Raw genomic sequence first — 55,577 nt, forward strand, 5'->3', positions numbered from 1 at the left:
GTGCTTGAGCGAACCGGCTTTGCCCGGCAGGCGCTGCACGCCGCAGAACTCGGCTTCCAGCACCCGGTCACGCAGGAAATGGTGCAATTTCGGAGCGATCTGCCCGCCGACATGACGGAACTGATCGACCAACTGCGGCATTGTAATCGATGAAACACGCATACATCTGACGAATCTTCGCGTATAACCGTAACCCGTGGCCCAGTTCACGGGATGCCCATCAGGGGTCTCGTGCAAAGCGGTCGACGACAGAAAGGTTAGGTAAACCAGTGACCAAGTCCAAAACCTCGCCGGTCCCGGCGCTGAGCGGTGAGCAGAGCCTCAACCGCTATCTTGCCGAGATCCGCAAGTTCCCGGTGCTCACCGCCGAGCAGGAATACATGCTCGCCAAGCGTTATGCCGAGCACGAGGACCCGGAAGCCGCCGCCCAGCTCGTCTCCAGCCACCTGCGGCTCGTCGCGAAGATCGCGATGGGATACCGCGGCTATGGCCTGCCGGTTGCCGATCTGATTTCGGAAGGCAACGTGGGCCTGATGCAGGGCGTCAAGAAGTTCGAACCCGATCGCGGCTTCCGCCTCGCGACCTATGCGATGTGGTGGATCAAGGCCTCGATCCAGGAATATATCCTGCGTTCGTGGAGCCTCGTGAAGATGGGCACCACTGCGGCGCAGAAGAAGCTGTTCTTCAACCTTCGCCGGATGAAGAAGAACCTCGACGCCTACGAGGACAGCGACCTGCGTCCTGACGATCTCGCCAAGATCGCGACCGACCTCGGCGTGCCCGAGCAGGAAGTGATCAACATGAACCGCCGGATGATGATGGGCGGCGACGGGTCCTTGAACACGCCGATGCGCGGGGGCGAGGAAGGCTCGGGCGAATGGCAGGACTGGCTGGCGGATGATCGCCCGCTGCAGGACGAAACCGTGGCCGAGGCCGAAGAATCGCAGATGCGCATGGAAATGCTCTCAGAAGCGATGAACAGCCTCAACGAACGCGAACGCCACATCCTGACCGAACGGCGCCTGACCGAAAAGCCGCAGACGCTGGAGGAATTGTCGCAGGAATACGACGTCAGCCGCGAACGCATCCGCCAGATCGAAGTACGGGCGTTTGAAAAGCTGCAAAAGGCCATGCAGCGGATCGCTGGCGAAAGGCTGCTGCCCGGCATGGCCTGACGCGTGGCGTAAGGCCAGACGCTCAAGGACTTTCCAAGGCCCTCCTGCCGCCCTAACAAGGCTGCCGGAGGGCTCTTTCATGCAGATCATCATCCGCCACCTTGCCGCCGCCGCACTTCTGGTCGGGGCTGCGGCTGCCGCGCCTGCCCCTGCCCATGCCCAGCGCGAGGTCACCGAGACCGCCGGCGATCCCTTTGTCCACCGTGAGGCCGGGGTCCGTTTCCCCGCCACAATCGGCGGATTCCGGCGCGGGCGGGTGTTCGAGTTCGACGGCGAGGGGCGCGATGCGAGCGTGGGTTACAAACCCCCCGCCATGCCGGGCGAGATGACGGTCTATGTCTATCCCCGCAATGGCAGCGAATGCTGGAGCCTGTTCAACAGCGCCGATCAGGCGGTGATGAACCGGGAAGGAACCACCCGCAGGGATGAAGACCGTTCCCTGAAACTGCTGGCTGGCGGCGGGTCGGAACAGATCTCGGCACGCTATACCGTGCCTGCCGGCGCGATGGGCGCGCCGCACCCCGAACTGGTATCCTATCTGTGGGTCGGCTGCCCCACCGGAAGCGATTGGGTGGTGAAATATCGCGGATCGTTCGAGGTGAAGAACGAAAGCGAGGCGACCCGGCTTTCAGAAGCACTGTTCGCTGCGATCGACTGGACGCCGGTGCTGGCGAAGTAACGCGCACGCTGTTTGCGCCGCCCCGCCCCCTGGCTCATTGGGCCGGAGCAAGATCCAGTACCGCCGCCACCATCGCCCGCGTGCCGAGCGTGACGCTCTCCCTCGGGGCGATCTGGAACAGCGGGGAATGGTGTCCGGCCACCGCAGGCCCGCCTGCCTTGGCCGCGGCGATCCGTTCCGGCGTGGTGCCGCCAACCGCGAAGTAATAGCCCGGAACGCCGGTGTCGGGCGCGACGAAATAGGTGAAGTCCTCGGCCCCCATGTTCTGCTGTTCAAACGGCACGAAGGCCGCCGCGCCCAGCTCGCGTTGCATCACCCCGTTCAGGCGGCGGGCAAGCGCGGGATCATTGTTGGTGGTGGGCGTTCCCCACAGGCGCGTCACCGTCACCGGCAGGGTGTCAGGCAGGCCATGCGCCTTGCCGATATTCACCGCGATCCGCTCGATCGCGGCGATCGTCTGCGCGCGAGTTTCCTCGTCATTGGCGCGCACGGTTACCTGCAACTTCGCCTCATCGGAGATGATGTTGTGCTTTGATCCGGCATGGAAGGAACCGACTGTCACCACCACCGGAGTCAGCGGGCCGATCTCGCGCGAATCGATCGATTGCAGCGCGGTGACGATCTGCGAGGCGATGTAGACCGGGTCGCGCCCCAGATGCGGCGAGGCCCCGTGGGTGCCGATCCCCGGCACCATGATGTCGAGCGAATCCGAGCTGGAATACTGGATCCCCTCGGCCGCCGACACCTTGCCCGTTTCGAGATTGGCGGCGACGTGGAAGGCGAGCGCGTAATCGGGCTTGCCGAACCGCTGGTAAAGCCCGTCCTCCATCATCGCCTTGGCGCCGCGCACACCTTCTTCGGCGGGCTGGACGATGAACATCACCGTGCCGCTCCACTGGTCCTTCATCGCCGCCAGCCGCCGCGCGGTGCCGATCAGCGAGGTGATATGCACATCATGCCCGCAGGCGTGCATCACCGGATATTCCTTGCCATCCTCTCCGACCTGCCGCGCCTTCGAGGCATAGGGCAGGCCCGATTTCTCCTCCACGGGCAAGCCGTCCATATCGGCGCGCAGCATGATCAGCGGGCCGTCGCCGTTGCGTATGATGCCGACCACGCCGGTCTTGCCGACGCCTTCGGTCACCTCCGCCCCGGCAGCGCGCAGTTCGGCGGCCATCTTCGCAGCGGTGCGGGTTTCCAGAAAGCCCATCTCCGGGTTCTGGTGGAAATCGACGAACAGGGAGCTGAGGTAGTTGTCATACTCCGCCTCGATCGCCGCGCGGGTTTCCGGCGCTTCGGCCAAGGCTGGCTGGGCGGCGGCAAGCGCAAAGACGCTGGCGGCGAAGTGGGACAGGCGCATGAATATCTCCCCTAGGTTTGCGCCTTGATAGACCACGGCGCCGCACCTGCTGCAAGCGGCGATGCTTCCCACACCCAGCGCCCTGCGCTAGAGCGGCGCGCGTGAGTTCCATCATTCGCATCCTTGCCAAGGTCTTCGGTGCCTTTGTCGGTCTGACGCTGGTGCTGGTGGTGCTGTTCAGGTTCGTCCCCATCCCCGTCACCGCAACCATGCTGATGGACGAAAATGGCATCACCAAGGACTGGGAATCGCTCGACAATATCGACCGCAATCTTGTCTCCGCCGTGATCGCAGCGGAGGATTCGCGCTTCTGCGAGCATTTCGGCTTCGATGCCGAAGCGATCGAGCAGGCGATGCGGGAAAACCTCGAAGGCGGCCGCGTGCGCGGTGGATCGACCATCAGCCAGCAGACCGCCAAGAACGTGTTCCTGTGGCAAGGCGGCGGCTATTTCCGCAAGGGGCTGGAGGCGTGGTTCACCTTCTGGATCGAGGCGGTGTGGGGCAAGCGGCGGATCATGGAGGTCTATCTCAACGTCGCGGAAACCGGGATCGGCACCTATGGCGCCGAGGCCGGAGCGCAGCGTTACTTCGGTCATTCCGCCGCGCGGCTTTCCGCGGATGAGGCAAGCCGGATGGCTGCTGCCCTGCCCAGCCCCAAGAAACGCTCGGTCAAGAACCCCGGCGGCTGGCTGCTGCGCCATGGCAACCGGATCGAACAGCGGATCGGCATCGTCAGGCGTGACGCGCTCGACGCTTGCGTCTACAACTGACCGCAAGATGCACGCGCACGCCCATCATCACCATCACGGCCATGACCATCATGGCCACGCGCACGGGCATCACCACCACGCGCCTGCCGACTTCGGCAATGCCTTCCTGATCGGGATCGGGCTCAACGCTGGCTTCGTCATCGTCGAGGCGGCGGCGGGGTTCCATTTTGGTTCGATGGCGCTGGTGGCCGATGCCGGGCACAACCTGTCCGATGTGCTGGCGCTGGTGCTGGCATGGGGGGCAAGCATCGCCGCCAAGCGTCCGCCGCAGGGGCGCTTCACCTATGGCTACAAGAGCTCCACGATCCTCGCCGCGCTCGCCAATGCCTTGCTGCTGGCGGTGGCGATCGGGGCGATCCTGTTCGAGACCCTGCACCGGATGATGGCCCTTGCCGAACCGCAGCCGACGGCAATGATGATTGTCGCCGGGATCGGCATCGGGATCAATGCGTTGACAGCCATGCTGTTTCTGAAAGGCCAGAGCGACATCAACATCCGCGGTGCCTATCTGCACATGGTCGCCGATGCGCTGGTATCGCTCGGCGTGGTCGTGGCGGGAGCCGCGATCCTGCTGTCGGGCCTGTGGTGGATCGATCCGCTGGTCAGCCTCGTGATCGTCGCGGTGATCGCATGGGGAACATGGGGCCTTGCGCGCGACAGTCTGATGATGGGCCTGCTTGCCACCCCGCCGGGGATCGACCTGGCCGAGGTCAGAGCGCATCTCGCCAGCTTTGACGGGGTGAGCGCCGTCCATGATCTGCACATCTGGCCGATGTCCACCACGGAAACCGCGCTGACCGCGCATCTCGTCATGCCCGACCGCCTTGCACCCGACAGCTTTCTGCGCGATGTCGCCGCCTCGCTGGAGGAACGCTTCGGGGTGGGCCATGCGACGCTCCAGATTGAAAGCGGCGAGAACCCCTGCGGAAAGGGGTGCAGCTGATGGCCGCGCGCCCCCGCCCGACCCCGGATGAAGCCCGCGAGGCGCTGCGCGATGCGATGGCGCGGCTGGCGGCGGGCGACCAATCCGCGCTTGAGGAAATATACCGTGCCACGCGGGTGAAGCTGTTCGGCATTACCTTGCGTATCTTGGGCGACAGGAAGGAAGCCGAGGACGCCTTGCAGGACGTCTATGTCAATCTCTGGCAGCGGGCAGACCGCTATGACCCGACCCGCGCGAGCCCGATCGCGTGGCTGGCGGCGTTTGCCCGCAACCGCGCGATTGATCGGCTTCGCACCGGCAAGGTGCGCGCCGGAGCGGTCGGGATCGAGGAAGCCGCGCCGCTTCCCGATGAAAGCCCGCTGGCCGATGCGCTGCTGGTCGATGCCGAACAGGCCGCCCAGATCCACAAGTGTATCGCCGGTCTCGATGAACGCACCCAGACCCATATCCGCGCGGCGTTCTTCGATGGCTATACCTATGCCCAGCTGGCCGAACAGGCCGATGTGCCGCTTGGCACCATGAAAAGCTGGATCCGCCGCGGGCTGCAGCGCCTGCGCGCCTGTCTCGAAGCGAGCGAGCAGTCATGAGCGGCCCCGACCAGACCCCTGAGAACGACGTGACGCGCGACGATCCGATGATCGCCGCCGAATGGGCGCTGGGCCTGCTGGAAGGCGAGGAATTGCTCGCCGCGCGCGGGAAATATGCGACCGATCCGGCCTTTGCTTGGCGCAAGGCATGGTGGGACAACTGGTTCGCCCCCTGGACCGACGAAATGGCCGGAGCGGCTGAACCGGGCGAACACGTGTGGGACAGCATTGCAGCACGCTTGGCCGAACAGCAGGCGGCGACGAGCGGCGAGGTTGATGGGAACGCGCCGGCGGCGAATGTCGTGGCTCTTCAGGCCAGGGTGCGGCGCTGGCAATGGGTTGCCGGGCTGTCTTCGCTGGCCGCAGCCGTGGCTTTTGCGCTGTTCCTTTCGTCCCCGCTCGGTTCTCCCGTTGCCCCGCCCGCGCAGATCGCCGCCGCCACTCAGCCGATGGTCGCCACGGTTCCGATCGGCGAGACCGGCCTCAGGCTCGACGTCACCTATATCCCCGAAAGCGAACAGATGCTGGTCGCGGCCATAGGTCTGACCGCTGACGGCGTGCATGATCACGAGCTCTGGCTCGTTCCCGCAGACGGCACGCCGCTGCAATCGCTCGGCGTGGTCGAACCGGGGGCGGTGCGCAGCATGATCTTGCCCGATACCGTCACCGCCAAGCTGGGCGACGGGGCGGCGCTGGTGCTCACCCGCGAACCGATCGGCGGCAAGCCAGACGGGCAGGACGCTGGCCCGGTGGTCGCCAAGGGCGCTTTCACCCGCGTCTGATCCCGGACCCGGCGGGCGCTTCGTCGCAGCCCCGCGGCAACTCATCCATAACCCGCGCAGCCCGCGCATCCGCCGCAACAAGCGCGGCGTAGCTCCTGTTGCAAGCGGGAGGGGCTTGCACTCGTGATGAATGATCAACGGAGATCCCCCTGATGACCCCCAAGACCACCCTCACCGCCGTTATTGCCGCCGCTCTGGCTGGCACCACCGGCCTTGTGGCCGTGCCTGCGCTGGCCGACAACCACATGGAAGCCAAGGCCGCCCCGAACATCGTCGAAACCGCGGTCAGCACCGGCACGCACAACACGCTGGTTGCCGCAGTCCAGGCTGCCGGTCTGGTTGACACGCTCGCCAGCCCCGGCCCCTTCACCATCTTTGCGCCGACTGATGCGGCCTTTGCCAAGCTCCCCGCCGGCACGGTCGAAACGCTGGTGAAGCCGGAGAACAAGGGCACGCTGACTGCGATCCTCACCTACCACGCCGTCGCGGGCAAGGTGACCGCGGGTGACCTGATCAAGCTGATCAACGCGAACGGCGGCAAGGCGACCATCACCACCGTGCAGGGCGGCACGCTGACCGCGATGCTCGATGGCGGCAAGGTCGTGATCACCGATGCCAAGGGTGGCAAGACCACCGTGACGCAGGCCGACGTGATGACCTCGAACGGCGTGATCCACGTCACCGACGGCGTGTTCCTGCCCGCCTGATAACCCTGACAAGCTAGCGCCGCGCCTTACTTCCCCCATCCCCTCCCACTAAGGGCGGCGCTTTCTCCGACCCCGTCCGGCCTTCCTCCAGGGCCGGGCGGGGTTTTGGTTTTGGGGCGCAGAGTGTTACATCCCTCCCCGTCCTGCAAGGATGGGGAGGTGGCAGACGCCGCCGGCGGCTGACGGAGGGGTCAATGCGCAAAGGCGATCACAACTACGCCCTCGCCCGGACCCAGCGAAAGGCGCCGTCACTGCCCGAGGGCCTGTTATGGCGAGAGCTGCGCGGGAAGGCAGGTGGGGTGAAGTTCCGCCGCCAACACCCCGTTGGGCGTTACGTGCTCGATTTCTACTGCGCGGCTGCCAAATGCGGCTTCGAGATCGACGGGATTGTGCACGAGATGCGCGATCGGCCCATGCGCGATGCGGCGCGGGACGAGTTTCTGACGCAGCAGGGAATCCAGGTTGATCGCATCCCGGCACGGGCAGTGCTGGATGATCCGGTGGGCGTTGCCGAGGGAATGGTGCGAATGTGCAGGGCGATCATCGAGGGGGAAAGATAGCCAACCCCTCCGTCACCGCTTTGCGGTGCCACCTCCCCATTCCGTTGGAACGGGGAGGGATTTTGTGAGCGAAATTTCTCCAAGGCTTCCCCGTCCTGCAAGGATGGGGAGGTGGCAGACGCCGCAGGCGGCCGACGGAGGGGTAGCTTCGTCAGAACGACAGCCTAAGCCGCCTCCTCCTTCTTCGCCTCGCCAATCACGCGGATCGGCTCCTTCTTGCCGGCAACCACGTCGGCGTCGATCACGATCTCGGTGACGCCTTCCATGTCGGGCAGGTCGAACATCGTGTCGAGCAGCAGGCCTTCGACGATGGAACGAAGCCCGCGCGCGCCGGTCTTGCGCTTGATCGCGCGCTCGGCAATCGCCTGCAATGCGTCGTCGGTGAAGGTCAGCTCCACGTCCTCAAGCTCGAACAGCTTGCGATACTGCTTCACCAGCGCGTTCTTGGGCTCCTTGAGGATCGTCACCAGCGCCGGCACGTCGAGATCGTGCAGCGTGGCGATCACCGGCAGGCGGCCGACGAATTCGGGAATGAGGCCGAACTTGAGGAGATCCTCAGGCTCGCTCTTTTCCAGCAGCTCGCCCACGCGGCGCTTGTCGGGATCGGCGACATGGGCGCCGAAGCCGATCGAGCGCTTCTGCAAGCGATCCGCGATGATCTTGTCGAGGCCGGCAAAAGCCCCGCCGCAGATGAACAGGATGTTGGTGGTATCCACCTGCAAAAATTCCTGCTGCGGATGCTTGCGCCCGCCCTGCGGGGGGACGCTCGCGGTGGTGCCCTCCATCAGCTTCAAGAGCGCCTGCTGCACGCCCTCACCCGAGACGTCGCGGGTGATCGAGGGGTTTTCCGCCTTGCGGGTGATCTTGTCGATCTCGTCGATATAGACGATCCCGTGCTGCGCCTTTTCGACGTTATAGTCCGAGGCCTGAAGCAGCTTCAGAATGATGTTCTCGACGTCTTCACCCACGTAGCCCGCTTCGGTCAGCGTGGTCGCATCGGCCATGGTGAAGGGCACATCGAAAGTGCGCGCCAGCGTCTGCGCGAGCAGGGTCTTGCCCGAACCCGTGGGGCCGACCAGCAGGATGTTCGACTTCGCCAGCTCGACGTCGCCCGCCTTGCCGGAGTGCTTCAAACGCTTGTAGTGGTTGTGCACCGCGACCGAGAGCACGCGCTTGGCCCGATCTTGGCCGATCACGTAATCATTGAGGGTGGTGAAGATGTCCATCGGCGTGGGGATCTCGCCGTCCTTCTTGCCGGCGATCCCTGCCTTGGTTTCCTCGCGGATGATGTCGTTGCACAGCTCGACGCATTCATCGCAGATGAACACGGTAGGGCCGGCGATGAGCTTGCGCACCTCGTGCTGCGACTTCCCGCAGAAGCTGCAATAGAGGGTGCTCTTGCTGTCGGATCCGCTCAATTTGGTCATTCCTGTGTCCTCGAATCCGCAAGTGAGAGCGCCGGAACACCCCGGGCGGATTCGTCAAGTGTATCGCTCACCGCCAATGAATCAACACATGGCGCGCGATTTGGTGGTGTTACCATGATGCCCTGGCCTGCGAAGTGGCGGAAAAGACAGCCGGTGCGCCCGGCTGTCCCGCTGCGGAGCAGGTGGAGAGGCAGGGCTTATTCAGGTGCGCCGCCCGAACCGTCTTCGCCGCCGGTTTCTTCGGTATCAGGCCGGGTCTCGAACACCTTGTCAACCAGACCGAAGGCCTTGGCTTCTTCGGCTTCGAGGAAGGTGTCGCGGTCCATCGCCTTTTCAATTTCATCAAGGCTGCGGCCGGTGAACTTCACGTAAAGGTCGTTCATGCGGCTGCGGATACGCAGAATCTCGCGCGCCTGAATCTCGATGTCAGAGGCCATCCCGCGCGCCCCGCCCGAAGGCTGGTGGATCATGATGCGGGCATTGGGGAGCGCGATGCGCATGCCCGGCTCACCCGCAGCGAGCAGGAAGCTGCCCATCGAAGCGGCCTGCCCGATGCACACCGTCGACACGCGCGGCTTGATGTATTGCATGGTGTCATAGATCGCGAGGCCCGCGGTCACCACGCCGCCCGGCGAGTTGATGTACATGGAGATCGGCTTGGAGGGGTTTTCGCTTTCAAGGAACAGCAGCTGGGCGACGATCAGGCTGGCCATGCCGTCTTCCACCTGTCCGGTCACGAACACGATGCGTTCACGCAGCAGGCGCGAGAAAATGTCGAAGCTGCGTTCGCCCCGGCTGGTCTGCTCGACCACCACCGGCACCAGCGCGCCAGTCAGTGGATCGCGGGTGAATTGCCCCTGAGTGCCGTAAGTTTCGCCCGCGTTCCCGAACAGATCGATCATGGTATTGCCCTTGCCCTTGCTGGTTTCGAATTGGCTATGTCGGAGGCAAGGGGGCAATTTCAAGGGCGTTTACCTTGTGCCTGTGAATTGCCTCTGGACGATAGCGCGGGGAGAGGGACGTTTTGCCCCTTGCAGCAGCGCGCAGGCGCGCGCAAACCTCCGGGTCATGACCTATCGCACCCTCTCCCGCCCCGCCCTCGCCCTGATGCTTGCAACGTCGTCTGTCGCCGCTTTCGCGCAAACGTCAGAGACAATTGCCATCGCCGAGAAACCGCCGGCCGCGATGGCGGATGCCGCGAGGCAGATCGAGCGAATCCGTAACCTCGACGATGCCGGGCCGATGCTGAATGCAGTGATCGCCTATGATCCCAATGCCGCCGCCATCGCCGTCACCATGACCGAGCGATTGCTGGCAGGTCGCACCGTGCTGGTGAAGGACAATATCGAAACCCGCGAGTTCCCGACCACCGCCGGAAGCCTCGCTCTGAAGGACAACATGACCGGCCGCGATGCGCCGATGATCGCCAATCTGCGGCGCAATGGCGGTGTGGTGCTGGGCAAGGCCAACCTGTCTGAATGGGCCAATATCCGCTCCGACAATTCCACCAGTGGGTGGAGCGCGGTGGGCGGGCTGACGCGCAACCCTTACGCGATTGATCGCAACACTTGCGGTTCCTCCTCCGGCAGCGGCGCGGCGATTGCGGCGGGTTTTGCCTGGGCCGCGATCGGGACGGAGACCAATGGCTCGATCACCTGCCCGGCCAGCATCAACGGCATCGTCGGCTTCAAGCCCAGCGTCGGGATCGTCAGCCGCACCCATGTGGTGCCGATCTCCTCCACGCAGGACACCGCCGGGCCGATGACGAAGACGGTCTATGACGCCGCCTTGCTGCTGACCGCCATCGCGGGCGAGGATCCGGCCGATCCGGTGACGCTGACGGCAAAGCGGGTGGCCGATTACACACAGGACCTTGAGACTGCCTCGCTCAAGGGCGTGCGAATCGGGGTGATGCGCGATCAGGTGGGCAACCGCGATGATCTGACAGCGGTGTTCAATGCCGCGCTCGCCGACATGGAGCGCGCAGGCGCAGTGCTGGTCGACATCAGCTTCAAGCCGAATTCGCAGATGTATGGCGACAGCTTCACTGTGCTGATGTTCGAACTGCGCGAGGAGATGGGCAAGTATCTCGCCTCGATCCCGGCTTTCAAGGACGGCAAGACGCCGCGCAGCCTCGCCGATCTGATCGAATTCAACACAGCCCATGCGGACGCGGAAATGCGCTGGTTCGGGCAGGAACTGTTCGAACAGGCCGAAGCCACCACCGACCGCGAGGCTTACGAAACGGCGCGCGAGAACGCGGTACGGATCGCGGGCGAGGAAACGCTCGACAAGCTGCTGGCCGACAACAATGTGCAGTTCCTCGTCGCCCCGACGCGCGGGCCTGCATGGGTCAGCGACCTTGTGAACGGCGACAATTTCAACGGCTCGGTCGGCTTCGGCAGCCCGTCAGCCATTGCAGGCTATCCGCATCTCACCGTGCCGATGGGCGCAATCGAGGGTCTGCCGGTGGGCATCAGCATCATGGGTGCCAAGTGGGACGATCACGCCGTGCTGAAGGCGGGCGCGGCCTACGAAAAAGCGCGGACAGCCGTGCTGCCCGCGCCGACATTCGAACGTTGGCAACCGGCGGAGCGATAAGCTGCTCCGCCAGTGCTGCGTCTTCAGCCGCCCTCGTACAGGCGGAACTTTTCGTCTTGGTTGGTGAGCGCGCTCAACGTCGTGTAAAGCCGCGCGTCGGTGAGCCCATCGCTGGCGATGCGGCACACGGGCGTGCCGAACGCAATCTCCAAGCGAACCCAGGGAAAATCCTCCTCGATCGCGGTCTGTTTCGCATAGGCGCATTCGGGGTGCATGATGAGCCAGCCGCCATCGCTCTGCCGCGAGGCAAGCGCCAGCCCGTAGGCGTCGGAGGCCAAGCCATCTTCATCGCCGAACGACATCATGACGTAGGTGTCCGGAGGAATGCCTGCGCCCTTCAACGCACGCATGAAAAGCGGCGACTCGACCCCTTCTTGCGGGAGCGAAAGCATGTATCCGCTTGTCTTGGAATCATCCCTGACAATGCGGATGTCCATGCAATCGTTTCGCGACAGAGCGCAAATGCGCCCCGGGCCGGTCTTGAGCGGATGCGCCGTATTGAACAGGATTTCATTGGCGATGCCATCGTCCTCGCCGGTGAAGCAGCCCGTCAGCAGCAGGCTGGCAATGGCGATGACGCTGATACCAAATTGCCGCCGATCAGTATGCATTCGCGCCATGACTTCCCTCTCTGAGATGCGCCAACCGCCACCGACTGGTCTGTCACGGCCGGAAAGACAATCGGAAAACGGAAAGGGCGGCGCATCGCTGCACCGCCCTTCTGCTGGTTGTCTTGTCTGATCGGCAACTTACTTCTTGGCAGCGGCTTTCTTGGCCGGAGCCTTCTTGGCCGCCGGTTTTTCTTCAGCCGGAGCTTCAGCCTTTTTCGCCGGAGCCTTCTTGGCAGGTGCCTTCTTGGCGGGCTTTTCTTCCGCCGCCGGGGCTTCATCAGCCTTGGGCTCGGCCTTCTTCTTGGCCGGTGCCTTCTTGGCCGCCGCCTTCTTCGGAGCCGGTGCGGCCTCGGCGGTTTCCTCGGCCTCGATTGCGGCCTGAAGTTCCTCGACGGTGACTTCGCGTTCCGTCACTTCAGCCTTGTCGAACAGGAAGTCGACGACCTTGTCCTCATACAGCGGCGCGCGCAGCTGTGCGGCAGCCATTGGATCGGACTGGATGTACTGGACGAAGCGCTCGCGATCCTCGGTGCGATACTGCATCGCGGCCTGCTGGATCAGCATCGACATTTCCTGCTGGCTGATCTCGACACCGTTCGTCTGACCGATTTCGGAAAGCAGCAGGCCCAGACGCACGCGGCGTTCGGCGATCGAGCGATATTCTTCCTTCTCTTCCTCGATCTGCTTCAGTGCAGCGGCCGGATCCTCGTCACGCGCGGCTTCCTGCTGGAGCTGCGCCCAGATCTGCTGGAATTCGGCCTCGACCATCATGCCCGGCACTTCGAAGCTGTGGCCCGCCGCCAACTGATCGAGCAGCTGACGCTTCATCTGGGTGCGGGTGAGACCGGCGGTCTGCTGTTCCAGCTGCGCCTTCATGATCTCGCGCAGCTTTTCGAGGCTGTCGAGGCCGAGGCTCTTGGCGAAATCTTCATCCAGCGTGGTTTCGGTTTCGACCTTCACCGCCTTCACGGTGACATCGAAGGTCGCTTCCTTGCCCGCCAGATGTTCAGCCTGATAGTTTTCGGGGAAGGTGACGGTGATGGTCTTTTCCTGACCGGTCTTCACGCCCACCAGGCTGTCTTCGAAGCCGGGAATAAAGGTGCCAGAACCCAGCACCAGCGCCGCGTCTTCGGCCTTGCCGCCGTCAAATTCGACGCCGTCGAGCTTGCCGACGAAATCGATGATGAGCTGATCGCCCTCGGCCGCCTTCTTGGTCTTGGCGGCGTCCTTGTAGCTCTTGTTCTGCGACGCGATGCCCGACAGCGCCTCGTCGATCTGTTCGTCCGTCACCGGCACGACCAGCCGCTCAAGCTTCAGGCCATCAGTGCTGGGCGCTTCGATCGCGGGCAGCACTTCGAGGCTGACGGTGATTTCGGCGTCCTTGCCCTGCTCGTAACCTTCACCCAGCGCGACTTCCGGCTGCATCGCCGGGCGCAGTGCTTCGTTGCGGATCAGTGTGTCGACCGATTCGCGGATCGTGTCGTTGACCACCTGGCCATGCAGGGCTTCACCGTGCATTTTCTTAACGAGGTTGGCCGGAACCTTGCCGGGGCGGAAGCCGGGCATCCGTACCTGCGGCGCGATCTTCTTGATCTCGGAATCGATCTTGGCAGCCAGTTCGGCGGCGGTGATCGTGATCAGATAGGCGCGCTTGAGCCCTTCGTTGACAGTCTGCTTGGTCTGCATGGGAACTGGTCTGAAGCCTTCTTGATGGAATTTCCGCGGGTGCGGGCGCACTGTGCGGCGAATTGGTGCGGGCGAAGGGACTCGAACCCCCACATCTTGCGATGCCAGAACCTAAATCTGGTGCGTCTACCAATTTCGCCACGCCCGCTTGCCCGAACGAAGCCGCGCGGGAAGCATGGCCTCCCGCGCGTATCAGCCGCCGCCCTTATCCCTCCCGAACCAAAAGGGCAAGCGCAACACGCTTGAAGGCACGGACTTTGCCGATTAAGGGCGCGGCCATGAGCGAAGAAACCCCTGATATCGTGCCCGCCACTGCTGGCGCAGACGTCCCGCCCGATCACCTGTCGGTCAATCCGCGCAGCCCGTTCTTCGATGCGGAGAAGCTGCAGCGCGGGGTCGGCATCCGGTTCAAGGACCGCGTGCGCACCGATATCGAGGAATATTCGATCTCCGAAGGCTGGGTGCGGGTGCAGGCGGGCAAGGCTGTGGACCGCAAGGGGCAGCCGCTGACGATCAAGCTCACCGGCCCGGTCGAGGCCTGGTACGAAGACCTGGGCGAAAACCCGCCGGTCGCCAAAAAGGGCTGAAGCCAAAGGGCTTTGGCCTCGCAACTTGCCAAAAACCGCATTTAGGCCCACTTGGCGCGGGATATGTCCCTCCCCAAGAAGCCTGAAGTCGTCATCATCGGCCGCCCCAATGTCGGCAAGTCCACGCTGTTCAACCGGCTAGTGGGCAAGAAACTCGCCCTTGTGGACGATCAGCCGGGGGTGACGCGTGACCGCCGGATGGGCGATGCGGTGATCGCGGGGCTCAAGTTCACCATCGTCGACACCGCCGGGTGGGAGGACGAGGATGAGCTCAGCCTCCCCGGCCGCATGAGGAAGCAGACCGAAGCCAGCCTTGCGGGCGCGGACGCGGCGCTGTTCGTGATCGACGCGCGTGCGGGCCTCACCCCGCTCGACGAGGAAATCGCCCGCTACCTGCGCGAACAGGAAGTCCCCGTCGTGGTCGTGGCCAACAAGGCCGAAGGCGCTGCCGGCGAAAGCGGGGCAATGGAGGCCTATGCCCTTGGCCTTGGCGAACCGCTCGCCATGTCGGCCGAGCACGGCGAGGGCATCGCCGATCTGTTCGGCGGATTGTGGCCGATCATCGGTGCCAAGTCCGAAGAATGGGAAGAAGCGCAGGACATTGCCCGCGCGGAGGCAGAGGCAATGGACGAGGATGACCGCCCCCTCGGCCCGCTGAAGCTTGCCATCGTCGGCCGGCCCAATGCGGGCAAATCGACCCTCATCAACCGCCTGCTCGGCGAAGACCGGCTGCTGACCGGCCCCGAAGCCGGGATCACCCGCGATTCGATTGCGATCGACTGGGAATGGACCGATCCCAAGACCGGCGAGACCCGCGAGATCCGCCTGATCGACACGGCGGGCATGCGCAAGAAGAAGAACGTCACTGAGAAGCTCGAAAAGCTCTCGGTCGCGGACGCGCGCCGGGCGGTGGATTTTGCCGAGGTCGTGGTGCTGCTGCTCGATGCCACCCAGGGCCTCGAACATCAGGACCTCAAGATCGCCAGCCTCGTCCTCGAAGAAGGCCGCGCGCTGATGATCGCGATCAACAAGTGGGATGTCGCCGAGGACGCGAGCAAGCTGTTCAACGGCATCCGCGCGGCCTTAGACGATGGCCTTGCGCAGGTGCGCGGCCTGCCGCTGTTCGCCGTCAGCGCCAAGACCGGCAAGGGGCTCGACCAGATGCTCGGCGCCGCCTTCGAACTGCGCGAGGCGTGGTCGAAGCGCGTGCCGACCTCGGCGCTCAACCGCTGGTTCGACGATGCGCTGGAGGCCAATCCCCCGCCCGCCCCCGGCGGCAAGCGGATCAAGCTGCGCTACATCACGCAGGCCGGCACCCGCCCGCCGCGCTTCGTGATCTTCGGTTCGCGCCTCGACCTGCTGCCCAAGAGCTACGAACGGTATCTGGTGAACGGCATCCGCGCCAAGCTGGGCTTTGACGCCGTGCCGGTGCGCGTGACGCTCAAGACCAACAAGAACCCCTACGCCAAGGAGTAGCGGGCCATGCTGCTCGACCTCATCGCTTCAGGGACGCACACCCCCTTCGTGTTCGAGATCTTCGAGCGCACCGCCTCCACCCCGCGCGTGCAGCAGGTGGTGCAATTGAGCCTCGCGCCCGCCTTCCTGCTGTCAGGGATCGGGGCGATCATGAATGTCATCATGAGCCGCATGATCTGGATCGCCCAGCGGGTCGAAAAGATCGAGGACAAGCTTGAAGAAGAACGCTCGCCGAAACAGGTGCGCGAACTCGGCTGGCTGATGCGGCGGCGCAAGCTCATGCAAGGCGCGATCCTGTTCTCGACCGCGGCGGCGGTGATGATCAGCGCGGTGATCATGCTGCTGTTCATCTCGGCCTATATCACCGCGCAGATCGGCACCGTCATCGCCGCCCTGTGGGTGCTTACGATGGCGCTGCTGGTGACGGGGCTGGTGTTTTTCCTGCTGGAAACGCGGCTGGCCGCGATCGGGGCGGTGGAGAAGCCGTAATCCCGAACCGTCGCCCCGTGCTTGACACGGGGCTTGGATACCTTGGCAACATTGCGCGGACAAAGGGCGGCCTGACAAAAAGGGGCGCGAAGCAAGCCCGCGCCCCTTTGATCAAGAATAGCCAAACCCCGTGTCAAGCACGGGGCGACGAGCAGAGGGGTTACGGCTTACCCCTCGCCGGCGGCCTGGCTTTGCAGCTGGCAGTAATTGTGCAGGCCCATGCGCTCGATCATCTCGAACTGGGTTTCGAGGAAGTCGACGTGTTCTTCCTCGTTCTTGAGAATGTCCTCGAACAGCGCCGCCGAGGTGTGATCCTTGACGCTGCGGGCATATTCCGCCGCGTCCTTCAGCAGCGGGATCGCCTCATGCTCCAGCGCGAGGTCGGCCTTGAGCACTTCCTCCACCGTCTCGCCCACCTTCAGCTTGTGGATCGCCTGAAAGTTCGGGAGCGCTTCGAGGAACAGGATGCGTTCGGCCAGCTTGTCGGCGTGCTCCATTTCCTCGATCGATTCGTGGCGTTCATAGGCCGCCAGCTTCTTCATGCCCCAATTGTCGAGCACGCGGTAATGCAGCCAGTACTGGTTGATCGCCGTCAGCTCGTTGGTGAGGCACTGGTTGAGATAGTCGATGACCTTGGGGTCGCCCTTCATGGGATTACGTCCTTTGCGAAATGTCAAAGCCGGGTTGCGGCATTGCCTACAATGTAGACCCTGCCGGGGCTTGTCCGCAAGGGGCGGGCGATAAAATTTCTTTGCGAATCAGTCGCTTGCGATCCGTTCGCAATCGCGCGTCAGGCTACCTCTACTGCGAATAGATTGCAGGCTGCGGCCACGCGCTCTTGCTCGATGATTTCCTGCGCTTCATCAAGGCACTGGCCGCAATTGGGCCGCTTGCCAAGGCAGGCATAGGTCGCCTCTGCGTCCCCGTCGCAAGTGAGCGCGGCTTTGCGCAAATCAGTCTCACGAATGGCGTTGCAGATGCAGATGTACATGGCCGTGCGAATCTTTCCTGCGAAGCGTTTGCAGGCACCAGTGTATGCGAGTTATTCTCAATAACAAGCCTGTTTTTCGAACCCGCCTCCGCGGGTTCGTCCTCTCGGCTGATCCTTCGCTTCGCTCCGGGCCGGTCCGGGCGCGCGGTCGCGCTTGCGGCGAGGCTGCGCCCGCCGATGACCGCCATACGCTGGCGTGGTCACTGGTTCGTTTTACTTTTTCAGCGGGAATACCGTTCTGTAGGTCAGACACCGCCACAGCCATTCGAGCGGGCCGTAACGGTAGCGGTCGAGCCAGGGCTTGCTCCACGCCAGCATCAGCACACAGGCCAGCGCCACCACGATGTAAAGCTGCGGGCGGTTCAGTTGCCCGAACAGGCCCAGCGCCCAGCCATGGAACACCAGCATCATCACCACCGACGTGCCGAGATAATTGGTGAAGGCCGCGCGGCCCGCTGCCCGCACCCGGTCTCCCACCCAGCCGGTCGCGCCCGGCGCATAGGCCACCAGCAGCGCAGCCAGCCCCAACGCCATCCACAGCCGCGGCAGGGGACTCATGCCGACAAAGCCCGCGAGCGTCCCGTAATAGCTGAAGCCGGTCGACTGCACCGCCAGCCCGATCGCCAGATGCGCCAGCGCGCCTGCGATCACCCCGATCCAGCCCCAGCGCAGCAGCTTCTCGCGTGCAAACCCACCGTTGAAGAACCCCATGCGGTAAAGCGCCATGCCGACCAGCATCAGCGGCAGGGTCTCGAACCCGAACAGCATCGCATTGGTGAGCGGTTCGTACCACTGCTCGGTGATCCGATGCGTCACCAGCGTGCCATAATCGCCCGCAGCAATCGCGGCGTTGGGGATGTCACCGCGGGCCAGCGTGTTGTCGATTTCGGCAATCATCCCGGCGCGCTGTTCGAGCAATTCGGGCGAGGCTTCCCCGAACGAAGTGTCGACAATCAGCCAGGGGAAAATCGTGAAGGCGAGCAGCAGCGCGCCCAGCATATACCCGCCAAGGCCGACCCAGAGCTGCGTCTTCACGCTCCACTTCATGCAGGCCAGCGCCACGAAGCCGAACAGCGCGTAATAGAACAGGATGTCGCCGGGCCAGATGAAGAAGAAGTGGACCATCCCGAAACACATCAGGATCACGAGCCGCCATGCCTGGAGCCCGCGCGAGGCACCGCGCGCCCAGGCTTTCTCCATGAACAGATACATCCCGGCGCCGAACAGCAGGGTGAACAGCCCGCGCATCTTGCCGTCGATCAGGATGAACTGGGCGATCCACATCCACCCGCCCGGATCGCCCGGATCGCCCTTGAAGGCGGCCGGGTACATATAGGCCTCGAACGGCTGACCGAAGGCGATGATGTTGGCGGCGAGAATGCCCATCACCGCGATGCCGCGGATGAAATCGAGCGTGTCGATCCGCTCGCCCGTGCTGACCGGCGCAACGGCGACCGCCGCTGACCCGGTCTCGTTCAAGACGTCATCGGCTGATTGCGGTATCGAAGTCGCATTCATGGCTGATCCCCCGGCCTATGGTGCGGGGGATAGTATCACTTTGGCGCGGCTTGGGAAGTGCGACTTGTCGAGCCTTGTCAGCGTTTAGCCCTGCCCTGCCACGACGCAGTCCTTGCCGTCGCGCTTCAAGGCGGCGCAGGCGCGGCCTGCTTCGGCCTCCGAGGCAAAGCCGGTCGCCAGCAGGCGGGTGACCTTGCCGCTTGGCACGAGGGTCTTCTTCGTTCCGGCCAGCGCGGAATGGCTGCCGATCTGGCTCCACAACCGGTCGGCATTGCCAGCCACCCCGAACGCGCCGAGCTGGACGCGCCAGCGGCCCTGCCGGGGTGCAGGCGCAGCGGTGCTGGCGGGGACGGCTGCTGGCGCGGCAACCACCGGCGCGGCAGCGACAGTGGCGGGCGCCGGCTGAACGCGCGCAGTTACCACCGGCACTGCTAAAGGCGCAGCGACCGGCGCCGGAGCAGCCGCCACAGCAGGCACAACCGCCGGACGGCTGCCAAGCTCTGCCGCCGCCAGTTCGGCCGCACGCTGGGACTTGGCCCCGGCCTCGATCTCGCGCGCAACGCCCTGCGCCTGCACGCGCTGGGCCTGCGGGACATAGCGGTCCATCTGCATCAACGCATCGCGCGCCTGCGGCAGGCCCGCCCCGTTCGCCAGCGTCATCAGCGCATAGGCGCGCACCCAGTCACGCGGCGCATAATCGGCATTGAAGTGCGACAGGCCCAGCACATATTGCGCGCGCGGATCGCCGCGATCGGCAGCGGCGCGGATCATCGGCATGGCGCGTTCCTGCTCGCCTTCCTGAAACAGCATAAGCCCGTAATTGTCGGCGGCTTTCACATGGCCGAGCGAGGCGGCCTGTTCGTACAGCTGGCGCGCACGGACATTGTCGATCTCAACCCCGCGGCCCAGCCGATAGGCCTGCGCGAGGTTGAACAGCGCATCGGGATCGCCCGCCGAAGCCGGCCCCTGCCATTCGACCACAGCACGCGCATAATCGCCCGCGCTCCATGCATCGACCCCGGCCTTCACATCGGCCAGCACCGGCCCTGCCGCCAGCAGTGCCAGCGCGGTTGCGGTTGCGGTCTTCTTCGTCAGCATGATCCTTGCCATCGCCTGTGCCTCGTCGGATGCAAAAAGTGACTTGCCCCGCTTCCCTAGCGCAAACACGGTTAGCAAATGGTTTCAGGCCGATGCGGCCAAGTGCGTCCCGGCCCAAGTGCCTGATGCGGCGCCGCGTTCTCTTTCACGATGAGCGAGCGCGTTAACTCTAAATTAGGGGTATCCTGCGATCCCGTGTCCAACCAGCCGTTGAAAGGGGTCGCAATAGGGCAGCCCTCCAGCGGATCTATCCTAGGGGGACCCAGGCGTTGCGTGTACTCGCTTTGGCATCGCAGAAAGGTGGATCGGGCAAGACCACCCTGTCCGGACATCTCGCCGTCCAGGCCCAGCGCGCAGGCGCCGGCCCGGTCGTGCTGATCGACATCGACCCGCAGGGGTCGCTCGCCGATTGGTGGAACGAGCGCGAGGCGGAATATCCCGCCTTCGCCCAGACCACTGTCGCGCGGCTCGCCAATGATCTGGCGGTGCTGCGCCAACAAGGCTTCAAGCTGGCGGTGATCGACACCCCGCCCGCGATCACCATGGCGATCCAGTCGGTGATTTCGGTCGCCGAACTGATCGTTGTACCGACTCGCCCCAGCCCGCACGATCTGCGCGCCGTGGGCGCAACGGTCGACCTGTGCGAGCGCGCCGGCAAGCCGCTGGTGTTCGTCGTCAACGCGGCCACGCCCAAGGCCAAGATCACGTCGGAAGCTGCGGTTGCCCTGTCGCAGCACGGCACCGTTGCCCCGATCACGCTCCACCACCGCACCGATTTCGCCGCCTCGATGATCGACGGCCGCACGGTGATGGAAGTCGATCCCGAAAGCCGCTCGGCTGCCGAAATCGCTGCCCTGTGGCGCTATATTGCCGACCGGCTCGAAAAGAATTTCCGCCGCACCGTGTTCGCACCCGCCCCCAATGGCGTGGGTCAGCCCATGGGCGGCGTGCCGCGTCCCGCTGGCGGCTTCGGCCGCCGGGTGGCCCAGTAAGCGCACGGGGACGCAAGAGCGATGTCCGATCCCGGTTTTGCCTCGCTCGGCCCGACCTTGCTGGCCCGCAAGGGCGGCGCCAAGCCCGCCATGCGCCCGCAGGTCGCACCGCTCGTCATCGACGAGACCACCCCGATCGCCGAAGATCAGCTGGAAGATCTCGGCTGGAACGACATGGGCCATGATGACGCGGGCGATGCCGGGTTCGCCGATGGCGCTGACATCGTGCCGATCAGCGCCGACATCGCCGCCGACCAGATCGCGGCAGGCGCTGGCCCGATCGTCCGCCGCCAGCAGCGCCGCCTTGAAGAACGCGTGCTCGCCGATGCGGTGATGACCGGCCCGGAAGACAGCGAACCCGAATATGACGCCGATGACGAGGAGCTTTACGGCGTGGATTACGCCGGGGGCTACGACGTCGCCGACGAGGACGATGTCGAGGAAGCCTTCGAGGCCAGCGACGAGAGCGAGGATGACGCCGCCGTAACCGGCTTCACCCCGCTCGCGCCCGTCCAGGCACCCGCGCCGTCGCCTGTCCGCACCAAGGCGCCGCGCGTTCCGGCCGTGCAGGCCGGTCGCCGCGCCGCCTTCACCTTGCGGCTTGATGCCGACCGTCACCTCAAACTGCGCCTTGCAGCCACGATGCAGGGCGTGAGCGCCCAGGCGCTCGTCACCGAGGCGCTCGACCGCCTGCTCGCCGAATATGGCGAGCTTGATGTCATCGCCAGCCACCTCAAGCGCCACTGATCCGGCGTTCGATAGACGACCACCACGACGTGAACCGCCAAGACCAAACGGGGGAAATGAACATGGACCGCAGCACCAAGACCGGCTTCACCGCGCCGCGCCTCGCGCTCGCCGTCACCACGGCAGTGGCAGCATTCGCGCTGTCCGGCTGCACCACGGCCGCAGCGCCGCGCGCCGACCTGTCGTTCAGCAATGCCCAGACCGCACTCGCCAAGGGTCAGGTCGACAAGGCCATCGCCCATGCCGAAGCCGCCGTGCTGGCCGAACCGCGCAACCCCGGCTTCCGCGCGCTGCTGGGCGCAGCCTATATGGAAGCAGGCCGGTTCCAGTCGGCCGCGACCAGCTTCAACGATGCGCTCGATCTTGGCGACGAAAACCCGCGCACCGTCCTCAGCTTCGCGCTCGCCAAGACCGCGATGGGCGATTCGGGCGCAGCTGTCGCAGTGCTGGATGAATATGCCCGCGTGATCGACCCGGCCGATCTCGGTCTGGCGCTGGCGCTGGCCGGGCAACCGGAACGCGGCGTCCACGTGCTGATCAATGCCGTGCGCGCCAGCGAGGAAGCCTCGCCCAAGCTGCGCCAGAACCTGGCCTATACCTATGCCCTCGCGGGCAACTGGCGTGCGGCGCGGGTGATGGCGGCCGAAGATGTGCCGGCCGATCAGCTTGATGCGCGCATCACCGAATGGGCCGCGATGACCGCGCCTGAAATGTATCAGCAGCGCATCGCCAGCCTGCTCAACGTCACGCCGCGCGCCGATTCGGGTCAGCCGCAGCGTCTCGCGCTGGCGAATTTCCCGGCGCAGGAGGTCATGGTGGCCGAAGCCGCAGCGCAGGCCCCGGTCGAAGTGGCTGCTGCCGAGCCGATGTCCGCCGTTGCCCCGGCCCCGGCTAGGGCAGCAGAGCCCGCCAGCTTCGCGCAGGCCTTCGCCGCCAGCGAACCTTCGATCAGCACCGCTCAGGCCGCACCGGCACCGGCAGCCGCCTCTGGCGTGCGCTTCGTCTCGAACCCGGTGGTGCAGCAACTGCCCGCCAGCAGCGAGCGCGCCGCGCCGCGCATGGCCGCATCGACCCAGCGCCGCATGGCCGCTGCCGCCGCGCCCGCCCCGGTGGCGAGCGACAAGAGCGCCAACACCCACCTCGTTCAGCTCGGCTCTTATGACAGCAAGCTTGAGGCCGAGCGCGGCTGGGCCGTGCTCAAGGGCAAGTTCCCGGCGCTCAAGGATCACGATGTCGTCATCACCGAAGCCGTGGTGAACGGGCGCACCTTCTGGCGCGTTGCCGCCGCCGGTTTCGGCGCGATGAGCGCCAAGTCGATGTGCTCCACGGTCAAGTCGGCCGGGCGCGGCTGCTTTGCCTATGCTGCCTCCAGCCCGCCCGCAGGCGCGGTTGATCGCGGCATCCGGATGGCATCGCGCACGCGTTGACAGGTGCTTGCGCGGGTTCTCCGCGCGCTATCGCTTCGCTGCTTGAGCGGGTTGTTTGCGCGCTATCGCTTCGCTGCTTGAGCGCGGGCGATTCCATGTTTCTCGATGAGCAATCCTTGCTCCCGGATGGCCTCAGGCTGTCCGGGAGCTTTCTTGTCAGAACGCACATGCCCACGGGCTTTCCTACAAGGCCAGGGGCGCAATAGGGTGCCTGAACGGATGCAAGGCCGGTTGCGGGTGGCCAATGCGCGTGAAACATTGCCCGCGCTGCGAGAAATGGCGGAAATCAGCCGAAAAGTCAGGCGAATTCCAACAGCGTATAGCGGATTTCAGGCCCTTTCAGACCCCGTCCAGACCCCGTCTAGCCCCCTTTTAGGCCCCCGCCAGCCCTGCCTTGACCCCCTGTTTCACGGTGTCAGTGCGGCCTTGCCCCGGGCCGGTTTTGTAGGACTGGGCTTAAAGCGCGAGCCTGACGCCGCCCTTCCACAGGCCCAGCACCCGGCCCTGTGTCCCCTGCCGATCGAACGGGGTGTTGTCGGCGGTGGCCTCCATCTTGCGGCGGTCGATGATCCACGGGGCTTGCACATCGATCAGGGCAAGATCGGCCTCCAGACCGGCAATCAGTTCCCCCGCCGGTGCGCCCAGCACCCGCGCCGGGTTGCGGGCGAGGCAATCAAAGGCGCGGGGGATGTCGATCACCCCGTCGCGCACCAGCCCCAGCGTGGTGGCGAGCAGCGTTTCCGCCCCCGCCATGCCCGGAGCAGCATCGGCAAAGGGCAGGCGCTTGTCCTCGGCCCCGCGCGGATCATGGCCGCTGGCGATCACGTCGACGGTACCATCGGCAAGGGCCGCCAACGCCGCCTGCCGATCTGCCTCGCAGCGCAGCGGCGGCGAGAGCCGGGTGAAGGTGCGGAAATCGGCGGTGGCAAGGTCTGACAGCAGGAAATGCGCAGGCGTAATCCCGCAGGTGACCGGCAACCCGCGCGCCTTGGCTGCCCGCACCAGATCAAAGCCTCTGGCGGTCGTCACCTGCCGGATATGGAGTCGCGCCCCCGCCATCTCCGCCAGCGCGATATCGCGCGCAATGGCGAGCGATTCGGCCTCGGCAGGGGCAGACGGCAGGCCGAGGCGCGTCGCAATCTCGCCCGCGGTCGCAACCGCATCTCCGGCAAGACCGCCATCCTCGGCATGGGTGACGACCACCAGATCGAGCATCGCCGCATAGCGCAGCAGGCGCAGCATCACGCCCGAATCCGCGATCCAGCGCCGCCCGGTGGCGACCCCCCGCGCACCCGCGTCCTGCATCAGGGCAAGCTCTGCAAGCTCCCGACCCTCCAGCCCGCGCGTCGCAGCGGCAAGGGGGTGAACCCACAGGTCGGGCTTGCCGCTCTTGGCGATGAAGCCCACCCGGCTCGGCAGATCGAGCGGCGGGGATTGATCGGGCATCAGCGCCGCACGGGTAATCCCGCCGAAGTGGAACGCGGGTTTGTCGACCGCGAACACCCCCAGATCGACAAGGCCGGGGGCGAGCAGCCTGCCCTTGGCGTCGAACGTTTCGTCACCCTCCTGCGCGGTCACCTCCGGCCCGAGCGCGGCGATCACGCCATCGGCACAGCGCAACCCGCCGGCAACAAGCCCAGCGGGCGTCACCAGGCGGGCATTGGTGATGGCGAGAGGCCGGGCCTGCTTCATGCCGTCCACCCTTCCACACCCCGCGCCTCGCGGGTCAGAATGTCGAGGCAGGCCATGCGGATCGCGACCCCCATCTCGACCTGCCGGGTGATGAGCGAGCGGCCCGCCATGTCGGCCACCTCGCTGTCGATCTCTACGCCGCGGTTCATCGGGCCGGGATGCATCACCAGTGCATCGGGGCGGGCGAGCGCAAGGCGATCAAGCGTCAGACCGTAAAGGCGGCGATATTCGCGCGGGGACGGGACGAACTGCCCGGTCATCCGTTCCGACTGGAGGCGCAGCATCATCACCACCTCCGCGCCTGCCAGCGCATCGTCGAAGCGGTGGAACACTTCCACCCCCATCGCCTCGATCCCGGCAGGCATCAGCGCCGGTGGCGCGCAGACCCGGACCCTTGCTCCCAGCGCGGTCAGGCACAGGATGTTCGACCGCGCGACCCGGCTGTGCAGGATATCGCCGCAGATCACCACGTTGAGCCCGGTGAAGTCCTCAGCTGCCTCGCCACGCTCGGCGAGCGCATGGCGCAAGGTGAGCGCATCGAGCAGGGCCTGCGTCGGGTGTTCATGGCTGCCATCGCCGGCGTTCAGCACCGGACAATCGACCTTGTCCGCAATCAGGCGCGTCGCGCCGGAGGAACCGTGGCGGATAACGATCGCATCGGCGCGCATCGCATTGAGCGTGATCGCGGTATCGATCAGCGTTTCGCCCTTCTTCACGCTGGAGGTGGCGGCGTGCATGTTGACCACATCCGCCCCCAGCCGCTTGCCCGCGATTTCGAACGACAAGAGCGTGCGGGTGGAATTCTCGAAGAAGGCGTTGATGATGGTGAGACCGGCCAGCAGATCGGTGTGCTTGTTGCGCTGGCGGTTCAGCGCCACCCACTGCTCCGCCTGATCGAGCAGGTAGAGGATCTCGTGCCGCGCCAGATGGCCGATGCCGGTCAGATCGCGGTGCGGAAAAGCCAGCCGCCCGCTCGGGAAGCGGCCCGGATCGGCGGAGGTGGCGTGCGAAGTCATCAAGCCAAGGCCCCTAGCCCGCCCGCATCCGCCGCTCAAGCCGCCGCGTAAGCTTTCCGATAGAAGTTCTGCGCCAAAGCCCCTAGATCACCCGGGCAAGGCTGAAAGGGAAGCGAGCATGAATTTCGTCGGCAAGGTCTGGAAAATCCTCGTCGGGATCAAGGACGGCCTCGTGCTGCTGTTCATGCTGCTGTTTTTCGTGACGTTGTTCGCGGCCCTGTCCGCCCGCCCCAACCCCGGCAAGGTGCGAGAGGGCGCGCTGCTGATCGAGCTTTCGGGCGTGGTGGTCGAGGAGAAATCGGTGCTCGATCCGATCGCGGCGCTGCTGTCGGGCAGCGCGCCGATCGAGGAATATCGCGCCCGCGACGTGGTGCGCGCACTGGATGCGGCCGCCGAAGATGACCGGATCAAGGCGGTGGTACTCGATCTCACCACGTTCCTTGGTGCAGGCCATGTCCACCTCAAGGACATCGGCGAGGCGATGGACCGGGTGCGCAAGGCCAAGAAGCCGGTGCTGACCTATGCGGTGGGCTATGCCGATGATCACATGCGCCTCGCCGCGCACGCCAGCGAGGTGTGGCTCGATCCGCAAGGGCTGGCGCTGATCGCCGGGCCGGGCGGCTACAACCTCTATTATGCGGGCCTGCTCGAAAAGCTCAGCGTCAATGCGCGGGTCTACCGGGTGGGCGAATTCAAGGCCGCGGTCGAACCCTGGTCGCGCACCTCGATGTCGGATGAGGCGCGAACCAATATCGGCGGCGTCTACGAGGCGCTGTGGGATGAATGGAAGGCCAATGTAACCAAGGCCCGGCCCAAGCTCGCGCTTGACCGGGTGACGGGCGATCCGGTCGGCTGGATTGCGGAATCCGGGGGCAATATCGCCAAGGCGGCGCTGGCCGCGGGGCTGGTCGACAAGCTGGGCGACCGCGTCGCATTCGGGGCGCGGGTGGCCGAACTGGCAGGCAAGGATCCGTGGAGCGAAAAGCCCGGCAGCTTTGCGTCGAGCAGCTTCGAGGCGTTCCTTGCCGACCAGCCTGCCAAGCGTAAGGGCAAGGCGATTGGTGTCGTTACCATTGCCGGCGAAATCGTCGATGGTGACGCCGGGCCGGGCGTGGCGGGCGGCGCGCGTATCGCCGATCTGCTCGACGAGGCGCTGGATGATGACCTCGCAGCGCTGGTGGTGCGGGTCGATTCGCCCGGGGGATCGGCCACCGCCTCGGAAGAAATCCGGCGCGCGGTGCAGCGTTACCGCGACCGCAAGATCCCCGTCGCCGTGTCCTTCGGCAATGTCGCGGCAAGCGGCGGTTACTGGGTATCGATGTCGAGCGACCGGATCTTCGCCGAACCCGAAACGATCACCGGATCGATCGGGGTGTTCGCGGTGATCCCGACCTTCGAACGCAGCGCCGCCCGGCTTGGCGTGGCGGCGGACGGTTATCGCACCACGCCCCTTTCGGGCCAGCCCAACCCGGTGGCGGGCTTTACCCCGGAAATGGACGCCGTGCTGCAATCGACCATCGGCAACACCTATCGCGAATTCCTGGAACTGGTCGCCAAGGCACGTTCGATGCCGGTCGAGAAGGTCGATGCGATTGCGCAAGGTCAGGTGTGGGACGGCGGCACCGCACGCCAGAACGGGCTGGTCGATGCCTTTGGCGGCCTGCCCGATGCGCTCGCCTGGGCGGCGGCCAAGGCCGGGGCCAAGGACGACGATTGGCACGCGGTCTATCTCGGCGAGCAGGAGGCCAATTACGATTCGCTGATCCGCCAGCTTGTCACCAGGGACAGCGCGGCACGGGCCGGCCACAACGGCGATCTGTTCGCGATGACCGCGCGCCGTAGCGAGGCGCTGGGCGAACGCATCCTGCGCGATAGCGAGCGGTTGCTCGGCACCCGCGGCGTGCAGGCCTTCTGCCTAGAATGCCCCGTCAGTTCCGGCACAATCGCCGCCCCGTCCGCGCGCAGCACGGCTCGGCCCGACGGCCTGCTGGCGCTGTTCGGCTGGCTTGCGGCAAACTGAGACACGAAATCGCGCCAGCACCGCCGCGAGCGCTTGCCAAGCGCGTGAGGCCGCATTAAAGGCGCGCCCCTGTCCCGGCCAAATGGCCTTGCGGACGGGCGCGTAGCTCAGCGGTAGAGCACACCCTTCACACGGGTGGGGTCACAGGTTCAATCCCTGTCGCGCCCACCATTTCCCCCCAGTGATCTGATCGGCGGAAATGGCGCGGATTCCTTTGTAGCAGCGCCGCTCCCACCGTCATTTGCCCCTCTGCGCTTGACCGGGCGGGCTACTTCGCGGCAAGGCTCGGGCCTTAGCGCGACAGGGCGCGCCAGCGAGGTATTTCATGCGGAACAGGTTCTGGGGGCGGTGGCTCGTCGTGGTGGCGGCACTGGTGGGTGCGGCAGGTGCAGGTCCAGCCGCCGCGCAGTCCTTCGCGCAAGGCAGCTTCGATCCGGCGATCCCGACCCTGACCGCAACTGTCGGCCATGCGCCGGGCACCCGCATCACCTCTCCCGACCAGACCTATGCCTATATCAAGGTTCTGGCCGACGCTGCGCCCGACCGGGTGAAGCTGGTGCAATATGCCACGAGCTGGGAGGGCCGCCCGCTTTATTACCTCGTCCTGTCAGCGCCCGCCAACATGGCGCGCCTCGATGCGATTCGCGCCGATATGGCCAATATCGCCGCCGGCCGACCCGGCAATGGCAGCGCGCTGCCGGTGACCTGGCTGGCATATGGCGTCCACGGCAACGAAATCTCCTCGACCGATGCGGCGTTGATGACGGCCTATCACCTGCTCGCCGCGCAGGATGACGACCGCGCCGCCAAGATCATGGCCAACACCATTGTCGTGATCGACCCCATGCAGAACCCCGACGGCCGGGCGCGCTTCGTGAACAATTTCCTCGCTGCGACGGGCATTGTCCCCGATGCCGACCGCCAGGCGGCGGAACATGACGAGCCCTGGCCGAGCGGGCGCGTCAATCACTACATGTTCGATCTCAACCGCGACTGGTTCACGCTGTCGCAGCCGGAAACCCGCGGCAAGGTCACGGCGATCCGGCAGTGGAACCCGGTCGTAGTGGTGGACCTGCACGAAATGGGCGGGGACGAGACCTATTTCTTCTCCCCAGCTGCGCAGCCCTTCAACCCCAACCTCAGCCCGGCACAGATCCGTGCCTACGAACTGATCGGCCGCTACAATGCCGCCGCTTTCGATGCGCGGGGCGAGCCCTATTTCACGCGTGAGGTCTATGACCTGTTCTATCCCGGATATGGCGACACCTGGAACGCGCATCAGGGCGCGATCGGATCGACCTACGAACAGGGGTCGGCGCGCGGTCTGGTGTTTGCCCGGCGCGATGGAACCGAGCTGACCTATGCGGACGGGGTCGCCAACCACTTTTCCGCCAGCCTCGCCACGGCAAGCGCGGTGGCCGACAATCCGGACCGGTTCCTTGCCGATTTCGCCGCCTATCGTGCCGGCAATGCCAGCGGCGCGGCGGGCCGGGGAACCTATGTGATCGATCTTGGCAAGCGGCGCTGGAATGCCGAGCGGCTCGGGCGCCGCCTTGCCCAGCAAGGGATTACCGTGCTGCGGCGCGAAGGCGCGGCGACGCTTTGCGGCAAGTCCTATCCGGCAGGCTATCTCGCTGTCCCGCAGGCCCAGCCCGCCGCGCGGCTGATCCGCAGCCTGCTTGACCGTGACACGCCGCTGCCGCCCGATTTCCTTGCCGAACAGGAACGCCGTCGTTCGGTCGATCTCCCGCACGAGCTTTATGATGTCACCGCATGGTCGGTGGGGCCGATGGCGGGGGTCGATGTGCGCCTGTGCAATGCCGCCGCCCCTGGCGAGGCGCTGCGTTACGATGCGCCCATCGCCGCCAAGGCGGAGGGCAGCGGTGCCTTTGCCATTGCCGTGCCGTGGACCGACAGCGGGCAGGCGCGGCTGGTCGCGCTCGCGCTGCGTGAAGGGATCGAAGGCCGCGTCACCGACCGCGCCTTCGAGACCGCCGGACGCAGCTTCCCGCGCGGGACAGTGGTGTTCCCGGCCGGGTCGAACAGCCCGGAAAAGCTGGCACGCCTGTCAGCGCTCGCCAGCGAGGTCGGCGCGCATACCGTCGCGCTGGACAGCGGCTGGGTCGACAGCGGCCCCAACCTCGGCAGCGACCGCTTCGTGCGTCTTACCCTGCCGCGCGTCGCGGTGGCGTGGGACGACGGCATCTCGCAGCTCAGCGCGGGTTCGCTGCGTTATGTCCTGGAACAGCGCATCGGCCTGCCGGTGACGCCGATCCGCACCAACCGCCTCGCCCGTGCCAACCTGTCGGATTACGATGTGCTGCTGGTGCCGGAGGGTGATCCTTCCGCAGTGCTCGGCGACGGCGGGCAGCGCACCATCCGCGAATTTGTGCGCAAGGGCGGCGTGCTGGTGGCCATTGGCGACAGTCTGGAAACCTTCAGCAGCGGCGACAATCCAATGCTGGCGGTCAAGCGCGAAGCGGCGTTGGGCCGCGACCCGTCAGGCGATGGCGAGGATGAAGGCTCTCTGGCCGAAGCAATCGAGATCACCAGCGATGCAGCCTACCGCGAGGCGATCAAGGATCAGCAGGCGCTGCCCGATACGCTGCCCGGTGCGCTGCTGAATGTGGTGGGCGAGCCTGACCACTTCCTGTCCGCCGGTTATGATGATGGTGCGGTGGTGCTGGCGACAGGGACGCAGATCTTCACCCCGCTCGACCGGGCCAAGGGTGTCAACGTGATGCGTTTTGCCGCGCCGGGCAATCTCATCGCCAGCGGCTATGTGTGGGACGAGAACCGCCGCCAACTGGCCTACAAGCCTTATCTGATGGCCCAGTCGCAGGGTCGCGGACTGGTGATCGGCTTTGCGCATGATCCATCGACCCGCGCCTATCTCGAAGGGCTCGACCTGATGATCGCCAACGCGGTGCTGGTTGCGCCGTCACGGGTTCGGTAACCGGCCCTTCAGGGCGCAAAGTGACCTAGGAACTGGACACGTATTGTGTCATGCTGGCTGGCATGGCGCTGTTCGAGGCCCTTGTTGTTGCCCATGTCATCACCGGCGCGGTGGGGCTGACGGCGTTCTGGGGGCCGATTGTCACCAAGAAGGGCGCAGCGCGCCACCGTTCATGGGGCAAGGCCGCGTGTTACGGGTTTCTGGGCGCGGGCGCGCTTGCCATCGCCATGGCGCTGCTGTCGCTCTACGGGCCGGAACATCGTCACCCCGAAGTGACCGACCGCGCGCTGTTTGATGGGCTGTTCGGGTGGATGATGCTCTATCTCGGCACGCTTACCATTGGCTTTGTCGACTATGGGCTCGCGGTGGTGAAGCACAGCCGCAACCGGCGCGCCCTGCGCAGCTTCCGCTATCAGGCGGTGATCGCCGCAGTCGTCGCATCGGGTGCGTGGTGCGGGATTTACGGTGTGAAGGTCGGCCATCCGCTGATGGTGCTGGTGGCGGTGATCGGGATCGTCTCGATGCTGATCCAGCAGCTCTATATCTGGCGCAAGGGTGATCCGCCGCGCCAGACCTACATTGGCGAGCATTTCCGCGCGCTGATCGGGATGGGGATTTCCGCCTATACCGCCTTCCTGTCGGTCGGGCTGATCCGCTGGGTGCCCGAAGAGGTTTTCAACCCACTGGTCTGGGCCGGGCCGAGCGTGATCGGGGTCAGCCTGATCCTGTTCTTCACGCTGAAGGGCAAGCGCACCGTTGCGCCGCGCCCCGCCTCAGCCGCGCGCCCACATCCGCAGCAGGTTGGCGATGGTCTTGTCTAGCGTCAGCAGTTCGGCCGACTGGCTGGGCAATTGCTGGCGCAGGGTGCTGCGCAGATTCTCCAGATCGAACAGCATCTCGCGCTGGGCCTGATCGGCGACCAGACTTTCGATCCAGCCAACGCACACGATCCGCGTGCCGCGCGTGACGGGCCTGACCTCGTGGATGCTGCCCGAAGGGTAAAGCACCAGATTGCCCGCCTCGCCCTTCACCTCCTGCGTCATTCCGGCGGCGTGGATCACCAGTTCCCCGCCCTCGTATTCGCCGGGCGGGGTCAGGAACAGGGTAAAGGACAGGTCGGTGCGCAGCCGCAGCGCGCCGCGCCCCATCAGCGCATTGTCGACATGGGCGCCGTACTGGCCGCCTACCCCGGTGCGGCTGATGATGAGCGGCGAGAAGCGGCGTGGCTGGGCAGCGGCCTTGAGCACCGGGTTATCGCTGATGATCCCCGCCAGTTCGTCCTGCAGCGCGCGGCCTGGCACGCTGTGCATCACAGCCTGTTCGTTGCGCTTGACCTCACGCGCGACCGATCCGGCAGTCTCACGCCCGTCCCGCCATTCAAGCAGGTCGATCCGGTCGCTGATCGCAGCAAGGTGATCGGCATCGCCGATGGCGTTGATGACGAGGATCATGGGAGCCGCTCTAGCGGGCAGGCTTGCCGCCAGCAAGGAGGCCGGCGGGAGAGAGGACACTTCTCCCGCCGGCAGGCGCGCAAGGGGGCCGCTTACCCCCCCTTGCGGGAAGTGCCTTCCTCGATCAGCGCCAACGCCTTCTCGCGGGCGGCTTCGGGAGTTTCCTTGCCGTCCTTGATCTTGTCGGCGAGGATCATCAGCTCGTTGGCGATGGTGGTGCCTGCGCCGGCTTCCTGCGCGATGCGGATGCCGCCATTGGCCTCGGCCACTTCGTCCCACTTGCCGCGCACCGCATCCCAGTAGCCCTTGGTCTTTTCCCAGTAGGTTTCGGCCGCAGCCACATTGTAGCCGTTGAAGCGGTCATAGGTGTTGAGCACATATTCCTGCACCACCGGCCTGGCCTCGCCGGAACCATCCTTGGACGTGGTCATCTTGGTGTTGTCCTGCCAGTGGATCCACCCGGTCGGGGTGAGCTGGTGACGGTTGATGCCCATGTAATGATCATAGACGGGGTTGCGGATCGCATCGCGGCGAGCGAGCGGACGGGCCGTCCAGTTGGAACGCCAGCGGCGGATGCCGTGGGTCGTCTCCCACTCGCCCCAGCCGGCATAGCGCGGGCTGTCATCGACCTGCCAGACGGTCTGCGACCAGCGTCCGGCGCGCATCTTTTCGGGCACGGCGGTCCATTCCCAATTGTCGCCGCCGGTGAAGGTCAGGATCTTTTCCGGCTGATACTCCCAGTCCTGCCGCCAATGCTTCACGACGTAAGGGTTGGCCTCGTCCCCGGTCACCAGCAGGTGCTGGAGCACGATCTTGGTGCCGGTGTCCTCGATCACGCGGACGCTTTCATAGCCGCCCGAAATCTTGCGCTCCAGCGGCGTGTAGCCTTCGACCCAAGGGGTGGATTCCTGCATGTCGAAGGTCACCTTGAAATCGCCCGCCATGGCGAGGATTGCCTTGCGGTCTTCCTCGAACGCCGCCTTGGCAGCATCGGCGCTCTGGACGATCGGCTTGTCCGCCAGCGCCGGAGCCGGAACCGCAGCCAGCGCCAGCGTCGCAAGGCCGGAGGCGAGGATGGTCTTGGTCAGTCTGTTCATGGTGTCCTCACTTGTTGATGTTGCAATTCAGAATCGATAGCTGGCCGACACACTAACATTTCGGCCCGGCCGGGTGAAGGCATCGAGAATATTGGCGTTTTCCACACGCAGACCGCGAACGTCGGACCACAGGGCGAACGTCTCGTTGGTCAGATTGAAGACGCCCGCGCGCAGTTTGAGGCGGTCGGTCACGGCGACGAAGGCGGTAAGATCAAGGATCGTCGAAGCTTCAGGCCGCACGAACAGGTCGGTGCCGTCCGCAGCGCGCTCGACCTCGCGCCTCTCCTTGCGCCCGTTATGGGTCAGGATCAGCTCGCCGCCGAACCGCCCTTGTGGGTCGCGGTAGCCGAGGCTGCCGACGAGGTTAAAGGGATCGATCGTATCAAGCGGCACCCGCGCGCCGCCGGGATTGACGACATCGCCATTGACATAGGCCATCGCGAAGCGCGCAAAGACACCACTATCGAGCTTCATTTCGGCGCGCGCCTCGATGCCTTCGATCTCCGCCGCGCTGAAATTGACGAACTGGAAGATTGCCGGGTCTTGCGGCGTAAAGCCGCCGCGGATCACCTGCTGGCTGATGAAATTGTCGTAATCGCCCCTGAAGCCGGTCACCTGCAGGGTGAAGATATCCCCGACATAGCGCGCGCCCACCTCGAAGCTTTCGCTGGTTTCCGGGCGCAGATCAGGGTTGGGGATCGACGTGTAGCCCCCGGCGATAAATTCGAAGAAGTTGTTCACCTGAGACGGCGTCGGTGCGAGGAAACCCTGCGCATAATTGCCGAACAGGATCACGGTGTCGGTCAGCTTTACGGTCGCGCCGAACTTGGGCGACAGGCGGCTGTCACTTTGCCCTGCCGGCGTGAAGGTGGTGAGCAGCGGATCGTCAGTCGGGTTCAGATCATAGAAGTCGAAGCGCAGCGCCGGGAACAGCTTGAGCGCACCATCGAGCAGCGTGATCTCATCGGAAATGAAGAAACCGCCCAGCGTGAAGTCGGTCACCGGGAACGCGCGGGTCGGGAAGCTTTCGCCGCGCCCTGGGAAGGTGCCGTCGCGCAGGCCTTCCTGCCGGGTCCAGCTGACATCGCCGCCCAGCGCAATGCGGTGCTTCATGCCGCCAAGCTCGAACCCGCTGCGCAGCTCCCCGACCGCGCCATAGACCCGGTTTTCGAAGGTGTTCAGTCGCTCCCGGTCAGGCGCGGGCATGGCGGTGAGGCTGGTCCGCTCCTCGAAGGCGAACTGCCGGTCCTCGGCATCCTGCCAATAGGCCGACAGGAAAGCATATTCGATCGCATCATCCCCGCTGCCCTCATAGGTCCAGTCGAGCGAGGCGCGCACACGCTCGGTGGTATCGCGGGCGTTGAGGCCGTCGACGTTCCACACCGGACGCGGACCGAAGGTGAAGGCCGGACCAAGGCCGGTCAGCACCTCGGTTTCCACCGCCGTGTCGAGCCATTCGCCGGTCAGGCGGATGCGGTGCGGGCCATTGTCCCACACCAGCTTGGCCAGCACGGCATCGCTCTGACCATCCTGCGGATTGGGTGCAGTGCGAAGCGGGCCGGTGCCGACATTCGCGCCGCGGTTCTCCAATTCATTGAAATCGCGCCGGGTGTAGGCGATCATCGCCGAGACGTTGCCGGTCTGCCCGGCCAGCGTCACGGTCTGGGCGAATTCATTGTCCTCGCTGGAATATTGGCTCGACACAAAGCCACCGAAATCCTCGCCCTTGATGAGATCGACCGGATCGGCGGTGACAAAGCTGACCGCGCCCGCAAGACCATCCGAACCATAAAGCGCCGAAGCCGGGCCGCGCAGGATCTCGACCTGCTTGACGAGGCTGACATCGGCAAAACCGTCGCGCCCGGCGCTCTGCGGGCCGAAGCTGAAGCCTTGGGGCGAACGGATGCCGTCGACTTGGATCAGCACGCGGTTGCCGCCGATACCGCGGATCGCGATGTCTTCATTGCCCGCGCGTCCGGTCGAGCCGATCGCTGCGCCAAAGCGGGCCGGCGCGCGGCGGACAGTGACGCCCGGCTCGAAGCGCACCAGATCCCTGATGTCGGTAGCAAGCTGATCTGCGATTTCCTCGCTGGTGATGATGGTGACGGTCGCCGCCACCTCCTCCTGCAAAACCGGGGTGCGCGTGGCGGTAACGGTGATGCGGCCGGTCTGCTGCTGTGGCTCTGCTTCGGCGGCGGCTTCGGCTTCGGCAGATGTGAGCGCCGCCTCATAGGCAGAGGCCGGCGCGGCAAGCACGGCAATCGGGGCAACGGAGAGGGCAAGCTTGTTGGTCAGGTTCACGCGAGAGGCATCCTGCTGGGTGAGAGGGAACGCCGCCGCAATGTCCTTATTGCGAATGAGAGTCAATACAGTTTGCGAATAAGAATCTTTCGCAATTTATCTGCCGAGCCATGCAGATAGGCAGTCAGCCGCGCGCGCCGCAGGGCGATGGCGCGCGTGGTATTCGCAAAGTGAGAAGGAAATCCAGCCCGCCGCCCTCTCAGCGGCGCAGCACACCCTCGGCAAGCAGGCGATTGACCCCGGCTGCGACCTCATCGGCCCCCAGCTCCGTCCCGCCGCCCCACACGACATAGCGCAGGCCGACGAACACGTTCATGCCCATCAGCGCCCAGGCCTCCAGTTCGCCCAATCCGTCGCGGAATTCGCCCAGCGTTGCCCCGGCGCGCAGACGGTCGGCAATCCGCGCGGCGATGGTTTCGTAATGCTGGCGATAGCTTTCGGGATCGACGAATTCGGCCTCGTCGATGATGCGATAGATTTCCTTGTGCTCCGCTGCGAAGCGCAGGAACGCGGCCAGCGCCGCTCGCTCGATCTCCAGCGCGCCCATGCCATCGCTCAATGCCGAGCGCGCGCTGGTGCGCACCTTTTCGCTCATGTCGCCGACCAGCGCACGGAACAGCGCGTCCTTGCTCTCGAAATAGGTGTAGAAGCTGCCCAGTGCCACGCCCGCGCGCCGCGTGATCGAGCTGACTGAGGCTTCGTGAAAGCCTTTTTCGCCGAATTCCTCCGCCGCCGCGTCAAGCAGCTTGCGCAAGGTTCGCCGCCCACGCTCGGTACGCGGGACCCGCGCCTCACTTGCGCTGCCCTCATCACGCACGCCTGTGCGCGCACCTTCGCTCATGGCCGCCATGACCCGACTGTTGCCCATCAGCTACTCCCTCCACGCTTTCGGTAGGCCGCGCAAGGTTCATGCACAAGTCTAAACTTGAAAGGTGGTTCAACTTTCAATATTGGTAAGCAAACAAGGGGCCAGGAGAGGAACAATCCCGATGAAAAATACGCTTTGCTTGCGCGCGCTGCTGCTGGCCGGTTCGGCCGGTCTTGCCACTCTCGCTGCACCGGCCATGGCGCAGGACAGTGCCGCCGACGCAGCTGACGAGGCCGCTGCTGCCGAGGAAGACAGTACGATCTATGTCACTGCGCGCCGCCGCGAGGAACGCCTGCTTGATGTGCCGCTGTCGGTCACCGCGCTGTCGGGCGATGAACTGATCAAGCAGGGCGTGCAGGATCTGGTCGCGGTCGCGCAACAGGTGCCCAACGTCACGCTTGAAGTGAGCCGCGGCACCAACACCACCCTCACAGCCTTCATCCGCGGCGTCGGGCAGCAGGATCCGGTCGCCGGGTTCGAGGCGGGCGTGGGCCTCTACATTGATGACGTCTACCTCAACCGCCCCCAGGCCGCCGTGCTCGACATCTACGAGGTCGAGCGCATCGAAGTGCTGCGCGGCCCGCAAGGCACGCTCTATGGCCGCAACACCATCGGCGGCGCGATCAAGTATGTCACCGCCAGTCTGCCCGACGAAACCCGCATGATGGTGCGCGGCACCTATGGCTCCTATGATCAGGCCGATCTGATCGTCAGCGCCTCCACCCCGATCACCGACAATCTCAAGATCGGCGCGAGCGGCGCGCGCCTGTCACGCGGGGGCTTTGGCGAGAACCTCACGCTCGGCACCGAAAACTACAACAAGGACGTGTGGGCGGCGCGCGGCACGATCGAATTCGACAGCGGGCCGGTGTTCATCCGCCTGTCGGGCGATTACATCAAGGACAAGAGCGAGGCGCGCCAGGGCCACCGCTTCATCCCCGGCCTGCTCAATGGCGCGCCGGTGCTGGACAATGTGTTCGATACCCGCGCGGGGCTGAACATCGTCGATCAGGAGGTCGAGGCCTATGGCGGCGCGCTGAATGTCGCGATCGAGCTGTCCGACACGCTCACCTTCAAGTCGATCACCGGCTACCGCGAGGACAAGTCGACCACCCCGATCGACTTCGACAGCCTGCCCGCCGTCGATCTCGACGTGCCGGCGATCTACAACAATGACCAGTTCAGCCAGGAACTGCAGCTGCTCTATGAAGGCGACAAGCTGTCGGGCGTGCTGGGCTTCTACTACCTCGATGCCAACGCCTTCACCGCCTTCGATGTGGCGCTGTTCACCACCCTCAACGGTTTCACCGCCCAGACGCTGGGCGATGTGAACACCAAGACCTGGTCGGTGTTCGGCGACTTTACCTATGACCTGTCGGACACGATCAGCGTCTCGGTCGGCGGGCGTTACACCAATGACAAGCGCACCAGCCAGGTGTTGCGGCGCAGCTTCCTCGGCGGGTTCTCCAACCTGTTCGGCGGCACCGGCGCGGTCTTCGCCACCACCAGCGATTTCAACGGCAGCGCAACGTTCAAGGATTTCAACCCGCGCGCCTCGATCAGCTGGCAGCCGAATGCGGATAACAACGTCTATTTCACTTATTCGCAGGGCTTCAAGGGCGGCGGGTTCGACCCGCGCGGGCAGACCACGGCCTGCCGCAACGCCACCGGCGGCGCCTGCAACCCGCAGGAAGTGTTCGACTTCATGAGCTTCGAGCCGGAAACGGTCGACAGCTTCGAACTGGGCTGGAAGGCCTCGCTGCTGGATAACCGGGTGAACATCCGCCTCGCCGGTTTCCTTGGCCAGTACAAGAACGTGCAGATCCCCGGATCGGTCGGCTTCGACAGCAACGGCGACGGCACCAACGACACCTTCATCGGCATCACCTCCAACGCGGCCGACGCCGATGTCAACGGGATCGAATTCGAAGGCAACGCGCTGATCGGCAAGGATTTCGCGGGCCAAGGCAGCCGCTTCAGCATCAACTGGTCGCTGGGTGTGCTGGATGCCAAGTTCAACACCTTCATCGACAATTTCGGCAATGACGTGGCCGACAGCCGCGTGTTCCAGAACACGCCCGACATCACCGCGCACATGGGCTTCAACATGGGCGTGCCGGTGGCGGACGGGATGCTGGACTTCATTGGCCTCGCCTCGCTGCGTTCCGATGCAAGCCAGTTCGAAGTCCCCAACCCCTTCCTCGATCAGGATGGCTTCGTGCTGGTCGATGCAAGCATCGTCTACACCGCCGACAGCGGGGCGTGGTCGCTGGGCCTTCACGGCAAGAACCTGTTCGACAAGGAATATATTGTCGCAGGCTACAACTTCGTGGCGGGCGGCGTGGGCGGCACGCCGTTCATCCCGACGCTGGGCCGCGAAGGCACGCTGACCGGCTTTTTCGGCGACCCGCGCCGGATCTTCGTGACTGCGCAGATCAACTTCTAACGGCCTCCCCGAAGGGGCGGTGGCCTCCGGCACATCACCACCGCCCCTTCCTCCCCTCTTCCCTTGGCGGGGCCAAGCGGGCATAGGCGCGGCCATGCACGACATTCGCTTTATCCGAGAGAATCCGGAAAGCTTCGACGCGGGCCTTGCCCGCCGGGGCGTCGATCCGCTGGCCAAGGCGCTGATCGCACTGGACGAGGAGCGCCGCGCGGCGACCACGGCGGTGCAGCAGGCTCAGAGCCGCCGCAATGAGGCGAGCAAGCTGATCGGCGCGGCGATGGCCAAGGGCGACCGCGAAGGCGCCGAGGCGATCAAGGCCGAAGTTGCGGCGCTGAAAGACCAGATGCCCGCGCTCGAAGCCCGCGCGGATGAGCTGGCGGGCAAGCTGAAGGAACTGCTCGAAGTCATCCCCAACCTGCCCGGCGCCGATGTGCCGGACGGCGCGGGCGAGGAAGACAATGTCGAAGTCAGCCGCTGGGGCACGCCCCGGGAGTTCGACTTCACCCCCCGCGAACACGCCGACATCGCCCCGGCGCTGGGCATGGATTTCGAAACCGGCGCAAGGCTCTCGGGCGCGCGGTTCAGCTTCCTTCGGGGCGGGATGGCGCGGCTGCACCGCGCGCTCGGCCAGTTCATGCTGGATGTGCAGACCTGCGAGCATGGTTATGCTGAGTGCAACCCGCCGGTGCTGGTGGGCGACGATGCGATGTATGGCACTGACAAACTTCCGAAGTTTGCCGAGGACAGCTTCTGCACCACCAATGGGCGGTGGCTCATCCCCACCAGCGAAGTCTCCCTCACCGCCAGCGTCATGGGCGAATTGCTCGACGAGAGCGCCTTGCCGCTGCGCCTCACCGCACTCACCCTGTGCTTCCGCTCGGAAGCCGGCGCAGCGGGGCGGGATACGCGGGGGTTCATCCGCCAGCATCAGTTCGAGAAGTGCGAGCTGGTCAGCATCGTGCGCCCTGAGGACTCCGAGGCCGAACACCAGCGCATGACCCGCGCCGCCGAGACCATCCTCGAACGCCTGAACCTGCCCTACCGCAAGCTGCTGCTGTGCACCGGCGACATGGGCTTCGGCGCGCGCAAGACCTATGATCTGGAGGTGTGGCTGCCGGGGCAAGGCGCCTATCGGGAGATCAGTTCCTGCTCGAACACCGGCGACTTCCAGGCCCGCCGCATGAACACCCGCTACCGCGTCGCGGGCGAGCAGAAGACAACCCAGTTCGTCCACACCCTCAACGGCTCCGGCCTCGCGGTCGGGCGCACGCTGGTGGCGGTGATCGAGAATTACCAGAACGCCGATGGCAGCGTCACCGTGCCTGAAGCCTTGCTGCCCTATATGGGCGGCGTCACCAAGCTGGAGCCGCTCGCCTGATGCGCATTCTCCTCACCAATGATGATGGCATCCACGCCCCCGGCCTCAAGGTGCTGGAGGAAATCGCGCGGCAATTCAGCGACGATATCTGGGTCTGCGCACCGTCAGAGGAACAATCGGGCGCGGGCCACTCGCTCACCCTGACGCGGCCCGTCCGGCTCCAGAAGCTGGAGGAACGCCGCTTCGCCGTCACCGGGACGCCCACCGACAGCGTGATGATGGCGCTGCGCACCGTCATGCCCTCACCTCCCGACCTGATCCTTTCGGGCGTCAATCGCGGGGCGAACCTTGCCGATGACATCACCTATTCCGGCACGGTTTCTGCCGCGATCGAGGGCGCGCTGGCAGGCGTGCGCTCGATTGCGTTCAGCCAGGTCTATGCCCGCGAAGGCATGGGCGATGACGTCCCCTTCGGCGCAGCGCGCGAATGGGGGCCGAAGGTGCTTGCCCCCCTGTTGGACGCGCCGATGGCGGAGCGCACGCTGATCAACGTCAACTTTCCTGCGCTGCCGCCGGAGGAGGTCAAGGGTATCCGAGTCGTGCGGCAGGGCTTCCATGACTATTCGCGCGGCACCGTGGTCGAAGGCCGTGATCCGCGTGGCTATCGCTATTTCTGGTTCGGGCTCGACCCGATCGAGCATACCCTCGATCACGGCACCGATCTCGAAGCGATCGAGGATGGCCATATCGCGGTCACGCCCTTGCAGCTTGACCTCACCCACTATTCGACCATCGGCATTCTGGCCGAACGGTTCGGCGGCTGAAGCGGGGCCGGGCGCGGATGGCGGGCCAACCAAGCCGCAACCCGTTTCGCCGCGCACCGCGGCTGGCGAGCCAGTTCCGCCCGCTGCGGCGGCAGGTCAAGATCCCGGTATGGGGCGATGTCGGGCTGCGGACCGGGCTGGCGCTCGGCCTGCTCTTGATGGTGATTCTGATCCACTGGTTCGACCGCACGGGGCTGGTCGACAATGTCGATGGGCATATCAGCTTTCTCGACGTGGTCTATTTCACCATGATCAGCGTCACCACCACCGGCTTTGGCGACATCGCCCCGGTGAGCGACCGTGCGCGTCTGATCGAGGCGGTGATCGTCACCCCGGTGCGCATCGCCATCCTGTTCATCTTCGTGGGCGCGGCCTATGATTTCGTCATCAAGCGCAGCTGGGAGAAATGGCGCATGGCCCGGATTCAGGAACAGCTGACCGATCACGTGGTGGTGTTGGGCTATGGCGTGTCCGGCTCGCAGAGCGTGCGCGAATTGATCGACCGCGGGGTCGATCCACGCGCGATCGTCGTGATCGATCCCTCGGAAGAGCGTCTGACCGAGGCAGAGAAGCTGGGCGTCAACGTGATGGCGGCCGATGCGACACGCGACGAAACCCTGAAAGCGGTGCGGATCGACGCGGCACAAAGCGTGCTGGTCTCGGCCGGGCGTGACGACACCTCGATCCTGATCGTGCTGACCGTGCGCCACCTCGCCCCCAAGGTGCCGATCAGCGTGGTGGTGCGCGCCGAGGATAACGAGTTGCTGGCCCGTCAGGCGGGTGCGGACAATGTTATCAACCCCGTGCGCTTTACCGGACTGTTGCTGGCGGGCTCGGCCAAGGGCGCGCATATTGCCGATTACCTCGCCGACCTCGCCAGTGTCGGCGGGCGGGTGCAGTTGGTCGAGCGGGTGGTCACGCCCGAGGAATGCGGCAAGGCGATCACCGATCTCCAGAGCGGCGGTCAGGGCCTGCGCATCTATCGCAACGGCCGCGCGATCGGCTTCTGGGAAGACGATTGCCAGACCCTTCAGGCCGGCGATGTGCTGGTCGAAATCGTGCCGACGATCACGAACGAGGATGCCTGACCTGACCCGGCGCTACCCGCGGAACCATACGAAGACGCCGCCCATCGCCGCCATGCCGACAAGGAAATGCCCGGCGTCGATCAGAAACAGTGACAGCGGCTTCCTGAGGTAGAGGTAATTGATGCCGATCGCTGGGATCATCACCCCAGCGGCAAAGCCTAGCGCCATCATCATCACCACGTGCGGTGCCGGGTCGGTGCGGGCGATGAGGTGCCACAGCACCATCGCGATCAGCATTTCAAAGGCGAAGGTCAGGGCGAAGATCAGCCCCATGTTGCCCTCTCGCAGCTGGGTGTTGCTGAGACCCGCCGCCCTCTGCCATGGCACTGCGAAGATCACGCCATACCACAGCGCCCCCACGGCAAAGAAAGCCAGTGTGCCTGCCAGCACCGGCCACAGGGCAAAATCACTCATCGACGCGCTCTCCTCGCTTGTCCGCCATCCTAGCGCAAAGCGTGGCCGAGAGGTAGCGCCGCCATGGCGTCAGATGACGTAAGCGAATTCCTCGGCACCCGGTTCGGGCTTGCGGCCGCGCATTTCGGCATCGAGCTGCACCACGGTGCGGCTGGCGGTCTTTACGAAGATGCCCGGAATGATGGCGTGAACCATGCAGGCAAACCCTCCCACCACCATGCGCCAGCCAAAGCTGAAGGCGGTGCGGAAATGCTGGCCATAGGTCTCGCCGATGGATTTCGGGTGTTCAATGAAGAGCTTCGCGATCATGTCCGGCTGATGCCCGAGCTGCCGCCTTCCGGTCAAGCCCGTTGCCGCTCGCGCGTTGTGAGGATATTCTGGCGCAAAGCCCCGCCCTCGTGTAGGGGCGCGCCGCTATGACCACCGCCCCCACCACCAAGCCAACCGTCCTGGCCGAACAGAAGCGCATCGGGATGGTCAGCCTCGGCTGCCCGAAGGCGCTCGTCGATTCCGAGCGTATCCTCACCCGCCTGCGCGCCGATGGCTATGCCTTTGCCGAGGATTACGCGGGCGCGGATGTGGTACTGGTCAACACCTGCGGCTTTCTCGATTCCGCCAAAGAGGAAAGCCTTGCCGCGATCGGGGAGGCCATCGCCGAGAATGGCCGCGTGATCGTCACCGGCTGCATGGGCGAGGAGGCCGACGCGATCCGCGCCGCTCACCCGCAGGTGCTGGCGGTGACGGGCGCGCACCAATACGAACAGGTGGTTGAGGCGGTCCACACCCATGCGCCGCCTTCGCAAGGCCCGTTCATCGACCTCATCCCCCAACCCTCCGACACCGATATCAAGCTGACGCCGCGCCATTACAGCTACCTCAAGATTTCCGAGGGCTGCAATCACTCCTGCGCCTTTTGCATCATCCCCGATCTGCGCGGCAAGCTGGCGAGCCGCCGGGTCGATGCCTGCTTGCGCGAGGCGGAAAAGCTGGTCGCGGCGGGTACCAAGGAGCTGCTCATCATCTCGCAGGACACCAGCGCCTACGGGGTCGATATCCGCCACGAGAGCCGCCAGTGGCACGGCCGCGAGGTGCGCGCCCACATGACCGATCTGGCGCGCGAACTTGGGCAACTGCGCACCGCCGATGGCACCCCGCCGTGGGTGCGCCTGCACTACGTCTACCCCTACCCCCACGTCGATCAGGTCATCCCGCTGATGGCCGAAGGGCTGCTGACGCCCTATCTCGACATCCCCTTCCAGCACGCCTCGCCCAAGGTGCTAAAGCTCATGCGCCGTCCGGCGAACGAGGCCAAGGTGCTCGAACGGCTGAAGACCTGGCGCGACATCTGCCCCGATATCGCGATCCGTTCGTCCTTCGTGGTCGGCTTCCCGGGTGAGACCGAGGAAGACTTCGAATACCTGCTCGAATGGCTCGAAGAGGCCCAGCTTGACCGGGTGGGCGCGTTCCGCTTCGAACCAGTCGAAGGCGCCGCGGCCAATGCCCTGCCCGATCATGTGCCGGAAGCGGTGAAGGAAGAACGCTATGCCCGGATCATGGAAGTGACCGAACGCATCAGCGCGGCCAAGCTCGCTGCCAAGGTTGGCCGCACGCTCCCCGTCATCATCGACGAGGTGGGCGAACCGGACGAGGATGGCGACATCGGCGCAACCGGCCGCAGCCAGGCAGACGCGCCCGAGATCGACGGGGCGGTCTACCTGCGCAATGTCCCCGAAAGCCTCCAGCCGGGCGATATCGTCGAGGCGACCATCGAGGATGCCGACGCGCATGACCTGTTCGGCGTGATTGCACGTTAACCCCGCACCCGATGGCGTCCCCCCGAGGGACGCTGCATGGTTAACCGCTGGCGCAATTCAGGCTAACGCGGCATAATCGCTGCCATGATCCGCAACCTTGCCATCGCCCTTGCTGGCGCCGCCCTGCCTTTTCTGGCCGCCGCGCAGCCCAATGTCGAAGACGCCGCCCGCGCTGCAGAAGTCATCGCCGCGCGTGCGACCGGCGCCTTTGAACGGGTCGATCCCGATACCGAAATGCCGCGGCCGGATGACGAAGCCGCTGCGGTCTATGCCGGGCTGCCTCCGCTGACGCGTGAGCCAGCGCCGCAGATCCGCGCCGCCGATGTCATTGCCGATGAAGCAGCCGCCCCGCGCGGCCCGGCGGTGCGCATGATCGCCAATGAAGTGGTTCAGCCGCTCCCCGCGCCGGCTCCGGCCCCCGTTGCCGCTGCGCCCCCCGCGCCTGCTGCTGTTGCCGTCCGCGCAGCGAGCGATCCTTTCGTGATCAAGTCGATCCTGCCGATCGAAGGCAGCATCCGCTATGGCGACTGGTTCTGGGACGAAAGCGCCGCGCCTGCGACCGGCAAACTGGTGATCACCGTCGATCTCGAAGCGCGCGTCATCAGCGCCTTCCGCGATGGGCATGAGATCGGCACCGCCGTCGCCTTGCTCGGCACGCAGCAGCATCCCACGCCGCTCGGCACCTTCCCGGTGCTGAACAAGTCGCGTCAGCACTTCTCACGCAAATATGGCAATGCGCCGATGCCTCACAGCCTGTGGATCACCAACACCGGCATCGCGATCCACGGATCGCCGGTGATGAACGGCTATGCCAGCCACGGCTGCATCGGGGTGCCGGACGAATTCGCTGCCAAGCTGTTCGCCGCCACCAAGCGCGGCGACAAGGTGATCATCACCCGCGGCAAGATGGTAGGCGTGGGCGACAAGATTCTCTAAGTTTTGGGCCACCTTCGGTGGCGCAGACGCGCCCTCCCTTTGGGAAGGCGGTGTGCATCATGCGTAGCGCGATCGCTAACAGGCTCCCTAATTCACCCGCCCCCGCGCCGGTTCAGGTCGGAAGCGCCACACCCGCATCATCACGCCGACCTTTTCGACCCGCTCCACCCCAGGCACCGCCAGCACTCCGCCCAGCGAAGCATTCTCGCCAGCCCATAGCCGGTCCCACGCCCGCGCGACCTCGGCGCGGCTGACATGGCCGCCCAGTTCGCGGATGATCCGGCCAATCGTCTCGATCGCAATGATGCGCGGGACATTGGCGCAATAGCTGAAGCCCGGCGCGTCGCCTTCCTCGCGCATGACCATCTCATGCCAGTCGAGTTCGGCATACCATTCCAGCGCCTGCCAACCTTCGGCCAGATGCGCCGCGCTGGCGGCGATCTGGACGGGGTCGAGCCAGTCGGCCTCGGCCAGCCTGGCGCGCAGTCGGGCGCGGTCGAAAGCGGGGTTGGTATTCGAGGGATCCTCGACCGGGATGATCCCGACCGCCGCGACCACCTTAGCCAGTTCTGCCTTGCGCCAGCCCAGCAGCGGGCGCAGCAGGGTAACATCGCTGCCATCGATAGTGGAGCGCGCCCGCACCCCAGCAAGCCCAGCCAGCCCGCTCCCCCGGTTCAGGCGCATCAGCAAGGTTTCAGCCTGATCGTCGGCATGATGCGCGGTCGCGACTGCGCCCAGACCCGCCGCCAAAGCCCAATCCGCAACGGCAGCATAGCGGGCCGCACGCGCCTGCGCCTGCATATTGCCCGGGGCCAGCCTGACCGTGATCGGCGTAAAGGGAATATCGCGCGTTGCGGCGATCCGCTCGACCAGTGCGACTTCGTCGGCCGCCTCCGACCGCAATCCGTGGTCAATGCTGCACACAGCAATCCGCCCCGGCATGGCCTGATGCGCCAGCAATAGCAGCGCCAGCGAATCCGCTCCGCCCGAGACTGCAAGGCCGAGCGGCCCGGCACGCTCATCCTCGGGCCAGAGCGCCGCCAGATCGGCGGCAAAGCGATGCGTCAGCTGCACTTCACCTTCGCGCGGTTGGTCTGGTACTCGGTCGCAAGGCGCCCGGAAGCAATCAGCGGATAGGTCTCGGCAAATTCGGCCAACGCAATACAGGCGCGCTTGGTATCCTTCATCGCGATCATCGAAGCGCCGAGATAGAGCAGGCTGTCGGGCGCGCGGTCGGCGTTCTTGTTCGCCTGGTAATTGCGCAGGAACCAGCGCGCGGCTTCCTCGGGCATGTTGTCGTCCAGGAAGGCGCGGCCCAGCAGGTTGCGGCCAAAGCTGATGCGGGCATGATTGGGATATTGCTCGACGAACTTGGTCAGCTGCTGGCGCGCTTCGGGGAAGAAGCCGGCGTTCCAGAGACGGAAGCCATAGGAATATTCGTCATCCCCGGCATCGGCAGTCTGCGGCTTGGTGATGGCCTGCACGGCAGCAAGCCGCGTCGGCGAAGGCGCCGCAACGGCGGGAGCGGCGACAGGTGCGGCAGCCGCGGGGGTGGGTGCAGGCGCAGGTGCAGGCGCGGGCGCTGCCGCAGCCCGTGCGGGGGCGGCGACGGGCAGCGTCGCGGAAGGCTGGATCTTCGGCACATCGCCCGCAGTCCCTGCAACCAACGGCGCATTGGCCGCCGTTTCGATCAGAGTCAGGCGCGCATCGAGCTGCGATAGCGCATTGGCCTGTTCTTCCGAACGGGCAGTCAGCGTCTGCAGCTGCAATTCGAGCGCGTCGAGCCGCACGAGGATGTCGGTCACTGCGGTGGTCGCAGGCGGGCTCACATTCGCCGGGCTGGCGGCGCTTTCGTTGCCGGGGGCGATCTGCGGTTCGAAGAAGCGCCCGTCACCGCCGGGGAAGACCTTGCGCTGCAATGCGCGGATTTCGGCCTCGATCTTGCGGATGCGCGCTTCGGCGGCGCTGTCCTGCGCGAGGGCGGGGGCAAGCGGCACAGTGGCGAGGGTGGTCGCTGCCAGCAGCGCACCGGCGAGCCGGAACGAGAGGCTGCTGGAGGTAAAGGTCCGCAAAGGCGAGGTCATGGCTTGTCAGGCTCCCTGGCAATGGCCGCACCGCAATTGCGCGGCGCACATGAACAGTTGCAGAACCCCTGCCCTGCGGGAGCCTGCAAGTCGAGAGCGATAGACCCCCTAATCAACGGCTAAAAACCCGCGCGGCCCTATCCCGGCGTGTCGGCTGCGGCCGGCGCGGCAAGGGCAGGCTCGCTCGACGGAGGTGGGGCAGGAGACGGGGCCGGTTCCGCCGTGGGCGCGACTGTCGTAGGCGCAACGCGGGCAGCGCGCTGCGCAGGGCGGCGGGCAGGTTCGGTGGTTTGTGCAGGAGCGGTCGCAACAGAGGCAGAGGCAGAGGCAGAAGCCGACAGCGTTGGCGCGGGCCGGGCCAGCAGCGCCGCCGCCGAGACCGGAGCGCCCGCGATCGTCGTCGGCCGTTCGGACAGCCTGGCGACCGGCTTGCCGCCGACCGTGATCGCCAGCGCATCGGGCCGGCCCGTGTTGATGCGCGGATCGGCTGCGGTGGCCGGCACCGCCACGCTCTCACCCGCCTTGAGCGTGCGTTCGGTCAGCCGCGCGCCGCCCTCCTCGTAGAGCCGCAGCCACACCCCTTCTTCAAGCGCGGTCAGCACTACCGCGCCGCCTGTGGCGGCATCGGCAACCGCCGGAGATTGCTCTGCGACCGGCGCAGCTACGGGCGTCTCCGGCTGAGGAGCCGCCAGCGGCTCGGGCTCTGTCCCGGCACCGAAATAGGAATTGTAGAATGCAAAGGCACCAATCGCGAGCAGCAGCGCCGCGGCGGCACCAGCCCAGGCCAGCCCCGCCGAAGGCACCCGCGCCGGATCGCCCGGCTCCATCCCCGAAGACGGCACGGTGCGGCGCATTGATCCATCCGCCAACTCGGCCCGCACCGCATCGGTAATCGCAGTCTCATCAAGCCCGACCGCCTTGGCAAAGGTGCGGGAAAAGCCGATCGCATAGGCGCGGCTGGGCAAGGCTTCGAAATCGCCTGCTTCAATGGCTTCGAGATGTCGGAGCGGGATCCGCGTGTCCGCCGCGATATGCGCCAGTTCCAGCCGCAGCGCTTCTCGTGCCGCGCGCAGTTGTTGCCCCGCCCCGGCGGCAGAGGCTTCACGCGGCTCGCCCGCGTCGTCTTCGTATTCGCTGTCCATGACCCGATTTTCCGCCTTCTGCCGAGGCTTGTCTAAGTGTTTCTGCGTGAATTGTGCTTGAACGGGACTCACCTGCAAAGCGGGTGCCTGTCAAGCATCACCGGAACGCGGCACCGCGCACCGCACACGCCCAAGCGCATCAGTCGTATTCGATCTCGCGCGCATCGGCCCATGCGGCCAGTTGCTCCCGCAGATTGAGCGAAGGATCGGCGAGCCAGCCCGTCATCGCCGCGGTCAGCTCGGCCAGATCGACCTTGCGCACCAGTTCCTTGATCGGGCCGACCGCCGCGGGCGTGATCGACAGGCGGCGGTAGCCGATCCCCATCAGCGCCAGCGCTTCAAGCCTGCGCCCGCCCATCTCGCCGCACACCCCGATATCGACCCCGCTGCCGACGCTCGATTGCATGACCCGGCGCAGAAACCTGAGGATCGAGGGGCTGAGCCAGTCATATCGTTCGGCCAGCTTGGGATTGGCGCGGTCAGCGGCAAACAGGAACTGGGTCAGATCATTCGTCCCGATCGACAGGAAGGACAGCTTGGGCAGCAGCAGATCGAGCACCTCGGCCAGCGCCGGCACTTCCAGCATCGCCCCGAAATCTATCCGTTCGGGCAGCAGTTTCTTTTGCGCGCGCAGGAAAGCGAGCTGTTCGTCGAACACCGCCTTGGCCGCATCGAACTCCCACGGCTCGGAGACCATCGGGAACATCACATAAAGCGAACGCCCGGCCGCCGCCTCCAGCAGTGAGCGCGCCTGAATCTTCATCAGCCCTTCGCGTTCAAGCGCGAGGCGCAGCGCGCGCCAGCCCATCGCCGGATTTTCGTCCTGGGCAGCGATTTCGCTGGCGAGGTAAGGCACCGACTTGTCGCCGCCGATATCGACCGTGCGGAAGATTACCGGCTTGTCGCCTGCCGCATCCAGAACGTCACGATAGAGCCGCGTCTGGCGCTCGCGCTGGGGCAGGGTGGCCGAGACAAGGAACTGGAACTCGGTGCGGAACAGGCCCACGCCGTCCGCACCCGTCAGGCCCAGCGCGCTCATGTCGTCGCGCAGCCCGGCGTTCATCATCACCTGAATGCGCGTGCCGCAGCGGGTAAAGGGTTCCACATCGCGCAAGGAGGCATAGGCCGCCTGCTTCTCGCGGCTCTTGGCAAAGCGTGCGTGGAAGGCATCGGCGACCTGCGGCAGCGGGCGCACGATGGCATTGCCTGCCGTGGCATCGAGCAGGATTTCGTCACCTTCGCGGATCGTGCCGCGCACACCTGCGCCCTTGCCATTGTTGATGCGGCCGATCACCGGCACATTCATCGCCCGCGCCACAATCACGACGTGTGCGGTGAGCGAGCCTTCCTCAAGGATCACGCCCTTCAGCCGCCGCTTGTCATATTCGAGCAGTTCGGCCGGGCCGAGATTGCGGGCGATCAGGATGGTGTCCTTGCGCAGGCCCTGCGAGGCGGCGGTGCCGACCTGTCCGGCAACGATACGAAGCAGCCGGTTGGCCAGATCCTCCAGATCGTGCATCCGGTCGGCGAGCAGCGGATCGTCGATTTCGCGCATCCGCATCCGGGTGTGCTGCTGCACGCGCTCGATCGCGGCTTCGGCGGTCAGGCCGGAATCGATCGCCTCGTTGATGCGCCGCGACCAGCCTTCGTCATAGGCGAACATCTTGTAGGTCTCGAGCACTTCCTCATGCTCGCCCCCCACGCCGAATTCGGCCTGACTGGCGAGCGTGTCGATCTGCTCGCGCATCCGGTCGAAGGCGCGGTAGACGCGCTGGCGCTCGGCCTCGATATCCTCGGCCATGACCTGCGTGATTTCCACGCGCGGCTGGTGGTAGACGGCAACCCCCGCCCCCAGCCCCTTGACCAGCGTCAGGCCAGCGAGCTGCTGCGGCCCGGTCTGTTCCTGCGTCAGCCCGCGGGCTTCTTCTTCATCGACCAGTTCGGCATTGGCGATCAGTTCGGACAGCACCATCGCGGTGGTCTGCAACGCCTCGATCTCGACCTCTTCATAGCGGCGCGGATCGACATGCTGGACGCACAAGACGCCCACCGCGCGTTCACGGTAGACAATCGGAACCCCGGCAAAGGAATGGAACTTTTCCTCGCCGGTTTCGGGGCGGTACTGGAAATCGGGGTGGGCCTTGGCCTCGGCAAGATTCAGGGTTTCGACCTTCTGGGCAATCGCCCCGGTCAGACCTTCGCCAATCGCCATGCGGGTGACGTGGACCGCGCTTTGGTTAAGGCCGCGGGTGGCGAAGAGTTCCAGCATCCCTTCGCGCAGCAGATAGATCGAGCAGACTTCGCTCGAAAGGCATTCGCCGATGATTTCGACCACCTGATCAAGCTTGGCCTGCGCGTGCATTCGCGAGGCCATTACCTCCGTGAGGCGCATCAGGATCTGGCGGGCGGCAGCAGCAGCGGTCATGGGTACAAGGTTTACGGTCCGGACCGGCAACCTGCAATGGCGCAGATAGATTACTGCTTTCGCGGTCAGCTGACCCCCTGTTCCCCACCAAGCCACCATAGCCTGACGGCATTTTTGGTGGTCGGGTGGGGCGGTGGGTCTGCGCAGGGAACCTGCGACATCAATGCGCGGCGATTTCTTCCTTCAATCGCAGTTTCTGCTTCTTGAGAGACTGGATCATCGCGGTGTCGGGCACGGGCCGGGCCATTTCTTCGCGCAGGCGGGCTTCGAGGCCGGCATGCTTGGTCTGAAGGGCGTGGAGGTGTGACAACACTGCGGTCGATGCCATTATGCGTTCTCCTTCATCTGCGGGGGGATGCCCCCGGAAAGGCGACTCGGCACACGACGCGGCCGAGCCGCAGGTTCGAAAGAACCACACTCAGACTAGGTTGCAAAGCCCTGATCATTCCTTAATCGGCGCATCCGCACCCGCTTGCGGCGAACCGAGCCTTCCGGTTTGCGACCACACGCTCTGGGAAACTGCGCAATCCATCTTACAAATTGGCGCGGGAACGCGTAGCGCCTGCGATCATTGCGCGAGTGCCATGCCGGTGCGGGACGCAAGCAAGAAGGATCAAGGGCGAACATGACCGAGCAGGAGCTCAGGAAAAAGCTCGAATTGCTCAAGACCGAGCATCGCGACCTCGACGCCGCGATCGCCGCCCTGACCGAGGCGGCGCGCGGGAGTGCGTCGGCGGACATGCTCCAGATCGCGCGGCTGAAGAAGCGCAAGCTGCGCCTCAAGGATCAGATCGCGATCATCGAGGATACCCTGCTGCCCGACATCATCGCCTGAGGTGTCTGACAGAGGCGAGTGGCGGTTTCGCGGGGCGACATCCGGCACCCCGTTTCAGCACCCCTTCGCCCTCCATTGCTCCCCCGCCAGCCCGCCTTAGCCCTGCCCTTGCCCCATCCTTGCCCGGCCCTGACTCGCCCTCGGCAGCGTGCTTCACGTGAAACATGGGCGCGTTTCGATGGTTAGCGGCACGTCAATTCTGTGTCCCGATGGGACGAGCGCCAAAAATTGCTTGGAAAGTAACCATAGCCATGTGGCGGGCGCTGCGCCTGGGGCGTAGGTTGGCGCGCATCATGGCCCGCACCACCAATCTCTCGCGCCCGATCATCGAAGCGCTCTACACCGAAGCGCTTGTCCTCGCCGACGAAGTGCGCGCCGTGTTCGCCGCTGGCACCCGTGAACCGGTGGCCGGAGAAGACGCCTTCGTGCGCCTGGCGCTGTCGACCGAGGGGCTCAAGACCACCACCCGGATGATGCACGTGCTGGCGTGGCTATTGAACCAACGGGCTCTTTTTTCTGGAGAAATTTCGGAAAATCAGGTGCGCCTGCATGGCGCGCTGCCCCCTGATCGCGGTTCTGATCCGGCGCAACTCGCGCTGCTGGAGGCGGGCACCCGCGAGCTGATTGCCGATACCGAGCGCCTGCACCAGCGCATCGCCCGACTGGACGAGGCGTGGCGTCAGCACTTCGAAATGGCGTCGCCGGTGCGTGCCTTTCAGGATCGGCTGGGCCGGGAACTGGGTCGGCTGAGATAAGGATCAGGCGGCAGCAAGCGCCTTCTTCCACGCCGCCAACCGTGCATCTCGCACCTCGGCCTCCATCTGCGGTTCGAACCGGGCCAGCCGTCCGCGCATGGCTTGGCATGCAGTTGAAAGATCAGGATAAATCCCCGATCCTGCGGCCGCCAGCATCGCCGCGCCCAGCGCAGTCGTCTCGACAAATCCGGGGCGCTCCACCGGCACACCGAGCATGTCGGCCAGATCCTGCGCCATCCAGTCGTTCGCCGCCATACCGCCATCAATCCTGAGCGTCTGCCAAGGCGCGCCATCAGCGGCATAGGCCGCTCCCAGATCGTGGGTCTGATGCGCCATTGCCTCCAGCGCCGCCCGTGCCAACTGGGCCTTCCCGGTGGCGAACGAGAGCCCCGCAATCACGCCTCGCGCCTCGGCCTGCCAATGCGGCGCACCAAGACCTGACAGCGCCGGCACGATCACCACCCCGCCGCTGTCGGGGATTGAGCGGGCGAGTTCCTCGGTCTGACTGGCGACCTCGACGACCCCGAGTGAATCTCTGAGCCACTGCACCAGGCTGCCTGCGACGAACACCGAACCTTCGATGGCATAGGTGCGCGCGCCATCGATCTGGGTCAGCACCGTACCAAGCAGGCGGTTCTTGGAGCGCGGAATCCGGTTGCCCTGACAGGTGAGGACGAAAGCGCCGGTGCCATAGGTGGCCTTGGTCTGACCGGGCGCGAGGCAGGCCTGACCGATGGTGGCCGCCTGCTGATCGCCCACAAGGCCCGTGATCGGGATGGCCCGTCCGAAGAGCTCTGTGGCTGTCATCGCAAGCGGCCCGGCCATATCGACCACGCCGGGAAGCGCCGCACGCGGCACGCCGATGAGGTCGCACAGCCCTTCATCGAATTGCGCATCCTCCAGCCCCATCAGCAAAGTGCGACTGGCATTCGAAGCATCAGTGACATGGGCCGCGCCGCCGGTAAGCTTGAAGGTGAGCCAGCTCTCAACCGTTCCGAAGGCCAGCACACCACGTTCTGCCGCGCCGCGCACCTCCGGCACGTTGTCGAGCATCCAGCGCATCTTCGTCCCGGAGAAATAGGGATCAAGCAGCAGTCCGGTGCGCTCCTGCACCCCGGCTTCGTGGCCCGCGGCGCGCAGTTCGGCGCAAAAGGGTTCTGTGCGGCGGTCCTGCCACACGATTGCGTTGGTCAGCGGCTCTCCGGTCTGACGATCCCATGCCACCACGGTTTCGCGCTGGTTGGTTATGCCGATGCAGGCAATGCTCGCCGCGCCGCCTGCCTTGGGCATCACCGCCAGCGCACAGCGAAGCGTCTTGTCCCAGATTTCGCGCGGGTCATGCTCGACCCAGCCGCTTTGCGGGTAATGCTGGGTCAAGGGTTCCTGCGCAGAGGCGACCAGCACGCCGTCTGCGGCAAACAGCATGGCGCGGGTGGAAGTGGTACCTTCATCAAGCACCAGGACATAATCAGACATCTTTGCAGCGCTACCACTTCGTTGCTTGAGCGCGCGGTTATTGCGCTACCGCTTCGCTACCTCCGCGCGGGGTGGGTTTACCCCGGCTTCCTCTCTCCGCTCCTTCCTATCCGCTCGTGTCGAGTGAAGTCGAGATACCATTTGCAAAAGCTGCCTCTCGACTTCGCGCGAGGCGAACGGCATGGGTGCCTGATGGTCACGATCCCTCCCCAACCCTGGCCCACGGGGCTTGCCGAAGATGTCGAGCCGCTGGTCCGGCGCGTGCTCGCGCCCAACCCCTCGCCCTATACCTTTACAGGCACCCAGACCTATGTCGTCGGCATGACGGACGGGCCGGATTGCGCGGTGATCGACCCTGGGCCCGACGAGGCCGCGCATATCGACGCGATCATCGCCGCCATTGCCGGACGGCAGGTGCTGGCCATCATGTGCACCCACACCCACCGTGATCATTCCCCTGCCGCCGCACCGCTGGCGGCGCGGACCGGCGCACCGATCGTCGGATGCGCGCCACTGGTGCTGTCATCCGATCTGCCGCGCTCGGACGAAGCCTTCGACACCACCTATGCCCCGGACCGCGTGCTGCTCGATGGCGAAGCGATGCGCGGCACCGGCTGGACGCTCACCGCCGTTGCCACCCCGGGCCACACCTCGAACCACCTGTGCTTCGCGCTGGAGGAGAGCGGCGCGCTGTTCACCGGCGATCACGTGATGGGCTGGTCGACCAGCGTGGTCGTCCCGCCCGACGGCGACATGGGCGATTACATGGCAAGCCTTGAAAAGCTACTTGCGCGCGATGATGCGCGCTACCATTCAGCTCACGGAGCGGCGATCGATAAACCCCGCCAACTGGTGCGCGGCATGATCGGTCACCGTCGTCAGCGCGAGAACCAGATCCTGCGTCTGCTGGGCGAGGGCGCGCGGCCCGTCAGCGGCTTCATCCCCGCGATGTACAAGGGTCTGGACGAACGCCTGATCCCGGCAGCGGAAATGAGTGTGACTGCGCATCTCATCGATCTGGAAAAGCGCGGCATGGTAAGGCGCAGCGAACAAATATGGCAGCTTGTCAGCGATTGAGCGATCGTGCCGTCGCCCGCCTCGGCTTTGCCACTGGTGCCTGAAGGAAGCCTGGGTCAGCTATCCAGCTTTACCAAGACATATCCAGAGCCCCGCTCGCATCTTATCTCATGATTTTTCAGCCTTTTGCGTATCTTGTGAATTCTCACTTTCAGCGATTTGAAGCGAAAGTCGCTGGAATGATAATCGTAAGAGGCCAAGTCGCGATATCGGACAACTTTACCCATGTTATTGTAAAGCTGTTTAAGAATTTCCATTTGTGATGAATAAACACGCCCTTCAATGTTTTCATCACAAAACAACTGAAACGATTCGTCGTTCTTTACAGC

The 55,577-nt window shown here is 65.1% G+C and carries 52 protein-coding genes and 2 tRNA genes (2 of these 54 running past the window's edge); 29 read left to right on the forward strand and 25 right to left on the reverse strand.

What is annotated here, in order from left to right; all coding sequences use genetic code 11:
* From CHX26_RS14935 to CHX26_RS14945, 3 genes are all read left to right on the forward strand, one after another.
* Positions 1-153, forward strand: the 3' portion of a protein-coding gene (locus CHX26_RS14935; protein WP_104943056.1) for an RluA family pseudouridine synthase. 822 nt of this gene lie to the left of the window's left edge; only the last 153 of its 975 coding nucleotides appear in the window; its start codon lies off the left edge, out of view; its stop codon occupies positions 151-153.
* Between the two features lie 116 nt (positions 154-269).
* On the forward strand, positions 270-1,175 hold the full coding sequence (gene rpoH, locus CHX26_RS14940; RefSeq protein WP_172449859.1) for an RNA polymerase sigma factor RpoH: 906 nt from the start codon (positions 270-272) through the stop codon (positions 1,173-1,175).
* Between the two features lie 79 nt (positions 1,176-1,254).
* Positions 1,255-1,854 carry a hypothetical protein gene (locus tag CHX26_RS14945; RefSeq protein ID WP_104943057.1) on the forward strand — a complete coding sequence of 200 codons (600 nt, stop codon included), beginning with the start codon at positions 1,255-1,257 and terminating at the stop codon, positions 1,852-1,854.
* Between the two features lie 34 nt (positions 1,855-1,888).
* Here the strand turns inward: CHX26_RS14945 and CHX26_RS14950 are convergent, their stop codons facing one another.
* Positions 1,889-3,214, reverse strand: coding sequence for an amidohydrolase (locus CHX26_RS14950; protein WP_104943478.1), 1,326 nt, complete (start codon positions 3,212-3,214; stop codon positions 1,889-1,891).
* A gap of 110 nt (positions 3,215-3,324) precedes the next feature.
* On the opposite strand from CHX26_RS14950, the gene mtgA reads away from it, so the two are divergent.
* From mtgA to CHX26_RS14980, 6 genes are all read left to right on the forward strand, one after another.
* A complete protein-coding gene (gene mtgA, locus CHX26_RS14955) occupies positions 3,325-3,984 on the forward strand; it encodes a monofunctional biosynthetic peptidoglycan transglycosylase (RefSeq protein WP_442956932.1) in 660 nt (219 codons plus the stop codon).
* Positions 3,985-3,991: 7 nt separating this feature from the next.
* Positions 3,992-4,927 carry a cation diffusion facilitator family transporter gene (locus CHX26_RS14960; RefSeq protein WP_104943059.1) on the forward strand — a complete coding sequence of 312 codons (936 nt, stop codon included), beginning with the start codon at positions 3,992-3,994 and terminating at the stop codon, positions 4,925-4,927.
* On the forward strand, positions 4,927-5,514 hold the full coding sequence (locus CHX26_RS14965) for a sigma-70 family RNA polymerase sigma factor (protein ID WP_104943479.1): 588 nt from the start codon (positions 4,927-4,929) through the stop codon (positions 5,512-5,514). The genes CHX26_RS14960 and CHX26_RS14965 overlap by 1 nt, the downstream gene beginning before the upstream one ends.
* Complete coding sequence (locus CHX26_RS14970) at positions 5,511-6,296, forward strand: anti-sigma factor (RefSeq protein WP_104943060.1); 786 nt, start codon at positions 5,511-5,513, stop codon at positions 6,294-6,296. Before CHX26_RS14965 ends, CHX26_RS14970 begins: the two co-directional genes overlap by 4 nt.
* Before the next feature lie 152 nt (positions 6,297-6,448).
* Complete coding sequence (locus CHX26_RS14975; RefSeq protein WP_104943061.1) at positions 6,449-7,003, forward strand: fasciclin domain-containing protein; 555 nt, start codon at positions 6,449-6,451, stop codon at positions 7,001-7,003.
* A 194-nt stretch (positions 7,004-7,197) separates the two neighbouring features.
* A complete protein-coding gene (locus CHX26_RS14980; RefSeq protein ID WP_104943062.1) occupies positions 7,198-7,563 on the forward strand; it encodes an endonuclease domain-containing protein in 366 nt (121 codons plus the stop codon).
* Positions 7,564-7,727: 164 nt separating this feature from the next.
* Here CHX26_RS14980 and clpX read toward each other — a convergent pair whose 3' ends face one another.
* Together clpX and clpP are read right to left on the reverse strand one after the other, a co-directional pair.
* Complete coding sequence (gene clpX, locus CHX26_RS14985) at positions 7,728-8,990, reverse strand: ATP-dependent Clp protease ATP-binding subunit ClpX (protein WP_104943063.1); 1,263 nt, start codon at positions 8,988-8,990, stop codon at positions 7,728-7,730.
* Positions 8,991-9,187: 197 nt separating this feature from the next.
* Complete coding sequence (gene clpP, locus CHX26_RS14990) at positions 9,188-9,892, reverse strand: ATP-dependent Clp endopeptidase proteolytic subunit ClpP (protein ID WP_104943064.1); 705 nt, start codon at positions 9,890-9,892, stop codon at positions 9,188-9,190.
* 166 nt (positions 9,893-10,058) lie between these two features.
* On the opposite strand from clpP, the gene CHX26_RS14995 reads away from it, so the two are divergent.
* On the forward strand, positions 10,059-11,591 hold the full coding sequence (locus tag CHX26_RS14995; protein ID WP_104943065.1) for an amidase: 1,533 nt from the start codon (positions 10,059-10,061) through the stop codon (positions 11,589-11,591).
* Positions 11,592-11,614: 23 nt separating this feature from the next.
* Here CHX26_RS14995 and CHX26_RS15000 read toward each other — a convergent pair whose 3' ends face one another.
* The 3 genes from CHX26_RS15000 to CHX26_RS15010 form a co-directional block, all read right to left on the reverse strand.
* Positions 11,615-12,202 carry a hypothetical protein gene (locus CHX26_RS15000; RefSeq protein ID WP_104943066.1) on the reverse strand — a complete coding sequence of 196 codons (588 nt, stop codon included), beginning with the start codon at positions 12,200-12,202 and terminating at the stop codon, positions 11,615-11,617.
* Positions 12,203-12,340: 138 nt separating this feature from the next.
* Positions 12,341-13,888, reverse strand: coding sequence for a trigger factor (gene tig / locus CHX26_RS15005; protein ID WP_104943067.1), 1,548 nt, complete (start codon positions 13,886-13,888; stop codon positions 12,341-12,343).
* A gap of 63 nt (positions 13,889-13,951) precedes the next feature.
* A tRNA-Leu gene (locus CHX26_RS15010) sits at positions 13,952-14,036 on the reverse strand.
* 130 nt (positions 14,037-14,166) lie between these two features.
* Here CHX26_RS15010 and CHX26_RS15015 point away from each other — a divergent pair.
* The 3 genes from CHX26_RS15015 (at position 14,167) to CHX26_RS15025 (ending at position 16,440) form a co-directional block, all read left to right on the forward strand.
* Positions 14,167-14,475: a DUF3297 family protein gene (locus CHX26_RS15015; RefSeq protein WP_104943068.1), complete on the forward strand. Its 309-nt coding sequence runs from the start codon at positions 14,167-14,169 to the stop codon at positions 14,473-14,475.
* 63 nt (positions 14,476-14,538) lie between these two features.
* Complete coding sequence (der, locus tag CHX26_RS15020) at positions 14,539-15,951, forward strand: ribosome biogenesis GTPase Der (RefSeq protein ID WP_104943069.1); 1,413 nt, start codon at positions 14,539-14,541, stop codon at positions 15,949-15,951.
* A gap of 6 nt (positions 15,952-15,957) precedes the next feature.
* Positions 15,958-16,440, forward strand: coding sequence for a DUF2721 domain-containing protein (locus tag CHX26_RS15025; protein WP_104943070.1), 483 nt, complete (start codon positions 15,958-15,960; stop codon positions 16,438-16,440).
* 167 nt (positions 16,441-16,607) lie between these two features.
* Here CHX26_RS15025 and bfr read toward each other — a convergent pair whose 3' ends face one another.
* From bfr to CHX26_RS15045, 4 genes are all read right to left on the reverse strand, one after another.
* The gene (bfr, locus tag CHX26_RS15030; RefSeq protein WP_104943071.1) at positions 16,608-17,090 is read right to left on the reverse strand and encodes a bacterioferritin; all 483 of its coding nucleotides are present in this window, start codon (positions 17,088-17,090) and stop codon (positions 16,608-16,610) included.
* 140 nt (positions 17,091-17,230) lie between these two features.
* On the reverse strand, positions 17,231-17,431 hold the full coding sequence (locus tag CHX26_RS15035; protein ID WP_104943072.1) for a (2Fe-2S)-binding protein: 201 nt from the start codon (positions 17,429-17,431) through the stop codon (positions 17,231-17,233).
* Between the two features lie 213 nt (positions 17,432-17,644).
* Positions 17,645-18,949 (reverse strand): DUF418 domain-containing protein, encoded by a 1,305-nt coding sequence (locus CHX26_RS15040; protein ID WP_104943073.1) that lies wholly within the window; start codon positions 18,947-18,949, stop codon positions 17,645-17,647.
* Between the two features lie 84 nt (positions 18,950-19,033).
* Positions 19,034-20,059, reverse strand: coding sequence for an SPOR domain-containing protein (locus tag CHX26_RS15045; RefSeq protein ID WP_104943074.1), 1,026 nt, complete (start codon positions 20,057-20,059; stop codon positions 19,034-19,036).
* Between the two features lie 257 nt (positions 20,060-20,316).
* Between CHX26_RS15045 and CHX26_RS15050 the strand changes: the two genes are divergently transcribed.
* The 3 genes from CHX26_RS15050 (at position 20,317) to CHX26_RS15060 (ending at position 23,213) form a co-directional block, all read left to right on the forward strand.
* Complete coding sequence (locus tag CHX26_RS15050) at positions 20,317-21,039, forward strand: ParA family protein (protein ID WP_104943075.1); 723 nt, start codon at positions 20,317-20,319, stop codon at positions 21,037-21,039.
* 21 nt (positions 21,040-21,060) lie between these two features.
* A complete protein-coding gene (locus tag CHX26_RS16120) occupies positions 21,061-21,786 on the forward strand; it encodes a hypothetical protein (RefSeq protein ID WP_104943076.1) in 726 nt (241 codons plus the stop codon).
* Between the two features lie 62 nt (positions 21,787-21,848).
* Entirely contained in the window at positions 21,849-23,213 is a 1,365-nt protein-coding gene (locus CHX26_RS15060; RefSeq protein WP_172449861.1) for a tetratricopeptide repeat protein, read from the forward strand.
* Positions 23,214-23,669: 456 nt separating this feature from the next.
* Here the strand turns inward: CHX26_RS15060 and CHX26_RS15065 are convergent, their stop codons facing one another.
* Positions 23,670-24,905, reverse strand: a complete 1,236-nt coding sequence (locus CHX26_RS15065) for a dihydroorotase (RefSeq protein WP_104943480.1) — start codon at positions 24,903-24,905, stop codon at positions 23,670-23,672.
* The gene (locus CHX26_RS15070; RefSeq protein WP_172449928.1) at positions 24,902-25,921 is read right to left on the reverse strand and encodes an aspartate carbamoyltransferase catalytic subunit; all 1,020 of its coding nucleotides are present in this window, start codon (positions 25,919-25,921) and stop codon (positions 24,902-24,904) included. Before CHX26_RS15070 ends, CHX26_RS15065 begins: the two co-directional genes overlap by 4 nt.
* A gap of 118 nt (positions 25,922-26,039) precedes the next feature.
* Here CHX26_RS15070 and sppA point away from each other — a divergent pair, with 118 nt between their 5' ends.
* The 4 genes from sppA to CHX26_RS15090 all read left to right on the forward strand — a co-directional run bounded on the left by sppA (position 26,040) and on the right by CHX26_RS15090 (position 31,718).
* Complete coding sequence (gene sppA / locus CHX26_RS15075) at positions 26,040-27,941, forward strand: signal peptide peptidase SppA (protein WP_104943079.1); 1,902 nt, start codon at positions 26,040-26,042, stop codon at positions 27,939-27,941.
* A gap of 96 nt (positions 27,942-28,037) precedes the next feature.
* Positions 28,038-28,112 (forward strand) — tRNA-Val (locus CHX26_RS15080).
* Between the two features lie 154 nt (positions 28,113-28,266).
* Positions 28,267-30,897 carry a M14 metallopeptidase family protein gene (locus CHX26_RS15085; protein ID WP_104943080.1) on the forward strand — a complete coding sequence of 877 codons (2,631 nt, stop codon included), beginning with the start codon at positions 28,267-28,269 and terminating at the stop codon, positions 30,895-30,897.
* Between the two features lie 50 nt (positions 30,898-30,947).
* Positions 30,948-31,718 (forward strand): SemiSWEET family transporter, encoded by a 771-nt coding sequence (locus CHX26_RS15090; RefSeq protein ID WP_104943081.1) that lies wholly within the window; start codon positions 30,948-30,950, stop codon positions 31,716-31,718.
* On the opposite strand, the gene CHX26_RS15095 is transcribed toward CHX26_RS15090, so the two are convergent.
* From CHX26_RS15095 to CHX26_RS15110, 4 genes are all read right to left on the reverse strand, one after another.
* Positions 31,671-32,348 carry a Fe2+-dependent dioxygenase gene (locus CHX26_RS15095; protein ID WP_104943082.1) on the reverse strand — a complete coding sequence of 226 codons (678 nt, stop codon included), beginning with the start codon at positions 32,346-32,348 and terminating at the stop codon, positions 31,671-31,673. The two genes, CHX26_RS15090 and CHX26_RS15095, sit on opposite strands and share 48 nt — an antisense overlap.
* Positions 32,349-32,440: 92 nt before the next feature.
* The gene (locus tag CHX26_RS15100; protein ID WP_104943083.1) at positions 32,441-33,445 is read right to left on the reverse strand and encodes a DUF6607 family protein; all 1,005 of its coding nucleotides are present in this window, start codon (positions 33,443-33,445) and stop codon (positions 32,441-32,443) included.
* A 27-nt stretch (positions 33,446-33,472) separates the two neighbouring features.
* A complete protein-coding gene (locus CHX26_RS15105; protein ID WP_233997193.1) occupies positions 33,473-35,746 on the reverse strand; it encodes a TonB-dependent hemoglobin/transferrin/lactoferrin family receptor in 2,274 nt (757 codons plus the stop codon).
* A gap of 199 nt (positions 35,747-35,945) precedes the next feature.
* On the reverse strand, positions 35,946-36,614 hold the full coding sequence (locus tag CHX26_RS15110; RefSeq protein ID WP_104943084.1) for a TetR/AcrR family transcriptional regulator: 669 nt from the start codon (positions 36,612-36,614) through the stop codon (positions 35,946-35,948).
* A gap of 121 nt (positions 36,615-36,735) precedes the next feature.
* Here CHX26_RS15110 and CHX26_RS15115 point away from each other — a divergent pair, with 121 nt between their 5' ends.
* The 4 genes from CHX26_RS15115 to CHX26_RS15130 all read left to right on the forward strand — a co-directional run bounded on the left by CHX26_RS15115 (position 36,736) and on the right by CHX26_RS15130 (position 42,290).
* Complete coding sequence (locus CHX26_RS15115) at positions 36,736-39,060, forward strand: TonB-dependent receptor (RefSeq protein WP_104943085.1); 2,325 nt, start codon at positions 36,736-36,738, stop codon at positions 39,058-39,060.
* Between the two features lie 94 nt (positions 39,061-39,154).
* Positions 39,155-40,438, forward strand: a complete 1,284-nt coding sequence (serS, locus tag CHX26_RS15120) for a serine--tRNA ligase (protein WP_104943086.1) — start codon at positions 39,155-39,157, stop codon at positions 40,436-40,438.
* Positions 40,438-41,202, forward strand: a complete 765-nt coding sequence (gene surE / locus CHX26_RS15125; protein ID WP_104943087.1) for a 5'/3'-nucleotidase SurE — start codon at positions 40,438-40,440, stop codon at positions 41,200-41,202. Before serS ends, surE begins: the two co-directional genes overlap by 1 nt.
* A 17-nt stretch (positions 41,203-41,219) precedes the next feature.
* Positions 41,220-42,290, forward strand: coding sequence for a potassium channel family protein (locus CHX26_RS15130; protein ID WP_104943088.1), 1,071 nt, complete (start codon positions 41,220-41,222; stop codon positions 42,288-42,290).
* Between the two features lie 12 nt (positions 42,291-42,302).
* On the opposite strand, the gene CHX26_RS15135 is transcribed toward CHX26_RS15130, so the two are convergent.
* Complete coding sequence (locus CHX26_RS15135; RefSeq protein ID WP_104943089.1) at positions 42,303-42,704, reverse strand: DUF1761 domain-containing protein; 402 nt, start codon at positions 42,702-42,704, stop codon at positions 42,303-42,305.
* A gap of 69 nt (positions 42,705-42,773) precedes the next feature.
* The gene (locus tag CHX26_RS15140; protein ID WP_104943090.1) at positions 42,774-43,013 is read right to left on the reverse strand and encodes a DUF6356 family protein; all 240 of its coding nucleotides are present in this window, start codon (positions 43,011-43,013) and stop codon (positions 42,774-42,776) included.
* Between the two features lie 107 nt (positions 43,014-43,120).
* Between CHX26_RS15140 and rimO the strand changes: the two genes are divergently transcribed.
* Positions 43,121-44,518 carry a 30S ribosomal protein S12 methylthiotransferase RimO gene (rimO, locus tag CHX26_RS15145; protein ID WP_104943091.1) on the forward strand — a complete coding sequence of 466 codons (1,398 nt, stop codon included), beginning with the start codon at positions 43,121-43,123 and terminating at the stop codon, positions 44,516-44,518.
* A gap of 84 nt (positions 44,519-44,602) precedes the next feature.
* Complete coding sequence (locus CHX26_RS15150; protein WP_104943092.1) at positions 44,603-45,454, forward strand: L,D-transpeptidase family protein; 852 nt, start codon at positions 44,603-44,605, stop codon at positions 45,452-45,454.
* 87 nt (positions 45,455-45,541) lie between these two features.
* Here the strand turns inward: CHX26_RS15150 and tilS are convergent, their stop codons facing one another.
* From tilS to CHX26_RS15175, 5 genes are all read right to left on the reverse strand, one after another.
* The gene (gene tilS / locus CHX26_RS15155) at positions 45,542-46,528 is read right to left on the reverse strand and encodes a tRNA lysidine(34) synthetase TilS (RefSeq protein WP_104943093.1); all 987 of its coding nucleotides are present in this window, start codon (positions 46,526-46,528) and stop codon (positions 45,542-45,544) included.
* Positions 46,519-47,538, reverse strand: a complete 1,020-nt coding sequence (locus tag CHX26_RS15160; protein WP_104943094.1) for a tetratricopeptide repeat protein — start codon at positions 47,536-47,538, stop codon at positions 46,519-46,521. Before CHX26_RS15160 ends, tilS begins: the two co-directional genes overlap by 10 nt.
* Before the next feature lie 137 nt (positions 47,539-47,675).
* Positions 47,676-48,680 carry a helix-turn-helix domain-containing protein gene (locus CHX26_RS15165; RefSeq protein ID WP_104943095.1) on the reverse strand — a complete coding sequence of 335 codons (1,005 nt, stop codon included), beginning with the start codon at positions 48,678-48,680 and terminating at the stop codon, positions 47,676-47,678.
* Positions 48,681-48,819: 139 nt separating this feature from the next.
* The gene (gene ptsP / locus CHX26_RS15170; protein ID WP_104943096.1) at positions 48,820-51,105 is read right to left on the reverse strand and encodes a phosphoenolpyruvate--protein phosphotransferase; all 2,286 of its coding nucleotides are present in this window, start codon (positions 51,103-51,105) and stop codon (positions 48,820-48,822) included.
* Positions 51,106-51,265: 160 nt separating this feature from the next.
* Positions 51,266-51,433, reverse strand: coding sequence for a YdcH family protein (locus tag CHX26_RS15175; RefSeq protein WP_104943097.1), 168 nt, complete (start codon positions 51,431-51,433; stop codon positions 51,266-51,268).
* Between the two features lie 297 nt (positions 51,434-51,730).
* Between CHX26_RS15175 and CHX26_RS15180 the strand changes: the two genes are divergently transcribed.
* Both CHX26_RS15180 and CHX26_RS15185 read left to right on the forward strand, forming a co-directional pair.
* Positions 51,731-51,940, forward strand: coding sequence for a DUF465 domain-containing protein (locus CHX26_RS15180; protein ID WP_017666379.1), 210 nt, complete (start codon positions 51,731-51,733; stop codon positions 51,938-51,940).
* 251 nt (positions 51,941-52,191) lie between these two features.
* Positions 52,192-52,695, forward strand: a complete 504-nt coding sequence (locus CHX26_RS15185; RefSeq protein WP_233997194.1) for a DUF1465 family protein — start codon at positions 52,192-52,194, stop codon at positions 52,693-52,695.
* Positions 52,696-52,698: 3 nt separating this feature from the next.
* Here CHX26_RS15185 and glpK read toward each other — a convergent pair whose 3' ends face one another.
* Positions 52,699-54,171 carry a glycerol kinase GlpK gene (gene glpK / locus CHX26_RS15190; RefSeq protein ID WP_104943098.1) on the reverse strand — a complete coding sequence of 491 codons (1,473 nt, stop codon included), beginning with the start codon at positions 54,169-54,171 and terminating at the stop codon, positions 52,699-52,701.
* A gap of 192 nt (positions 54,172-54,363) precedes the next feature.
* Here glpK and CHX26_RS15195 point away from each other — a divergent pair, with 192 nt between their 5' ends.
* Positions 54,364-55,248: an MBL fold metallo-hydrolase gene (locus CHX26_RS15195; RefSeq protein WP_104943099.1), complete on the forward strand. Its 885-nt coding sequence runs from the start codon at positions 54,364-54,366 to the stop codon at positions 55,246-55,248.
* Between the two features lie 56 nt (positions 55,249-55,304).
* Here CHX26_RS15195 and CHX26_RS15200 read toward each other — a convergent pair whose 3' ends face one another.
* On the reverse strand, positions 55,305-55,577 hold the final stretch of the coding sequence (locus CHX26_RS15200) for a helix-turn-helix domain-containing protein (RefSeq protein ID WP_172449862.1). 471 nt of this gene lie beyond the right edge of the window; 273 of the gene's 744 nt are visible here — the last part of the coding sequence; its start codon lies off the right edge, out of view; the stop codon is at positions 55,305-55,307.

The sequence above is a fragment of the Porphyrobacter sp. HT-58-2 genome (genome assembly GCF_002952215.1).
Classification (GTDB): domain Bacteria; phylum Pseudomonadota; class Alphaproteobacteria; order Sphingomonadales; family Sphingomonadaceae; genus Erythrobacter.

Excerpts from the sequence above, each read along its gene's own strand:
- CHX26_RS15025 (WP_104943070.1), top strand. The coding sequence starts at position 15,958 with ATGCTGCTCGACCTCATCGCTTCAGGGACGCACACCCCCTTCGTGTTC.
- CHX26_RS15180 (WP_017666379.1), top strand. The coding sequence starts at position 51,731 with ATGACCGAGCAGGAGCTCAGGAAAAAGCTCGAATTGCTCAAGACCGAG.
- CHX26_RS15065 (WP_104943480.1), bottom strand. The coding sequence starts at position 24,905 with ATGAAGCAGGCCCGGCCTCTCGCCATCACCAATGCCCGCCTGGTGACG.
- CHX26_RS15000 (WP_104943066.1), bottom strand. The coding sequence starts at position 12,202 with ATGCATACTGATCGGCGGCAATTTGGTATCAGCGTCATCGCCATTGCC.
- CHX26_RS15100 (WP_104943083.1), bottom strand. The coding sequence starts at position 33,445 with ATGAACAGACTGACCAAGACCATCCTCGCCTCCGGCCTTGCGACGCTG.
- CHX26_RS15035 (WP_104943072.1), bottom strand. The coding sequence starts at position 17,431 with ATGTACATCTGCATCTGCAACGCCATTCGTGAGACTGATTTGCGCAAA.
- CHX26_RS15045 (WP_104943074.1), bottom strand. The coding sequence starts at position 20,059 with ATGGCAAGGATCATGCTGACGAAGAAGACCGCAACCGCAACCGCGCTG.
- CHX26_RS14970 (WP_104943060.1), top strand. The coding sequence starts at position 5,511 with ATGAGCGGCCCCGACCAGACCCCTGAGAACGACGTGACGCGCGACGAT.
- CHX26_RS15070 (WP_172449928.1), bottom strand. The coding sequence starts at position 25,921 with ATGACTTCGCACGCCACCTCCGCCGATCCGGGCCGCTTCCCGAGCGGG.
- CHX26_RS15130 (WP_104943088.1), top strand. The coding sequence starts at position 41,220 with ATGGCGGGCCAACCAAGCCGCAACCCGTTTCGCCGCGCACCGCGGCTG.
- CHX26_RS15195 (WP_104943099.1), top strand. The coding sequence starts at position 54,364 with ATGGTCACGATCCCTCCCCAACCCTGGCCCACGGGGCTTGCCGAAGAT.
- CHX26_RS15135 (WP_104943089.1), bottom strand. The coding sequence starts at position 42,704 with ATGAGTGATTTTGCCCTGTGGCCGGTGCTGGCAGGCACACTGGCTTTC.
- clpP (WP_104943064.1), bottom strand. The coding sequence starts at position 9,892 with ATGATCGATCTGTTCGGGAACGCGGGCGAAACTTACGGCACTCAGGGG.
- clpX (WP_104943063.1), bottom strand. The coding sequence starts at position 8,990 with ATGACCAAATTGAGCGGATCCGACAGCAAGAGCACCCTCTATTGCAGC.
- CHX26_RS14975 (WP_104943061.1), top strand. The coding sequence starts at position 6,449 with ATGACCCCCAAGACCACCCTCACCGCCGTTATTGCCGCCGCTCTGGCT.
- CHX26_RS15160 (WP_104943094.1), bottom strand. The coding sequence starts at position 47,538 with ATGACCTCGCCTTTGCGGACCTTTACCTCCAGCAGCCTCTCGTTCCGG.
- CHX26_RS15040 (WP_104943073.1), bottom strand. The coding sequence starts at position 18,949 with ATGAATGCGACTTCGATACCGCAATCAGCCGATGACGTCTTGAACGAG.
- der (WP_104943069.1), top strand. The coding sequence starts at position 14,539 with ATGTCCCTCCCCAAGAAGCCTGAAGTCGTCATCATCGGCCGCCCCAAT.
- serS (WP_104943086.1), top strand. The coding sequence starts at position 39,155 with ATGCACGACATTCGCTTTATCCGAGAGAATCCGGAAAGCTTCGACGCG.
- CHX26_RS14980 (WP_104943062.1), top strand. The coding sequence starts at position 7,198 with ATGCGCAAAGGCGATCACAACTACGCCCTCGCCCGGACCCAGCGAAAG.
- CHX26_RS15165 (WP_104943095.1), bottom strand. The coding sequence starts at position 48,680 with ATGGACAGCGAATACGAAGACGACGCGGGCGAGCCGCGTGAAGCCTCT.
- CHX26_RS14965 (WP_104943479.1), top strand. The coding sequence starts at position 4,927 with ATGGCCGCGCGCCCCCGCCCGACCCCGGATGAAGCCCGCGAGGCGCTG.
- CHX26_RS14995 (WP_104943065.1), top strand. The coding sequence starts at position 10,059 with ATGACCTATCGCACCCTCTCCCGCCCCGCCCTCGCCCTGATGCTTGCA.
- CHX26_RS15060 (WP_172449861.1), top strand. The coding sequence starts at position 21,849 with ATGGACCGCAGCACCAAGACCGGCTTCACCGCGCCGCGCCTCGCGCTC.
- CHX26_RS14945 (WP_104943057.1), top strand. The coding sequence starts at position 1,255 with ATGCAGATCATCATCCGCCACCTTGCCGCCGCCGCACTTCTGGTCGGG.
- surE (WP_104943087.1), top strand. The coding sequence starts at position 40,438 with ATGCGCATTCTCCTCACCAATGATGATGGCATCCACGCCCCCGGCCTC.
- CHX26_RS15115 (WP_104943085.1), top strand. The coding sequence starts at position 36,736 with ATGAAAAATACGCTTTGCTTGCGCGCGCTGCTGCTGGCCGGTTCGGCC.
- CHX26_RS15185 (WP_233997194.1), top strand. The coding sequence starts at position 52,192 with ATGTGGCGGGCGCTGCGCCTGGGGCGTAGGTTGGCGCGCATCATGGCC.
- CHX26_RS15140 (WP_104943090.1), bottom strand. The coding sequence starts at position 43,013 with ATGATCGCGAAGCTCTTCATTGAACACCCGAAATCCATCGGCGAGACC.
- CHX26_RS14950 (WP_104943478.1), bottom strand. The coding sequence starts at position 3,214 with ATGCGCCTGTCCCACTTCGCCGCCAGCGTCTTTGCGCTTGCCGCCGCC.
- CHX26_RS15095 (WP_104943082.1), bottom strand. The coding sequence starts at position 32,348 with ATGATCCTCGTCATCAACGCCATCGGCGATGCCGATCACCTTGCTGCG.
- CHX26_RS15175 (WP_104943097.1), bottom strand. The coding sequence starts at position 51,433 with ATGGCATCGACCGCAGTGTTGTCACACCTCCACGCCCTTCAGACCAAG.
- ptsP (WP_104943096.1), bottom strand. The coding sequence starts at position 51,105 with ATGACCGCTGCTGCTGCCGCCCGCCAGATCCTGATGCGCCTCACGGAG.
- bfr (WP_104943071.1), bottom strand. The coding sequence starts at position 17,090 with ATGAAGGGCGACCCCAAGGTCATCGACTATCTCAACCAGTGCCTCACC.
- CHX26_RS14960 (WP_104943059.1), top strand. The coding sequence starts at position 3,992 with ATGCACGCGCACGCCCATCATCACCATCACGGCCATGACCATCATGGC.
- tig (WP_104943067.1), bottom strand. The coding sequence starts at position 13,888 with ATGCAGACCAAGCAGACTGTCAACGAAGGGCTCAAGCGCGCCTATCTG.
- CHX26_RS15150 (WP_104943092.1), top strand. The coding sequence starts at position 44,603 with ATGATCCGCAACCTTGCCATCGCCCTTGCTGGCGCCGCCCTGCCTTTT.
- CHX26_RS16120 (WP_104943076.1), top strand. The coding sequence starts at position 21,061 with ATGTCCGATCCCGGTTTTGCCTCGCTCGGCCCGACCTTGCTGGCCCGC.
- CHX26_RS15085 (WP_104943080.1), top strand. The coding sequence starts at position 28,267 with ATGCGGAACAGGTTCTGGGGGCGGTGGCTCGTCGTGGTGGCGGCACTG.
- glpK (WP_104943098.1), bottom strand. The coding sequence starts at position 54,171 with ATGTCTGATTATGTCCTGGTGCTTGATGAAGGTACCACTTCCACCCGC.
- CHX26_RS15015 (WP_104943068.1), top strand. The coding sequence starts at position 14,167 with ATGAGCGAAGAAACCCCTGATATCGTGCCCGCCACTGCTGGCGCAGAC.
- CHX26_RS15110 (WP_104943084.1), bottom strand. The coding sequence starts at position 36,614 with ATGGGCAACAGTCGGGTCATGGCGGCCATGAGCGAAGGTGCGCGCACA.
- rimO (WP_104943091.1), top strand. The coding sequence starts at position 43,121 with ATGACCACCGCCCCCACCACCAAGCCAACCGTCCTGGCCGAACAGAAG.
- sppA (WP_104943079.1), top strand. The coding sequence starts at position 26,040 with ATGAATTTCGTCGGCAAGGTCTGGAAAATCCTCGTCGGGATCAAGGAC.
- CHX26_RS15090 (WP_104943081.1), top strand. The coding sequence starts at position 30,948 with ATGCTGGCTGGCATGGCGCTGTTCGAGGCCCTTGTTGTTGCCCATGTC.